This window comes from Stenotrophomonas sp. GD03794, assembly GCF_029842145.1.
In the GTDB taxonomy this organism is placed as follows: Bacteria; Pseudomonadota; Gammaproteobacteria; order Xanthomonadales; family Xanthomonadaceae; genus Stenotrophomonas; species Stenotrophomonas riyadhensis.
On the sequence record NZ_JAOCFV010000038.1, the window covers coordinates 1 to 44,431 of the forward strand.

Below are 44,431 nucleotides of genomic sequence, written 5' to 3' on the forward strand. Positions count from 1 at the left end.
GAGCGACATCACCATCCTGGATCCGGAGAGTGCCTCCAGTGTGGGCACCGACCCGATCAGCCTGCCGGGCCTGTCCAAGCGCGTGTACAACTTCACCGCCTACTACGAGCGCAGTGGCTTTGAAGCACGCGTGAGCCAGCGCCGCCGCTCGGACTTCATCGGTGAGATCGGCAACTTCAACGGCAACCGCACGCTGCGTTACGTGGTGGGCGAGAACGTGACCGATGCACAGGTCAGCTACACCTTCAGCGACAGCAGCAGCCTGCGCGGGCTGACCCTGCTGCTGCAGGGCAGCAACCTGACCAACGAGCCGTACCGCACCTACGCCGGCAGCAAGGACCGCCCGCTGGAATACATCGAGTGGGGCCGCACCTACATGCTGGGCGTGAACTACAAGTTCTGACCACGACCGGGTAGTGCCGGCCGCTGGCCGGCAACACAAGGGGAGCAGGACCGGAAACCCGCTGCGCAGGCAGCGGGTTTTCTTTTGCGCGAATGCCGGCCGTCGGTCGGCAAGGCCCATCCACGCCTGGCGTGGATCTACTGGTTGGGGTGTCGCTGGGTAGATCCACGCCATGCGTGGATGCCCTTCACCACAATCCCACCCACAAAAAAGGGACGGGGCGCTTCGGCCCCGTCCCCGCAAGTACCGCCACCGGAGAAAACGGTCAGCTGCGTCGGGCGCAATACACCGCGCGCGGCGGCAGCTGGAGTTCATTGCCCTGCACCGTGCCCGCATCCGGGCCCGGCACCGCCACCTGCTGCCAGTTGCCCGGCGGCAGCGGATGGCTCACTGCTTCGGCCGACAGGTTGAAGGCCAGCAGGAGGGTTTCATCTGCAAGCATACGCTCGAACAGCAGCACTGGCTCGGCGCTTTCGATGAATCGGATGCTGCCATGCAGGAGTGCCGGCTGGCTATGCCGCCAGGCCAGGAACCCGCGGAACGCAGCCAGGACCGAGTCCGGGTCGCGCTCCTGCACCGCCACGGCCGCGGCGCGGTGCTCGGGTGGGATCGGCAGCCACGGCTGGCCGGCGGTGAAACCGGCCAGCGGCGCGTCGGTCCACGGCAGTGGGGTCCGGCAGCCATCGCGGCCCTTGAAGTTGGGCCAGAAGGTGATGCCATAGGGGTCCTGCAGGGCCTCGAACGGCACCTCGGCCTCGGCCAGGCCCAGTTCCTCGCCCTGGTACAGGCAGACCGAGCCGCGCAGCGAGCACAGCATCGCCACCAGCATCCGCGCCAGCCGCGGATCGGCCGGGCGCCCCCCCCAGCGGCTGACCGCCCGTTCCACGTCGTGATTCGAAACCGCCCAGCACGGCCAGCCTTCGGTCATTGCCGCTTCCAGCCGCGAGACCGTGTCGCGGATATAGGCCGCGCTGTAGTCGTCCACCAGCAGTTCGAAGCTGTAGCCCATGTGCAGGCGGCCATCGCGGGTGTACTCAGCCGTGGTCGCCAGCGAGTCCTCCGAGGAGATCTCGCCCAGGCTGACCGCCCCCGGGTACTCGTCCAGCAGCGCGCGCAGCCGCTCCAGGAACGGCAGGTTCTCCGGCTGGGTGTTGTTGTAATAGTGGTACTGGTAGGCGTACGGGTTGTCCGGGCTGAAGCCGCGACCGAAGCGCTTCTCCGCCGGCTTGGCCGGGTTGTCGCGCAGCTGCGCGTCATGGAAGCAGAAGTTGATCGCATCCAGGCGGAAGCCATCCACGCCGCGGTCCAGCCAGAAGCGCACGTTGTCCAGGGTCGCCTGCTGCACGTCCGGGTGATGGAAGTTCAGGTCCGGCTGGTCGACCAGGAAGTTGTGCAGGTAGTACTGCTCGCGGCGCGGCTCCCACTGCCAGGCGCAGCCGCCGAACAGCGACAGCCAGTTGTTGGGCGGCGTGCCGTCCTCGCGCGGGTCGGCCCAGACGTACCAGTCCGCCTTCGGGTTGCTACGATCCTGACGGCTCTCGCGGAACCAGGCGTGCTCGATCGAGGTGTGGCTCAGTACCTGGTCGATCATCACCTTCAGGCCCAGGCCGTGGGCCTTGGCCAGCAGGCGGTCGAAGTCGTCCAGGCTGCCAAACAGCGGGTCGACGTCGCGGTAGTCGGCGATGTCGTAGCCGAAGTCGGCCATCGGCGACTTGAAGAACGGCGAAATCCAGATCGCATCCACGCCCAGCGCGGCAATGTGGTCCAAGCGCTGGATGATGCCTGGCAGGTCGCCCACGCCATCGCCGTTGGCGTCGAGGTAGCTGCGCGGGTAGATCTGGTAGATGACGGCTCCGCGCCACCATGGATAGTGCGACATCGACAGCCCCCCTCCGGGCATGCAGGGCCCGCCGGAAGCGGGCCTAAATCCTGTTCCGGCAAGCTTAGCGGCGCCCTCCCGGGCATGGCGCAACCTGCATACGTATTCACGCAGGCGGCAGCCGTGGCCGGGCCGGGGACGTCGGCCAGCCCGGTTTGCGCCCGAATTCACAGGCAACGCCTATAATCAGCGATGAGCCTGAAAGCCTGATCGCATGACCATCACCGAAGACACCCGTCCCGCCCTGGGCCTGCCCCAGATCCAGTCGCTTGCCGCGGCCGACATGGCCGCCGTCGACGCCCTGATCCGGCGCCGGCTGTCCTCGGACGTCGTGCTGATCAACCAGATCGCCGACCACATCATTTCCGCCGGCGGCAAACGCCTGCGCCCGATGCTGGTGATGCTGGCCGGCCACGCGGTCGGCCACGCCGGCCCGGATCACCACCAGCTGGCGGCGATCATCGAATTCATCCACACCTCCACCCTGCTGCACGACGACGTGGTGGACGAATCCAGCCTGCGCCGTGGCCGCAGCACCGCCAATGCGCTGTGGGGCAACGCGCCCAGCGTGCTGGTCGGCGACTTCCTGTACTCGCGCAGCTTCCAGCTGATGGTCGAGCTGGAACGCATGTCGGTGATGCAGATCCTGGCCGATGCCACCAACCGCATCGCCGAGGGTGAAGTGCTGCAGCTGCTGCACGTGCACAACCCCGATACCGACGAAGCCGCCTACCTGCGCGTGATCGAACGCAAGACCGCGGTGCTGTTCGCTGCCGGCACCCGCCTCGGCGCGCTGGCCAGCGGTGTGGACGAAGCCACCCAGCAGGCCCTGTTCGACTACGGCATGCACCTGGGCTACGCGTTCCAGATCGCCGACGACGTGCTGGACTACTCGGCCAATGCCGAGGAGCTGGGCAAGAACCTGGGTGACGACCTCGCCGAGGGCAAGGCCACGCTGCCGCTGATCCACGCCATGGCCCATTCGGACGCCGCCACCCGCGAGCGCCTGCGCACCATCGTGCAGGACGGTGATGCCTCGGCGATGCCGGAAGTGCTGGCCGCGATCCGTGCCACCGGCGGCCTCGAGTACAGCCGCCGTCGCGCCGAGGAATACGCCGAAGCCGCCGAACGTGCGCTCGATGGTCTGGCCGACAACGACGCCGTCGCCGCCCTGCGCGGCCTGGCCCGCTACGCGGTGCAGCGTTCGCATTGACCGCCTTCGGTAGTGCCGGCCGCTGGCCGGCATTCCCGATGACATCCGCAGCATCATGAGGTTGCCGGCCAGCGGCCGGCACTACCGCTGCACGGATCAACGTTTCTCGAAACGCTCCTCGAAGAACTCATCCAGCGCTTTCCAGGCGCGCTTGGCTGCCCGTTCGTTGTACTGGCAGCCTGGCGGACTGTTGGCATCGCGCTCGGCGAAGCAGTGCACCGCGCCGCTGTAGTTGGTGAATTCCCAGTCGACCTTGGCCGCGTTCATTTCCTTCTGGAAACCGGCGATGTCCTCGGCGGTCACGCTGGTGTCGTCGGCGCCATTGAGCACCAGCACCGACGGGTGCGTGCCACCGGCCTGCGCCGGCAGCGGCGAGCCCAGCCCGCCGTGCAGGCTGACCACACCGGCCAGCGGCGCGCCGGCACGGGCCAGTTCCAGCACCGTGGTGCCACCGAAACAGAAGCCCACCGCACCGATCCGACGGGTATCGAGTGGCACCTTGCCGGCCTGCGCCTTGAGCACGTTCACCGCCTCCAGCGCACGTGCGCGCAGCAGCGGCCGGTCGTTGCGCAGCTTGCTGGCGATCGGGCCGGCCTCGGCATCGGTCTTCGGCCGCACGCCCTTGCCGTAGACATCGGCCACCAGCACCACGTAGTCATCGCCGGCCAGCTGCTTGGCCTTCTCGACCGCCGATTCGTTCACGCCCTTCCAGTTCGGCACCATCACCAGTCCCGGGCGTTTGTCATGCCCGCCATCGTCGTAGACCAGCACACCACTGAAGGTCGTGCCCTGATGCTTCCACTCCACCGGCAGGGTCTTCATCGCCGCCCATGCCGGCATCGCCGCCAGCCCCAGCATCACCGCCACACCGCATCGCCAACGATTCATGCGCCTGCTCCGCAAGAAAAAGGGGACGGAGGGGATTAAGCCGTATTCGCCCCTCCCGCGTCGCATTCTGCATTGGCGACGTGACGCAGGTGTGGTTGGATACGACTTAATCCCCTCCGTCCCCCTTTTTCTGCATGAACCTTGTTGATCGCTTTCTGTCTGGCCTGATCCCCCGCCTGCCTGCCGAGGATGCCCCGCAGTGGGCCCACGTGCAGGGCGCCAGCGGCGAAGACCTGCAGCGCCTGCGTGCGCAGTGGCCTCAGGTGCCAGACAGCCTGCTGGAACTGTTGTCCCGCGTGGATGGCACCCACTTCCGTGAGTACCCCGGCGGCGAGGTCTGCGTGCTGGTGCTCGGCTCGGACGTGGAGGACAGCGGCTATCCCTACTACCTGCGTTCGGTTGCGCAGATCTTCGAAGACCAGCAGCAGTGGGACGACAGCATCCGTTCGATCTACGAAGAGTGGCTGGATGACGAGCCGGAGATCCTGGGTGAGGGCATCGACGCCGATCTGCCGATGAACCGCCGCCTGTGCTTCTCGCACTGCATGAACAACGGCGGCACCTCGATGCTGTACCTGGATTTTGATCCGGCACCGGGTGGCACGGTCGGCCAGGTGGTGCGCTACCTGCACGATCCGGACAGCTATGCGGTGATCGCGCCCAGCTTCGATGCGTACCTGCAGCAGATGATTGATCGCGATTACGCGTTCATCGACCAGGACGAGGATTGAACCCAGCCGAGCATGGGCACGGCGCTACAGTAGATCCACGCCTTGCGTGGATGGGTGTACAGGATCCCGCTGGGGTCAGAGCCCTTTCCTGCGGAAAGGGATCCGACCCCGATCCGGCGGATCAGGCGATGCCCAACCCCGGAATCGCGCTGATGCTGTCCGGGTCGAATCCGGCCAGTTCGGCGAAGTGGCGGCCACGCGCTACGTAATCGCGGTAGGCGCCGAAACTCGGTGCGCCAGGCGACAGCAATACCACCCCGCCCTCAGAACCCAGCGCAGAACGCGCCAAAGCGATTGCCTCCGGCAGATCGCCGGCGGCATGCAGGCCGAAGCGACCAGCATCGGCCAGCGGCTGCAGCATGGCGTGGATGCGCGGGCCGTTGCTGCCCATGGTCACGATCTCCACCGGCGGCAGGTCGTGCGCCATGTGCTGCATGAAATCGGTCCAGTCCAGGCCACGATCATGGCCGCCCACCAGCAGCGCGATGCGCTGGCCGGCGAAACACTCCAGCGCGGCCAGGCTGGCATGCGGCGTGGTGCTGATCGAATCGTTCACGTAGGTCAGGCCATCGGCCACGCCGATGCGCTGCAGGCGGTTCGGCAACGGACGGAAGTCCTGCACCGCCGGCGCCAACGCCACCGCATCCAGTCCCAGCGCTTCCAGCGCGGCCAGCACCGCGCACAGATTGCCGCGGTTGTGGCGGCCCGGCAGCGGCGTGTCGCGGGTATCGAACACGGCCTGCTCGCCGCGATGCACGATGTCACCGCGCATATGCCAGCCCTGCGGCTGGTTGAACCAGACCACCTCGCTGTCGGGCAGCGACAGTGCGGCCAGATGCGGATCGGCGGCGTTGAGCACGGCGATGCGCGGCGCAGCTTCGGTCACCAGCCGCAGCTTGTCCTCGATGTAACGCTGCTCGCTGCCGTGCCAGTCCAGGTGCTCCGGGAACAGGTTCAGCACCACCGCCACCTGCGGATGGGCGCCACTGCGCGCCACCTCGCCGGTCTGGTAACTGGACAGTTCCACCGCCCAGTATTCGGGGGCGGGCTGCGGGTCCAGCACTTCCAGCAGCGGCAGTCCGATGTTGCCGACCAGGCCGGTACGGTGGCCGGCGGCACGCAGCAGATGTGCGACCAGCGCGGTGGTGGTGCTCTTGCCCTTGGTACCGGTCACGCACACGGTGTCGTGCACGATGCCATCGGCACCTGCATGTTCGGCAAACCACAGCGCGGTGCCACCGATGAAGGTGGTGCCCTGCCCCGCCGCCGCCAGCGCGACCGGCTGGTAGGGGCTGATGCCGGGCGACTTGATCACCACGTCGAACGCGGCCAGCGCTTCAGCAGAAGGCTCGCCACGCACGTCCAGCACGCCCTGTGTTTCCGCACGCGCGGCCTCCACTTCGGCCGCCGGGCAGAACAGGCTCAGCGGCAGTGCCGGCAGGCGCTCACGCAGCACCGCAAATGCCGCACGGCCCTCACGGCCCCAGCCCCACAGCGCAACGCGCTTTCCTTCAAGCGTCGAAATCTTCACGCACCCGTTCCCACAGCGCAGCCGGAACGCGGTGCTCGCCCTGCAGCTGCAGCAGCGGTGCCAGTTCCAGTTCGGCGGCATCCAGCTGCGGCTGGATCTCATTGCAGAAGCGCTTCACCAGCACGTCTTCCTTCCACTCCGGGCGCTGCGCCAGGGTCGCCATCGCCGCACGCGATTCGCGGCCTTCGCCCACGCACTCGAACGGCTTGTGGTCCTGGAATTCCAGCAGCGCGTCGAAACCGCCGGCCTGCTCGGCATCGTCCAGCAGGTTGCGGCCGAAGATGCGCACCAGGCGCGTCTTCGGCATGAACGGGGCCAGCGCCAGGAACACGAAATGGCACTTCGGGCAGACGCCGCACCAGCGGTTCACCGGGCGCTCGCCGAGGATGTGGAAGTTGCGGTTGCAGCTGGAGAAGTGCGCGTCGTAGAAGTCGGTCTTGGCGAACTGGCGGGCCACCGCCAGCTCGGACATCGGACGCAGCAGCGAGTAGTACTTCAGGTCCGCCGCCACGTGCGCCTGCACATGGCGACCGAACGCCTGCTCGAACGCCCAGCCCTTGGACCACTGGTGGTTCACTTCGCCGGTGCCCGGAATCTGGCTGCCGTAGCTGGCCGAACGCTCGTTGGAGAACACCACCTGGTCCACGCCCTGCAGCAGCGCGGCCAGCACCATGATCGCCGAGTTCACCGCGGTGACCGGGATATGGCCGTTCCAGGCGCCCTGGCGGTTGAGCTCGAACAGTTCCGGCGCCAGCGCGCGGCCCAGGTTCAACGTGGGCAGGCCGGTACGCTCGGCACAGGCGCGGATCAGCTGCGAGCCACCGATCCAGGTCACGGTCTCGTCCACGCCGGCGCGGCGCAGCGCTTCGATGCTGACCAGCGAATCCTTGCCGCCACCGATCGCCACCAGCGCGTGCGGCTGCAGGCCCAGTACCGGCGCCTGCACGGCGTCACCCTGCACCGGCAGGCGGAAGCGCCCGCGCAGGTTCAGGCCATTGCGGTACGCGAATTCACCCAGGCCATTGAGGTAGACCGTCTCCACCAGCGCAGCGGTATCGGCATCGATGGTGTAGCTGTCGATGCTGACCGTCTCCGGCACGCCCGCCTTGTAATAGCTGACACCGGCGATCAGGTGCAGCAGCTGCAGCGCGCGCTGCACGGCGGCGCTACGCGCTTCGTCCAGCACGAACGGGGCGCCCGGCACGGTGATGGTTTCCACCATCTCCGGGCCGTCATCGAAGGCGTAGACCAGCCTGGCCACGCCGGTCTCCGCAGCGAATTCGCAGCGGACGAAGCGGAAGCGGGAAACCTGGTGTTTATCGAAAGCAGTCATGGTGTATCCGGTCAGGCACGGGCCCGCGCAGCTGCGCGGGGCGTGTCGGTGGGCGGGTGCAGGGCGCGCGCGGTGGTCATTCGATCACGTCTTCGCGCGGCAGCAACCGCTGGTTGTAGGTGTTGGCCATCGAATAGCCGTACGCGCCGGCGTCGGCGATCAGCATCACGTCGTCCGGCGCGGTCGACACCGGCAGCTTGCGGCGCTTGCCGAACACATCGCTGGATTCGCAGATCGGGCCGACCACATCGAACGCCGCTTCGGCATAGCCGCCCTGGCGGCTGAGGTTCTCGATGTCGTGCCAGGCGTCGTACAGGGCCGGACGCATCAGTGCGTTCATGCCAGCATCCAGACCGACGCGGCGCACGCCGTCCTTCTCCACCACCTGGGTGACATGGGTCAGCAGCACACCGGATTCGGCCACCAGGTAGCGGCCCGGCTCGATCGCCAGGCGGAATGCAGGATGCAGCGCCTTGACCTCGGCCAGGCCCTCGGCCCAGGCGTCGAGATCGAACGGCTCGTCTTCGTCGCTGTACGGAATCGGCAGGCCACCGCCGATGTCGATGGTGTGCACGCTGCCGATGCGGCGGGCGAAACCTGCCAGCTCATCGCACATCAGGCGCCAGTGCTGCGCGGTTTCCACGCCGCTGCCCAGGTGCGCATGCAGGCCGACCACGCGGCTGCCCAGATCGGTGGCCGCGCGCACGAACTCATCGACGCGGGCGATCGGGAGGCCGAACTTGGAGTCCTTGCCGCCGGTACGGACCTTGGCATGGTGGCCTTCGCCACGGCCCAGATCCACGCGCAGCCACAGCTCGCGGTTGCGGAACAGGTCCGGCCAGCGCTGCAGTGCTTCGACGTTGTCGACGGTAACGGTCACGCCCAGCGCGAACGCGGCTTCGTACTCGCTGCGCGGGCAGAAGCTGGGGGTGAACAGCACGCGCTTGGGCGACAGTTCGGGCAGGTGCTGGAACACGTGCTTCAGTTCGCCGTGCGATACGCACTCCAGGCCGAAGCCTTCGGCTTCCAGCAGCTGCAGGATGGCCGGGTGGCTGTTGGCCTTGATCGCGTAGTAGCGCTGGTCGATCGGCTTGATCGCGGCCAGCGCGCGGGCGCGGGCGCGCACCGTCGGCAGGTGGTAGACGTAGCGTGGCGTGCCAGCATCGGCCAGCTGCAGCAGGTGCGCACGCTGGCCCCGCCACCACGGCGTGCCACGCGGGCGCACGGTGCCGGCGATCTCGCGCCAGCGCGGGCCGAACACCTCGGTCTCTTCCACCGGCATCGCGCCGCTGTCGATCAGCTCGGCGTGCAGGATCGGCAACAGGCCATCGGCATCGGCTTCGTCGATGACGAAGGTGAGGTTCAGGTCGTTGGACGACTGCGAGATCATGTGCACGCGTTCGCGGCCGAAGGTCGCCCACACGTCCGACAGCTTGTGCAGCAGCGAACGCATGCCGCGGCCAACCAGGGTGATCGCCGCGCACGGCACGATCACCTTCACCTTGCAGATCTGCGACAGGTCAGCCGACAGCGCAGCCAGCACATCGGTGTTGACCAGGTTCTCGGACGGGTCCAGCGACACGGTGACGTTGGTCTCGGCCGAACCGATCAGGTCCACCGACAGGCCATGCTTCTTGAACAGGTTGAACACATCGGCCAGGAAGCCGACCTGCTGCCACATGCCGATGCCTTCCATCGACACCAGCACGATGCCGTTGCGGCGGCTGATCGCCTTCACGCCCGGCACCGGTGCAGCGCTGCCATCGATGCTGGTACCCGGCAGTTCCGGGCGCTCGGTATCGAGGATGGCCATCGGCACGCCGGCATCGCGGCACGGCTTGATCGAGCGCGGGTGCAACACCTTGGCGCCGGTGGTGGCGATTTCCTGCGCCTCGTAATAGTCCAGACGGGTCAGCAGGCGCGCGTCCGGCACGTCCTTCGGGTTGGCACTGAACATCCCCGGCACATCGGTCCAGATCTCCACGCGGCTGGCACCGAGCAGCGCACCGAAGTACGCCGCCGAGGTATCCGAGCCACCGCGGCCGAGGATGGCGGTACCACCATCGGCATGCCGCGAAATGAAGCCCTGGGTGATCAACAGGCGGGTCGGCTGCGCGCGGAAGCGCTGCATCCACTCCGCATCGGCACGCCACTGGCAGTTCACCGACAGCCGCTGCGACCAGTCGCTCTGGTTCGGCTGCGGCGGCATCGCGTCCAGCCACTGGCGGGCATCCATCCAGCCCATGTCCAGGCCCGAAGCGTGCAGATAGGCCGCGCCCAGGGTGGAGGACAGCAGTTCGCCCTGGCCCAGCACTTCGGCCTGCCACTGCAGCGGCCGGGTGGCCGCGCGCGCGTCGTCGAGCAGCCCCTGCAGCGCCGCCAGGCGCTCGGCCAGCACCTCGCGGCCCAGGCCGAGTTCAACCAGGAAGGCCTCGTGGCGTTCGACCAGCGCCGCCACGCGATCACGGCTGTCCGGCGCGCCATCGGCGATCGCGGTCAGTTCGTTGGTGACCCCGGACAGCGCCGACACCACCACCAGCACGCGCGAGCCGGTCTCTTCCGCACGTTTTTTCGCCAGCTTCCCGATCGTGTCCCAGCGATGACGACGCGACACCGAGGTGCCGCCGAACTTCAGTACGATCCAACGATCGACAAGGGGGGAAGCTGACATGGATTGGCTATGTAGAATGTGGGGAAGCCGCCCTCAGGGGCGGAGCCTTTGATTCTAAGCGCAATATCCCCGTAGATGGCCGTCCTCCGTTACCTGCAGCTCGATGTCTTCGCCCCCCGCCCCGGCACCGGCAACCCACTGGGCGCCATCCTGGACGCCGATGGGCTCTCCGGCGAGCAGATGCAGGCCCTGGCCGCCTGGCTGAACCTGTCCGAGACGGTGTTCTTCCTGCGCCCCAGTGCGCCCGGCGCCGATTACCACATCCGCATCTTCACCCCGACCCGTGAGCTGGCCTTCGCCGGCCACCCCAGCGTCGGCGCGGCCTGGGCGGCGGTGAGCTGCGGCCTGGCGCAACCGCGCGACGGTGCCCTGCTGCAGCAATGCGCGGCGGGGTTGCTGCCGGTACGGGTGAGTGGCCCGGCCGAGGCACTGCAGATCCAGCTGGCCAGCCCACCGGCGCGACATCTGGACACAGCGGCGGACGGAGCACCCGAAGCGCTGCTGGCCCTCGCCGCCAACGGGCACGTGCCCGAACTCTGGGACAACGGCGCACGCTGGTGGCTGCTGCCGCTGCGCGACGCCTCCGCCGTACGCAACCTGGCGCCGGACATGGCCGCGCTGGCCGACTGGAGCCTCGCCACCGATGCCACCGGCCTGGCCGTGTTCGCCGACGAAGCCGGCACCGACCATACCCGGGTGGTGCGCGCATTCTGCCCCGCTGATGCGGCCGCCGTACCCGAGGACCCGGTGACCGGCAGCGCCAATGCGCTGATCGGCGCCTGGCTGCGGCAGCGCAACGCCCTGCCCGGCCGCGAGGGCCGCTACGTGGCCAGCCAGGGCCGCGAAGTGGGTCGCGATGGCCGCGTACAGGTCGAGGTCGATGCACAGGGCACGGTCTGGATCGGCGGCCAGGTGCAGCCGGTCATCGACGGCCAGATCAGCTGGATGTAGAGCCGAGCCCACGCTCGGCTGCTTCTTCTCACACCCCAACACAGCCGAGCATGGGCTCGGCTCTACAACGGCGCGCTAAGCTGCGCGCTACCTGATTCTGGAGTTTCCCCGATGCCCGCACGCCGTTTCCTGCAGCTGGATGTGTTCTCCCCGCGCGCCGGCGCCGGCAATCCGCTGGCCGTGGTGCTCGATGCCGAGGGCCTGGACGATGCCAGCATGCAGGCCATCGCACGCTGGACGCGCCTGCCCGAGACCACCTTCGTGTTCCCGCCGCAGGTCGCCGGTGCCAGTTACCGGCTGCGCATGTTCAGCCCGCAGAAGGAAGTTCCGTTTGCCGGCCACCCCAGCGTCGGCACCGCGCATGCGGTGCTGCAGGCCGGCCTGGCCGCAGCGGTCGATGGTGTGCTGGTGCAGGACGGCATTGCCGGTGCCCTGCCGCTGCGCGTCAGCGGTGAGGGTGCGCAGCAGCGCATCGCCATCCGCACGCCGCGCGCGCAGCTGGCCGAGACTGCCGAGGCGACCGATCCTCGTCTGCAGGCGGCGCTGAAGGACTGGCCGCTGGGCTCCCTGCCGCCGGCGCGGATGCAGGGCGGGCGCAGCTGGTGGGTGGTGCAGGTGGCCGATGAAGCCGCGTTGCGTGCCCTGCGTCCGGACTGGGATGCCGTAGCCGCACTGGCCGAGTCCACCGACAGCATGGGCGTGTTCGCCTATGCCTTCAGCGATGGTGGTGAGGGCTTCGATCTGGCGGTACGTGCCTTCGTCGGCAATGGACGCCGCTTCGAGGACGCCGCCTCCGGTGCCGCCAACGCCGTGCTGGCCGCATGGCTGGACCTGCGCGATGCCCTGCCCCGTGGTCGTGCACCGTTCGAAGTCAGCCAGGGCCGCGAAGTCGGCCACGATGCACGCCTGACGCTGCTGGTCGACGAGGACGGCGAGGTCTGGTCGGGCGGCCAGGTGCAGACGGTGATCAGCGGCACCATCGATTGGTGATCCGCAAGCGGTAGAGCCGAGCGTGGGCTCGGCTCTACAGGTAACGGCCGCTCAGCCCAGCTCGGCTTCCAGGCTGATCGGCACTGCGCTCAGCGCCTTGGATACCGGGCAGTTCTGCTTGGCGTCATCGGCAATCGCACGGAACTGCGTCGCGTCGATGCCCGGCACCACCGCCTTCACCTTCAGCCGGATCTGCGACAGCTGCGGGCCGCCCTCCAATGACAGATCGACCTTGGCTTCGGTATCCAGCGAGGTCGGGGTAAAGCCGGCCTCGCCGAGCTTGGCCGACAGCGCCATGGTGAAACAGCCGGCGTGCGCGGCAGCGATCAGTTCTTCCGGATTGGTGCCCTTCTCGTCACCGAAGCGGCTGTTGAAGCCGTAGCGGGTCTTGTCCAGCAGCCCACTCTGCGGCGTGCTCAACTGTCCCTTGCCCGACTTCAGATCGCCTTCCCAGTGCGCGGTGGCGTGTCGCGAGATTCCCATATGCTGCTCCTGCGTGGCGGTGATGAACGGTCACCCTCGCACGGCACGCGTTAGCCCTGCGTCGCTCCGCCGCATGCCGAACGTCCGCCGGGAACCGGGCAGATGGACACTTCTTCACCAGCCATCTGCGCATTTCCCCCTTGTTTTCAGTGGTTTCGCGCATTCCACCGATGGACGGGCACCAGCCATCGCGCATGCTGCCGCGCCCCCATCCCCCACGGCCGGCCATGTACTGAATCGGCCTGGATATGAAAAAACATGCACTTTCCGCGCTTCAGGCTATTGGCGGCGCCCGAGAGTTGCCCTACATTGCGCTTGCCGACGGGGTTCGGCGCCGACCAAACAACCAACCGTTCACGGAACAGGAAACCATGGCAAAGACCGCTAAGAAGGCTGCCCCGAAGAAGGCAGTGAAGAAAGTCGCGACGAAGGCAGCCGCCAAGCCGGCCGCTCCGAAGCCGATCAAGGAAGTGCTGACCAAGTCCGGCCTGGTTGCACACATCGCTGAAGCCTCCGGCGTCATCGCCAAGGACGTCCGCGCTGTGCTGGCCTCGCTGGAAAGCGCCGTCGCCTCCTCGGTGCACAAGAAGGGCGCTGGCTCGTTCACCCTGCCGGGCCTGCTGAAGATCACCACCGTCAATGTGCCGGCCAAGCCGAAGCGCAAGGGCATCAACCCGTTCACCAAGGAAGAGCAGTGGTTCGCCGCCAAGCCGGCCACCACCAAGCTGAAGGTGCGTCCGCTGAAGAAGCTGAAGGACGCCGCGCTGTAAGCGCGCGCCCCAACGCGGATTCCGACGGGACGGCTCTGGCCGTCCCGTTTTTTTTGTCCCAACCACGGTCCGCAACACAGCGTTGCCGCAATCCCGGGAATGCCCGTACAGGCCCGCCAGCATTGGCTGCGCCCGACCTGCCGCAGTACCGGAACGTACCGGGTGGAACACTGCGTGCAGCGCCGGCCGTCGCTGTCGGCCGCGGCCTTGCCTATGGTGGGCACATCCTCCACAGCTACGGCGAGCACCCCCTCATGGCCAGCCCCTCCACCCGCTACCGGATCTCGGTGACCCCGATCGAAAAGGACGGGTTGCAGTGCACCGGGCGCTGCACCATCGAACTCGAACACCGTGCCAGCCGTGACCTGATGCGCCTGCTGGAAGGAGCGCCGCGCACGGCAGGTCTCAGCGGCGACGAGCGCGCCACCCTGGTGATCGCCACCCAGCTGCTGCGCGACATCGTGCAGCGCCATGCCGAGTCCGACGGCCACGCGCTGGCCGCCATCGCAGCACAGGTACTGCCGGCCCTGGACGCGCTGGAACAGCTGCCCTCCTCCCGCTGATACCGGCGCAGCCGATACACTGCGCTCCTTCACGTCGCCTCGGGGAGGAGGCAGGCATGCGCAGGTTCCTGTTGCTGATTTCGCCACTGGTGTTGCTGGGCTGTTCCCGGCCAGCAGCGCAATCGGATCCAACACCGGCCCCGCCCCCCGCAGCCGCCAGCGCGGAGGTACAGGCCAACGCGGAAACCGCCACATCCGCCCTGCAATCACCGACGGTCGATCCGCTGTTTGCTGCAGTGGACACCGACGCCGTCCCCCCTTCGGTGATGCTCAACCGCTACGTGATCGCGCTGCTCAACCGCGACCGCAGCACCAGCGACGCCGCCTGGGCATTCCCGCCCGCCGATCCGCGGCACGCAGACGATGCCGTCCTGCGCCAGCTGCAGGACCTGCGCACGCTGCGCCTGGACAGCGAGCCCCCGATCGCACGCGACGACCAGCAGCCTCCCCGGCTGCTGGAGGTGCCGGTGCGGATCCGCGCGGTCACCACACAAGGCACCTTCCGCTTTGGCGGCTGGTACCGCGTGCAACCCAGCCGCGACGGTCGCGCCTGGCAGATCCAGTCGGCGCAACTGCGCCCGTCGCTGGACTGAACCGTTGCAGCGGCATGCACGCGCGATTCAGCCGGCACGGCTACTCTTTGATTCGTCCATTCATATCCACCGGTCACCGCCATGCGCCTGCGTTCCCTGATGACCCGCCTTGCCGCCTCCACCGTGCTGATCGCCGCTGCGATCGGCGCGCAGGCCGCCCCTTCCATCTCCGGCCGCGAACTGTCGGTCGGTGCCAGTGACGTGCAGCAGTACCTCGATGGCAGCTTCCCACGCACGCAGGACGCCCTCGGCGGCCTGATCGCGCTGACCATGAGCCATCCACAGCTGAGCCTTCCGGCCGGCGAGCGGCTGAACCTGGGCATGGATGTTGCTCTGGCCACCGCCGGTGGCAACCCGTCCAAGCTGGGAACGGTGAAGCTCAGCAGCGGCCTGCGCTATGACGCGCAGACCCAGGGCTTCCACCTGCAGCAGCCCAGCGTGGATGACTTCACCCCGGCCAACCAGGGCGGTCGCCTCGATTCGCGCACCCGCGGCCTGCTCAATGCCTGGCTGAGCGACTACGCCCAGCGCGAACCGATCTACAAGCTGGACCCGGCCGTGGCCGGCCTGCTCGGCGCCCTGCAGGTACAGTCGGCACAGGTGAAGAACGGCAAGCTGGTGGTCACCTTCAACCAGAACCTGGGCAATCTGGTGCCGGCAGGCGTACTGGGTAAATAAGGCAGTGCCGGCCGCTGGCCGGCACGCTTTTCACATGTGTGCCGGCCAGCGGCCGGCACTACCCGCTGTGGGTCAGCGCTTGGGCTGCAGCATGGTGCCGGTGCACTTGGGCGAGCCGCAGCGGCACTCCCAGATCTTCTTCAGCTTGGCGGTGTGACGCTCGGCCAGGGTGATGCCGTAGTTGTAGGTCAGCTCTTCGCCGGCCTTGATATCACGCACTGCCTCGATGAACACCTTGTCGCCCCGGCTGTCGCCGTCCTCGTCTTCCTCGATCACCGCCTCACAGTTCGGGTCGCAGCTGTGGTTGATCCAGCGCGCGTCATTGCCCTTGTAGTTGGCATCGATCACCCAGTCGTCGTTGAGGGTGAACAGGAAGGTATGGCCACTTTCGACGTCGCCGCTGTCATCGGCATCGACGTCGCCGTGGCTGCGCAGCAGGCCCTTGTACTGGATCACGCGCTCGCCCTGCTTGATCGGGGCCACGGCGAACACGCCGTTGCCATGGATGGCGGACTTGCGGGCTTGGATCTTCTTCGGCATCGGCACGGGCTGTTTGCAGCGAATGGAACCGGGATTCTCGCCCATTCCGGGTGATTGCGAAAATCACCCCGTTGGCGCAGCATTGCGCCCTGGCAACGGCCCCGGTGTGTCCTCCCGGCCCGGCCCCAGCACCGGCTGAATGCCCGGGTTGGATGGCGGCGAATAAAAGCGTACAATTTCAGTCCGCTTTAAGAACCACTCGCATCCCCATGTTGCGCGTCACCAAACTCACCGATTACGCCACCGTCGTACTGACCGTGCTCGCCGCCCGTCCGGGCGAGGTGCTCAGTGCCACCGAGCTGGCCGAATTCACCGGTCTGGAGCCGCCCACCGTCAGCAAGGTGCTCAAGCCACTGGCCCAGGCCGGCCTGGTTGAAGGCCTGCGCGGCGTCCGTGGCGGTTACCGGCTGACCCGCGCGGCCATCGAGATCTCGCTGTTCGAAGTGGTCGAAGCGATGGAAGGGCCGTTGGCCCTGACCGAATGCAGCCACGACCACCACCAGTGCGGCATGGCCCCCAAGTGCGGCGCGCGCAGCAGCTGGCGGTTGATCAACGACGTGGTCTCCGAGGCCCTGCGCGATGTCAGCCTCGCGCAGATCCTGCCCCCTCTCCCCCTTGTCGATGACGAACAGCGCCGCACCATCGCTGTCGACGTCGTCTCCTGATCCGTAGGCAGCCCCCCCATGGCCACCGAAACCATCGAAAACGTCGCCCACGACGACACCCCCAACCGCGAGATCCACGAGCAGCTCGGCCGCAAGTATTCGGCCGGCTTCATCACCGAGATCGAATCGGACTCCCTGCCGCCGGGCCTGGACGAGGACACCATCCGTGCCCTGTCGGCCAAGAAGGAAGAACCGGAGTGGATGACGCAGTGGCGCCTGGACGCCTACCGCCACTTCCTGACCATGCCGATGCCGGACTGGGCCAAGCTGGAGATCGCGCCGATCGACCTGCAGGCGCTCAGCTACTACTCCGCGCCGAAGGGCCCGAAGTATGCCTCGCTGGATGACGTGCCGAAGGAGCTGCTCGACACCTACGACAAGCTGGGCGTGCCGCTGCATGAGCGCGCCAAGCTGGCCGGCGTGGCGGTGGACGCGGTGTTCGATTCGGTGTCCGTCGGTACCACCTTCCGCAAGGAACTGGCCGAGAAGGGCATCATCTTCTGCTCGATGTCCGAGGCCATCAAGGAACACCCGGAGCTGGTCCGCCAGTACCTGGGCACCGTGGTGCCGGTGGGCGACAACTATTTCGCCGCGCTCAACTCGGCGGTGTTCTCCGATGGCAGCTTCGTGTTCATTCCCAAGGGCGTGCGCTGCCCGATGGAACTGAGCACCTATTTCCGCATCAACGCCGGCCACACCGGCCAGTTCGAGCGCACCCTGATCGTGTGCGAGGACAAGGCCTACGTCTCCTACCTGGAAGGCTGCACCGCGCCGATGCGCGATGAGAACCAGCTGCACGCCGCGGTGGTCGAGCTGGTCGCGCTGGAAGATGCGGAGATCAAGTACTCCACGGTGCAGAACTGGTATCCGGGCGACGAGAACGGCGTCGGCGGCATCTACAACTTCGTCACCAAGCGTGCCGAATGCCGTGGCGCGCGCAGCAAGGTCACCTGGACCCAGGTCGAGACCGGCTCGGCGATCACCTGGAAGTACCCGTCCTGCGTGCTGCTGGGCGACGACTCGGTCGGTGAGTTCCACTCCGTGGCGCTGACCCATCACCGCCAGCAGGCCGACACCGGCACCAAGATGATCCACATCGGCAAGCGCACCAAGAGCAAGATCGTCAGCAAGGGCATCAGTGCCGGCCGTGGCCAGAACACCTACCGCGGCCTGGTGCGGGTGGACCGCAACGCCGACGGCGCGCGCAACTACACCCAGTGCGATTCGCTGCTGATCGGCAAGCAGTGCGGCGCCCACACCTTCCCCTACATCGAGGTGAAGAACCCGGGCGCCACCGTCGAGCACGAGGCCACCACCTCCAAGATCTCCGACGACCAGCTGTTCTACTGCCGCGCCCGTGGCATCAGCCAGGAAGACGCGGTGTCGATGATCGTCGACGGCTTCTGCAAGCAGGTGTTCCGCGAACTGCCGATGGAGTTCGCGGTGGAAGCCAAGAAGCTGCTGGAAGTCTCGCTGGAAGGTTCGGTGGGCTGACCGCCCGCCCCTGCCCCTCGCAAACGCATTCTCTTTACCGGCGGGCCGCGGCCCGCCCCACGGAAACCCCCACCATGCTGAAGATCGAAAACCTCCACGCCCGCATCGGCGACAAGGAAATCCTCAAGGGCCTGTCGCTGGATGTGAAGCCCGGCCAGGTGCACGCCATCATGGGCCCGAACGGCGCCGGCAAGTCCACCCTGGGCAATGTCCTGGCCGGCCGCGACGGCTACGAAGTGACCGAAGGCAGCGTGCAGTTTGAAGGCACCGACCTGCTCGAGCAGGACCCGGAAGCGCGCGCCGCCGCCGGCCTGTTCCTGGCGTTCCAGTACCCGGTGGAAATCCCGGGCGTGAACAACACCTACTTCCTGCGCGCGGCACTGAACGCCCAGCGCAAGGCGCGCGGTGAGGACGAACTCGATTCCATGCAGTTCCTCAAGCTGGTGCGCCAGAAGCTGGCCGTGCTGCACCTGAAGGATGAACTGCTGCACCGTGGCGTCAACGAAGGCTTCTCCGGTGGCGAGAAGAAGCGCAACGAGATCTTCCAGCTGGCCGTGCTGGAACCGAAGCTGGCGATCCTGGACGAAACCGATTCGGGCCTGGACATCGATGCGCTGAAGAGCGTGGCCGACGGCGTCAACGCACTGCGCGCCGCCGACCGTTCGTTCCTGGTCATTACCCATTACCAGCGCCTGCTGGACTACATCAAGCCGGACGTGGTGCACGTGCTGGCCGATGGCCGCATCGTCAAGACCGGTGGCCCGGAACTGGCACTGGAACTGGAAGCGCACGGCTACGATTTCCTCAAGGATCGCGTGGTGCGCGAGGCGGCCGTCTGATGAGCGCGCTGCTCGATTCGATGGCCCAGGCCTTCTGCGGCAGCGATGCGCGCCGCGAAGTGCTGGACGCGGCCCTGCGTGACGGCCTGCCGGCCGCCCGCAACGAAGCCTGGAAGTACACCTCGCTGCGCCAGCTGGAGCGTCGTGCGTTCGCCGCGGCACCGCTGCAGGGCCCGGCGTTGGACGCCGCGCTTCTGGAGGACATCCCGGCGCCGCGCCTGGTGTTCGTCAACGGCCGCCTGGATGCCGCGTTGAGCGACGTGCAGGGCCTGCCGGCCGGCGTGCAGTTGCAGCCGCTGTCGGCCGCACTGGCCTCCGGCGAAGACGCCGTGCGTTTCCTTGGCCGCCGCTACGAGCGCAGCGAAGAGATTTTCGCCCGCCTCAACGCCGCGCTGGCCGATGAAGGCGTAGTGCTGCGCGTGGACGAAGGCGTGCAGGTTGAGGTACCGCTGCAGCTGGTATTTGCCAGCGTCGCCGGCGATACCGACCTGGCCTGGCACCATCGCCACCTGATCGAACTGCGGGCCGGCGCCAGCCTCGGCGTGGTCGAGCACCGCTTCAGCGTGGGTGACTCCGCCCACCTGGACAACACCGTGCTGCATGCCCACGTCGCCCGTGATGCCGTGCTCAAGCACGCCCGCGTGCAGGCCGGCAGCGCGCGCCAGACCAGCTTCCTGCGCACCGACGCCGTACTGGCCCGCGACGCGCAGTACCACCGTGTCGACCTGGAACTGGGCGCCGCGCTCAGCCGCCATGAACTGAACGTCCGCCTGGAAGGCGACAACGCCCAGCTGACCGCCAACGGCGTGCTGCTCGGCAATGGCCGCCGCCATGTCGAAACCCGCCTGGGCATCGACCACATCGCGCGCGATACCGCCTGCGAACTGCTGTGGCGCGGCGTTGCCGCCAACCGCAGCCGCGTGGTGTTCCATGGTGGCATCCAGATCCGCGAAGGCGCCGATGGCACCGACGCGAACCTGTCCAACAAGAACCTGCTGCTGTCGGCCGATGCCGAGATCGACACCCAGCCGACGCTGGTGATCGACGCCGATGAAGTGAAGGCCGCGCACGGCGCGACCGTCGGCCAGCTCGACGCCAATGCGCTGTTCTACCTGCGCTCGCGCGGCCTGCCGCAGGCCCAGGCACAGGCTCTGCTCAGCGCCGCGTTCTGTCACGAGCCGCTGAAGATCCTGCCAGACGCGCTGCGTGCGCAGCTGGCACGCCGTCTGGACAAGGCGTTGGCCGAGGCGGGTGTGGCATGAACCTGTCCACGCCGCGCCCGATCGAAGAACGCACCGGCGCACCCGACTGGGACCGCGTCCGCCTCGACTTCCCGCTGCTGATGCGTGAAGTGCACGGCAAGCCGTTGGTCTATTTCGACAATGCCAACACCGGCCAGAAGCCGGTGCAGGTGATCGGCGCGGTGGACGAGTTCTACCGCCGCTACAACGCCAACGTCAGCCGTGCGGTGCATGCACTGGGCAGCGAAGCCACCGATGCCTATGAAGGCGCACGCAACAAGCTGGCGCGCTTCCTCAACGTGCGTCCCAGCGACCTGGTGCTGTGCAGTGGCACCACCTTCGCCATCAATCTGGTGGCCTACTCGTGGGCGCTGCCGCGACTGAAGGCCGGTGACGTGATCCTGATCACGCGCATGGAGCACCATGCCAACATCGTGCCGTGGCAGCTGGTCGCGCAGCGTACCGGCGCCACCATCCGCGTAGCCGAGATCACCCCTGATGGCGCGCTGGACCTGGATGCGCTGCGCGCGGCGATGACCCCGGAAGTCAAGCTGCTGGCGGTCACCCATGTCTCCAACGTGCTGGGTACGGTCAATCCGGTGCGCGAGATCTGCCGTGAAGCGCGCAAGCGCGGCATCATCACCGTGGTCGATGGCTCGCAGGCCGTGCCGCACCGCAAGGTCGACGTCGCCGCGATCGGCTGTGACTTCTACGCCATCACCGGCCACAAGATGTGCGGTCCGACCGGCACCGGTGCGCTATGGGCGCGCCGCGAGCATCTGGACGCGATGCCACCGTTCCTCGGCGGCGGCGAGATGATCAAGGAAGTCAGCTTCGACGGCACCGTGTTCAACGATGCCCCACACAAGTTCGAAGCCGGCACCCCGAACATCGCAGGCTTCATCGGCCTGGGCGTGGCTGCCGACTACCTGCAGGAGCTTGGGCAGGAGAACGTGGAAGCACGCGAAGCCGAACTGCTGGCGCACTTCACCGAAGAGCTGCGCCGCGTTGACGGCCTGCGCATCATCGGCGAAGCGCCGGAGAAGGCCGCCGTGGTTTCGTTCCTGATCGACGGCGCGCATGCGCACGACCTGGCGACCCTGCTCGACCTGGAAGGCGTGGCCGTGCGCTCAGGCCAGCACTGCGCACACCCGCTGCTGCAGTACTTCGGCGTCGCCGCCACCTGCCGTGCCTCGCTGGCGTTCTACAACACGCACGCCGAGATCGAGCGCTTCATGACCGCGCTGACCAAGGTGCGCAAGCTGCTGGGCTGAGCCCGGCACAGCGGGGTCAGATCCCTTTCGCATCGCGAAAGGGCTCTGACCCCATCAACGGCCCCGACAGCCGCCGCTGCGACTGCAGCGCGCCACGCATCGCCACCAGATCCCCGGCAGGAATGCCCTGCGCGATGAACTCCGCATAGCGTCTGTGCCGCTCATCCGCATCAGCAGCAATGAACTCGAATGCCGAATGCGGTACGAGCAGTGCATTTGCCCGTCCCCGTGCATTCGCGCGATAGCTCGACCAGCGATAGTCACCAGGATGAGCCACCTTCCCCGCCCGAACCGGGTTGAGCTCGATGTAGCGTTGGCAGGCCAGCAGATAGCGATCCGTATCCACCACCGTGGAGTGGAAGCGCCCCTCCCATAACGTGCCGGTGCGGCCCTGCTGACCATTCACCCGACGTACGTAGGCCCGGCTCACGGCCTGCATCATCCGCGACAGCCCGCCAGAGACATCAGGCGTCGCCAGAAGATGGACGTGATTGTCCATCAGCACATAGGCGTGAATCCGGCAGTGCTGCTGGTCTGCGTGATGACACAGCAGACGCAGGTAGGCCACGCGATCGTCATCCGTGAAGAACACGGGCTGGCGATTGTTGCCGCGCTGGACGACATGCTGCGGGTATCCGGGCGCATCGATCCTTCGGGGGCGTGGCATGAGCGTTTCCTGGGGCTGAGGGGTCAGAGCCCTTTGCTGCACAAAGGGATCTGACCCCGAGCATCTGCCAACTCCGCGCCCGTGCCAGTCGGTCCATAGCCTGCCGTTGGGTCAGTAGACGCCGGGGTCAGATCCCTTTCGCGCTGCGAAAGGGATCTGACCCTACCTCCCCATTTGCGCCCGCCCCCACCCCACCTAGAATGGGCCCATGACCACCCTGACCTTCCGTGCCGCCACGCCGGCCGACATCCCCTCCCTGATCGCCCTGGTCACCTCGGCCTACCGGGGTGACGCCAGCCGCGTCGGCTGGACCACCGAAGCCGACCTGCTGGACGGTGCCCGCATCGACGCCGAAGGCATCCAGGCCGACCTGGACCGCCCGCGCTCCACCATCCTGCTGGCCGAACGCGAGGGCCAGCTGGTGGCCTGCGCCCATGTCGCCGATGTCGACGGCAAGGGCTACTTCGGCATGTTCTCGGTCGACCCGGCCCAGCAGGGCGGCGGGGTCGGCAAGCAGATGATGGAGGCTGCCGAAGCGCATGCGGCGCGCGAATGGAACGTGCCGGTGATGCAGATGACGGTGATCGACGTGCGCGACGAGCTGATCGCTTTCTATGAACGCCGCGGCTACCAGCGCACCGGCATCAAGAAGCCGTTCCCCTATGGCGACGAACGCTTCGGTATTCCCAAGCGCGACGACCTGCGCTTTGAGATCCTGGAAAAGCCGCTGGCCGGAGCCGTCGCGTGAGCGAGGCCTGGACCTTCGTCTGCGCCGGCGCCGAACTGCTGCCGGGTGAAATGAAGAGCGTGTTCGACGAGGTGACCGGCACGCCGATCGTGGTGTTCAACCTCGACGGCGAGCTGTACGCCCTGGAAGACCAGTGCACCCATGAGGAGTTCGAGCTGTCCTCGGGGGAGTTCAACACCAGCGAAGGCAGCGTGGAATGCGTGCTGCACGGTGCGCGCTTCGACGTGCGCGACGGCCGTGCCCTGTGCGCCCCGGCCTACAGCCCTGTGCCCAAGTTCCCTGTGAAGCGCGAGCACGACGCGGTCTGGACCCGCGACGACCGCGATTGAGACGGCGTTCGGCCTGCTGGGAATGCCCTCGGACGCCCCTGCCGAAGAGCATCCACCCATGGGGCGGGTCTACCAGAGTGTCCTGAGCGGCGCCCCAGGGCCCTTCCGGGCCATCCAGATCGCCCACCCGATTGCGCATATGCGAATCATTATCGTTGATGTTATTCTACGTAACATCTTCGTAACGACATCGCCCCTGCGCCATGGCTTCGCCCGCGCCCACCGCCACGCTGTGCCAGCTCGCCCGCCAAGGGTGGCCGCTGCTCGTGGCCGTGCTGCTGACGTTGCTGCTGGGCTGGTCGGCCTTGCACGAAGGGCGTGGCGGCGATCCGGCCGCGCACGGCTGGCAGGCACACGCTGAAGATCTGCTGCAGGCGATGCCGCTGCCGCAACCGCCAGCCGACGAATGCCCGCAGCACGCCGTACCAGCACCGGAGCCTCCGTTCGATGGCGAGGGCACCTCGCCCTGCACCGGTCTGGTCCCTGCACGCGCTGCTCTGGTCGCGCGTATCCCGCTGTGGCGCTCCAATGCCCTGCGCTGGCAGTTGCATGATCCCGCGCTTCGGTTGAACCCCGGCCACGCACCGCCCGTACCGCACGCCAGCTGAGGCGCCCTGCGGCCGTTGCCGTGCGCCTGATTGCGTTTCCTGCCAGCCGAGCATGGCTCGGCTCTACAGAACCCACTTCCCGCCTGTCGCCGCATGCCCATCTGCGCCGGCTCGCCCTCGCCCTTTCCCGATCCAAGCCACTACCTACAGCCATGACCCACATCACGTCCCGCAAGCACGCTCCGCGCGTTTCCCTGCTCGCCACCGCCACCCTGGCCGCCGGCTTCGCACCGCTGGCCGCCCAGGCCGCCGACAGCGCCGACGGCTCCCGCAAGGCCACCGACCTGGACAAGGTGCAGGTGCGCGGCAGCTGGTTCAACCCGTCCTCGCCGAAGTTCACCGCCGAGCTGCTGGACACCCCGAAGTCGGTGTCGATCGTGTCGGAGAAGCTGATCGCCGAAACCGGTGCGACCAACCTGCAGGATGCGCTGCGCATGGTGCCGGGCATCACCTTCGGCGCCGGCGAAGGCGGCAACCCGACCGGCGACCGCCCCTTCATCCGCGGCTTCGATTCGCAGAGCAACATCTTCGTCGACGGCCTGCGCGACGTCGGCTCGCAGACCCGCGAGATCTTCGACCTGGAGCAGGTGGAAGTGGTCAAGGGCCCGAGCTCGGCCTACGGCGGCCGTGACTCCGGTGGTGGCAGCCTGAACCTGGTGAGCAAGACGCCGAAGCTGAAGAACGAAACCAGCGCCAGCATGGGCATCGGCACCGACAGCTACGCGCGCGGCACCGTGGACGCCAACTACGTGCTGGGCGATGGCATCGCCGCCCGCCTGAACCTGATGAAGCACGAGTCGGACATCGCCGGCCGTGACGCTGCCAATGTCAGCCGCTGGGGCATCGCACCATCGATCGCGTTCGGCCTGAACGGCCCGGCGCAGCTGATCGCCAGCCACTACCACATGCAGAGCGATGACCTGCCGGACGCGGGTGGCTTCCCGTATGGCAACCCGAACGGTGCACCGGCCTCGAAGTGGGTCGATGGCCGCCCGATGGTCCCGGACCGCAACAACTACTACGGCCTGGTCGACCGTGACTTCCAGCGCACCCGTGCCGACATCAGCACCCTGGATGCCAGCTACGACTTCGGCGGCCACAAGCTGCGCAACATCGCGCGCCTGGGCAACACCAGCAATGATTACCTGTGGACCCAGCCGGACGACAGCCAAGGCAACCCGAACAACTACGGCACCTTGTGGCGCCGTACCAACACCCGTGCCGTCGACGTCAAGAGCTTCGCCGACCAGCTGGGCCTGACCGGCGCCTTCCAGACCGGCGCGCTCAAGCACAGCTACAGCGCTGGCGTGGAATACAGCGACGAGAAGATGACCCGCGGCAGCTACCTGATGACGCCGGGCACCAGCAACCCGCTGACCGGCAACAGCAAGTGCCCGACCACGGGCGCGGCCACCGGCTACAACTGCACCGACTTCGCCAACCCGAACCCGCGCGATCCGTGGGCGGCCACCCATTCGGTGTACCGCAGCGACAAGGCGCTGGACGTCGAGCAGCGCACCAAGACCAAGTCGGCCTACCTGTTCGACACCATCGAGCTCAATGCACAGTGGAGCTTCAACGTCGGCCTGCGCTACGACGACTACTCCGCAACGCTGACCACGCCGGTGCAGGGCAAGGCCCCGACCCGTGCGCGCAACGACAACGACTTCCTGAACTATCAGGCCGGCGTCGTCTTCAAGCCGATGGCCAACGGCAGCATCTATTTGTCGTACGGCACCTCCTCGACTCCGCCGGGCATGGATGGCGGCGATGGCGCGGACGGCCTCAACGAAGGCATCGCCAACCTCAAGCCGCAGGATACGAAGAACCTCGAACTGGGTACCAAATGGGACCTGTTCAACAACCGCCTGAACCTGACCGCTGCGATCTTCCACACCGTGCTGAACAACGCGCGCGTGGCCGTCGACAACGGCAACAACCAGAACGCCGGCAAGAAGGAAATCAATGGCTTCGAGCTGGGCTTCAACGGACAGCTGACCGACGCCTGGAGCCTGTACGGCGGCTACACCTATCTGGACTCGGAACTGAAGGACAACGGCTTCGTCTGTGGTGCACCGGTGGGCCGCACCTGCCCGTCCAACGTCTACGTGCCGTCGCCGAACAACGGCAACGAGTTCCCGAACACCGCCAAGCACAGCGCCAACCTGTGGACCACCTACCGCTTCCCGATCGGCCTGACCGTCGGCGCCGGCGCGTTCTACTCGGACAAGCAGTACGGTGACGTTGCCAACACCAAGTGGATCCCGAGCTACACCCGTTTCGACGCGATGGCCAGCTACGCGATCCAGGACAACATCAGCCTGCAGCTCAACGTGCAGAACCTGACCGACAAGACCTACTTCACCAAGGCCTATGCCTCGCACTACGCGAGCATCGCCCCGGGTCGCTCTGCCACGCTGGCACTGAACGTGAAGTTCTGATGTAACTCCGCTCCACCACGGCGGCAGGGTCTCCTGCCGCCGTTTTTGTTTCCGGCGATACTCACTCCATGGTTACCCGTACTCCCATCGACAGCGACGCCCTGGCCGAACTGCTGCAGCACGAACCGGCAGCGGCGTTCGCGCACGTTCGCGATGCCGCGCAGGCCGGTCAGGTCGACGCACAACTGCTGCTCGCGCAGATGCACATGGAAGGCAAAGGCACCACACAAGACGCCTCGGCGGCACTGCTCTGGTACGAAACCGCCGCCAACAACGGCGCGCCGATGGCGATGAACATGCTGGGACGCTGCCACGAACTGGGCCAGGGCACCGCGCCCGATCCCACGCTGGCCGCGGTGTGGTACCGGCGCGCGGCGGACACCGGGCTGGACTGGGGCCTGTACAACCTGGCCAACCTGCTGGCCACCGGCCGCGGCGTGACGCAGGATCGCGCACAGGCACTGGCCCTGTACACCCGTGCCGCACACCTGGGCCATGCCAAATCGATGAACCTGCTGGCCCGCCACCTCGAAGACGGGCTGGATACCGCACCCGATCCGCAGGCGGCGCTCGCCTGGTACCAACGCGCCGCCGAAGCCGGTGATTTCCGCGGCCAGGCCAACTACGCCTCGATCCTGCTGCAGGCCGGCCAGATCGAACAGGCCGTGCACTGGCTGCGGCTCGCACTGGCGCACGGCAGCCCGGCGTTCATGGCGCACATCGTGCCGGAACTGGCCGCGTCGCCGCATCCACAGGTGCGCGCCCTGGTCGCACCGCCGTCCCTCTGAGGAGTCCCGCATGCTGCTGCACATCCCCGACATTCTCAGCGCCGACCAGGTGGCCGATTTCCGTCGCCGCCTCGACGCCGCCGACTGGACCGATGGCCGCGAAACCGTGGGCCACCTGGGCGCACAGGCCAAGCACAACCAGCAGCTGCCCGAGGCCTCACCGCTGCGCCGCGAACTGGGCGAAATCATCCTTGTCGCGCTGGCCCGGCACCCGCTGTTCTTCAGCGCGGCGCTGCCGCTGAAGTACCTGCCGCCGCGCTTCAACCGCTACAGCGGTGGCGGCACCTATGGCTTCCACGTCGATGGTGCGGTGATGAACCTGGCCAACGGCGAACAGCTGCGCTCGGACATCTCCTGCACCCTGTTCCTGTCGGCGCCGGACGAATATGAAGGCGGCGAGCTGATCATCAGCGATACCTACGGCGAGCACGAGGTAAAGCTGCCGGCCGGCGACCTGATCGTGTATCCGTCCAGCAGCCTGCACCAGGTGCGGCCGGTCACCCGCGGTGCGCGCGTGGCCTCGTTCTTCTGGGTACAGAGCATGATCCGCGACGATGTGCAGCGCCGCCTGCTGTGGGAAATGGATGGCTCGATCGAGCGCCTGCGGCAGACCGGCGGTGACGCCGAGGCGGTCCTGCAGCTGACCGGCGTGTACCACAACCTGCTGCGGCGCTGGAGCGAAGTCTGAGCCCCGTCGGGTCAGCCTGCGACATTTTAGCAATCATTCTCATTTGCAACAGCTAACAGCTCTCATTACAATCACGCCCCGTTGATGCCGGCCACTGCCGGCAGACCCCTGGGGACCCCTGCTTGCTGCGCCCGCTTCGCCCTCGCCCGCTCATCCATCGCAAGATGGGCACCGCCATGCGCGGCCAGCGTCCTGCGCTGGCCAGCCTGCTGGCGTGGGTGGCGATGCTGGCCTTGCTGCTGGGCACCCTGCCGCTGCTGCCGCACGCCCAGGCCGGAATGGCCGTGCAGATGCCGCTGGAAGAGCGCGGTGGCGAAGGCCCCCTGCAGGAAGAGGCACCGGCCAAGCTGCGCCGCTGCGCATCCGCTCCGGTGAAGTCGGCCGAGAAGGCACGTCCGCCACTGCTGCTGGCGAGCCAATGGCTGCGCACTGAACTCGAACTCGTACCCGCCACGCCGGCCATGCCCGGCGTGCGCCCGGACTGGCCGCTGGCCGCTCCGGACACGCCCTGGGCCGATGCGCCCGGGCGTCGCCAGCAACGCGGCCAGGCGCCGCCGCTCGCCTGATCCACGGCCCGACGTGACCGCCTGCGCGGTCATGCCCGCGCGCCGCTACCTGTTTCATCCCTGCCGCCCCTGACCGGGCCTCCCCGTGCATGCCGTGCCGTTCGCGCCAGGCATCGCACCACCCTGCACCCTTCGAGGTAACTGCCATGGCCCAGCGCCATCGTGTCCGTTCGTCCCTGTCCCGTACCCTGCTGACCAGCGCCGTGCTGGCGGCCATGACCACCCCTGCCCTCGCCCACGGTGACGCTTCCGGTGCGCCACAGACGCTGGACAAGGTGGTGGTCACCGCCTCCGGCTTCGAGCAGAAGGTGGTCGACGCCCCGGCCAGCATCAGCGTGGTCAGCCGCGAAGAACTCAGCAAGCGCCCCTACACCAACCTGGTCGACGCGCTGCGCGACGTTGAAGGCATCGACGTCGGCCTGGAAGCCAGCGACAAGAACGGTCGTGCCACCATCTCGATGCGTGGCCTGCCCTCCGAATACACGCTGGTACTGATCGATGGCCGCCGCCAGAGCAATGTCGGCCAGCTGTATCCGAACAACTTCGGCGGTGGCCAGTTCGCCTACCTGCCGCCGCTGGATGCCATCGAGCGCATCGAAGTGGTGCGCGGCCCGATGTCCACGCTGTATGGCTCGGATGCAATGGGCGGCGTCATCAACATCATCACCCGACGCAACCAGGACAGCTGGCACGGCGCCGTGACCCAGGGCTTCACCGTGCAGCAGGACGATCAGTTCGGCGATGCACGCACCACCGACGTCTACCTCAGTGGCCCGCTGCTGAAGGACCGCCTGAGCCTGGCGGTGCGCGGCAGCTACTACGACGCCAAGGCCTCCAATCCGGAGTGGGATGCACTGACCCTGCCCGACGGCAGCCTGTGGGAGCGCAGCATCGGCTTCGGCGGCGGTGGCAAGTCGGTGGCCAACACCAACTGGAACACCGGCGTACGCCTGGACTTCCACGTCAACGATGACCACGAACTGTGGCTGGACTACGACGTGTCGCGGCAGAAGTACGACAACAGCGAGGGCCAGACCGGCACCCTCGACAGCCTGGCCAGCCTGTGGCGCGTCGGCAATGCGGTCATCCCCAATCCGAACGGCAGCGGCACCGTCACCCGCCGCGTTGTGCAGCCGCGCGTGGGCTACACCGCCTACCAGCGCTACGAGCGCGACCAGCTGTCGCTGACCCACCAGGGCCGCTACAGCTTCGGCACCTGGCAGACCTCGTTGACCCACAGCAAGAGCAGCAACCTGGGCCGCTCGCTGCCGCTGACCCTGGACGAACGCGCCAACCTGCAGACCCTTTGGAACGACGTCTGCCGCCGCACCGGCGGCGCCAACAACTGCGCGGCCGGCCGTGGCAATGCACTGGCCGCCCTCAACCCGAGCGAAATGGCACGCCTGCAGGCATTCCTGCCGCGTCCGCTGCGCACCATGGAGCTGGAAGGCTACGTGCTCGACACCATGCTCGACCTCGACTTCGGCGCGCACAAGCTGACCGTCGGCGGCCAGTACAACGACACCGACATGATCGACGGTGTGTTCGGCATGGATGGCGCCGGCTACCGCAGCAACACCAAGCAGAAGCACCGCATGTGGGCGCTGTTCGCCGAGGACAACTGGTCGCTGACCGACACCCTTACCGCCACCTTCGGCCTGCGCTACGACGACCACAACGTGTTCGGCAGCCATGTCAGCCCGCGCGGCTACCTGGTGTGGAACGCCACTGACGCCTGGACCTTCAAGGGTGGTGTCAGCACCGGCTACAAGACCCCGCGACCGGATCAGCTGTTCCCGGGCATCACCGGCTTCGGTGGCCAGGGCGTGCTGCCGCTGGTGGGTTCGCCGAACCTGAAGCCTGAAACCAGCACCAACTACGAGCTGGCCGCGTACTACGAAGGCCAGCGCTGGGGCTTCAACGTCACCGGCTTCTTCAACAAATTCGAGGACAAGATCGCCAGCGGCGGCACCTTCCCGAACTGCGAAGTGGCCCGCGCCGGCAGTGGCTACTGCGTGGACATCGGCCCGGGCTGGGCGGCACTGGGCTACAGCACCTTCACCCAGAGCGTGAACATCGACAAGGCCGAGACCCGCGGCGCGGAACTGGCCGGCCACGTCGACCTGCTCGACACCCTGCAGCTGCGCGGCAACTACACCTGGACCAAGAGCGAGCAGACCAGCGGCCCCGACAAGGGACGCCCGATCTCAGGCACCACGCCGGCAAAGCACATGGCCAACGCCAGCCTCAACTGGCAGATCAACGATGCGATCAGCCTGTCGCTGATCGGCGAGGGCCGCTACGACCGCTATCGCGACACGCTGATCGACAGCACCGGCGCCCGCCATGTCCGCTACTACGAGGACTACACGATCTTCCACCTGGGGGGCAGCTGGAAGGCCACGCCATGGCTGACGGTCAACGCGCGGGTCAACAACCTGTTCGACAAGGACTTCGTCTCGCAGTCGTGCCTGCTGCTCAATCCCAGCGAGTTCAGCTGCGTGGACGACTACGCGACCAAGGACCAGCGCCGCAGCTACTGGATCTCGCTCAACGCGAAGTTCTGATCGCCACGCACCGGTAGTGCCGGCCGCTGGCCGGCAATCCCCCAGGGATACAGAACGATACGCAATTGCGAGCTATTCTCATCAATGATGTAATGGGCAGTCCCCGTCAGCCCCGAACCGTGCCGTGAGCCGTCCTGCCTCCTCCACCGTGCAGCAGCAACAGAACCGTGGCTTCTGGCTGCGGACGCTGCACCAGTGGCACTGGATCAGTTCGGCGGTGTGCCTGATCGGCATGCTGCTGTTCGCGGTGACCGGCCTGACCCTCAACCATGCGGCGAAGATCGAGGCCAAGCCCCAGGTGCAGAACCAGCATCTGGAACTGCCCGCCGAACTGCTGGGCCAACTGGGCACGCGCGAAGACGGCAACGCGCCGATTCCGCGCCCGGCACGGCAATGGCTGGACACGCAGCTGGGCATCGCCATCGGCGGGCGCCCGGCCGAGTGGTCGGCCGAAGAGATCTACCTGTCGCTGCCGCGCCCCGGCGGCGACGCCTGGCTGAGCATCGATCGCGAAACGGGCGCGGTGGAGTACGAATCAACCTCGCGCGGCGCGGTGTCCTACCTCAACGACCTGCACAAGGGCCGCAACGCAGGCCCGGCGTGGGGCTGGTTCCTGGACCTGTTCGCCGTTGCCTGCCTGGTGTTCTGCATCACCGGCCTGTTCCTGCTGCACCTGCATGCGCGGCAGCGGCGCATGACCTGGCCGCTGGTCGGCCTCGGCCTGATGATTCCGCTGCTGATCGCCCTGCTGCTGATCCACTGACGTCCCCCCATGAATTCCATCCGTTTCCCCGGAGCCGCCCCATGCGCGTCACCCTGACCATCGCCCTCAGCGGCCTGCTGGCCACCTCGCCGGCCTACGCCACCACCCTCGACATCAACGTCGAAGTGCCCAAGCTCAACGTGGCCGAGTACCACCGCCCGTACGTGGCGGTGTGGCTGGAAGGCGCCGACCAGAAGGTCGCGGCCAACCTGTCGGTCTGGTACCAGCAGACCAGCAACAGCGAAGGCCACGGCACCAAGTGGCTGCCCGACCTGCGCCAGTGGTGGCGCAAGAGCGGCCGCACCCTGCAGGTGCCGGTGGACGGCGTGACCGGCCCGACCCGCCCGGCCGGCAAGCACGCGCTGTCGTTCAACGACAGGCAGCCGGCGCTGAAGCAGCTGGCCCCCGGCAACTACACCCTGGTGGTGGAAGCAGTGCGCGAAGTCGGCGGCCGTGAACTGCTGAAGATCCCCTTCACCTGGCCGGCCACCGCCGCGCAGAACGGCAAGGCGCAGGGCGCCACCGAACTGGGCCAGGTCACCCTCGCCGTCAAACCTTGACCGCCTGACCCGGGGTCGGATCCCTTCCGCAGGAAGGGCTCTGACCCCATCGCCCTATCCCCCGGGGTCAGAGCCCTTTCCGATGGAAAGGGATCCGCCCCCTTCCAACTGGAGTCTTCCGCATGAAGCGCACGCTCGTCCTCGCCGCCGCTCTGGCCGCTGCCCTTCCCTTCTCCGCCCTGGCCCACAAGGCCTGGCTGCTGCCCTCACAGACCGTGATCGCCGGCAACGCGCCGTGGATCACCGTCGACGGTGCGGTCTCCAATGACCTGTTCTATTTCAACCACGTGCCGCTGCGCCTGGAGTCGGTGGTGATCACCGCGCCGGACGGCAGCACCGTGCAGCCGCAGAACGCGTCCACCGGCAAGTACCGCAGCGTGTTCGATGTCGAGCTGAAGCAGCCGGGCACCTACCGCATTGCGTCGGTCAATGACGGCCTGTTCGCCACCTACGAGCAGAACGGCGAGCGCAAGCGCTGGCGCGGCAGCGTGGCTACCTTCGGCGAACTGCCGAAAGACGCGAAGAAGCTGGAAGTGAGCCAGTCGGTCGGCCGCGTGGAGACCTTCGTCACCAACGGCGCGCCGAACGATACTGCGCTGAAGCCGACCAACCGTGGCATCGAGCTGGTCGCCGTCGGCCACCCGAACGATCTGTTCGCCGGCGAGGAAGCCACCTTCCGCGTGCTGGTCGATGGCAAGCCGACCGCCGGCCTGGAGTTCGAGATCGTGCGTGGCGCCACCCGCTACCGCAACGCGCAGGACGAGCTGAAGCTGACCAGCGATGCCAAGGGCGAGATCAAGGTGACCTGGCCGGAAGCCGGCATGTACTGGCTGGAGACCGGCACCGAAGACAACAAGACGTCGGTGAAGCAGGTCGCCAAGCGCCGCCTGAGCTACGTCGCCACGCTGGAAGTGCTGCCGCAGTAATGACGTGGACCGCGATGCCGGGCAGGCCCCGGCATCGCGCCTGCAGCACACCACCATGACCGATCCCCTGCTCGACATCGCCCGCCTCGGTGGCACCACCATGGGCACCACCTGGAGTGTGTCGCTGGTCGCGTCGCGCCAGCGCGACCTGCACCCGCTGCATGCCGGCATCCAGGCGCGGCTGGACGAGGTGGTCGCGCAGATGAGTACCTGGGAGCGCGGTTCGGATCTGAGCCGCTACAACCGCGCCGACGCCGGCCAATGGTGCGTGCTGCCCGCCGAAACGCGCCACGTTGTGGCCTGCGCACAGGCCATCGCTTCCGCCAGTGACGGCGCCTTTGATCCCACCATCGGTCCGCTGGTTGCGCTGTGGGGCTTCGGTGCACATGCCGCTGAACGCCGGCAGCCCGACGACGCTCCCCTGCAGGCCACGCGCGATCGCTGCGGTTGGCAGCGCCTGCAGTGGCAGGACGATGCGCTGCTGCAACCGGGCGGACTGGAACTGGATCTCTCTGCGATCGCCAAGGGCTTTGGCGTCGACCATGTCGCTGCGTGGCTGCGCACACAGGGCATCACTGCCGCGCTGATCGAAGTCGGTGGCGAGCTGGCCGGCTACGGCCGCAAACCGGACGGCCAGCCGTGGCGCGTGCTGGTGGAATCCGCACCGGAAGAAGACGTGCACACCGATACCCCGCCACGGGTGCTGGCGCTGGACGGCAAGGCGGTGGCGACTTCCGGCGATCGCTGGCACCAGTACCAGGCCGGTGGCGAGGCCTACAGCCACAGTCTCGACCCGCGTACGGGCAGGCCGGTGCGGCAGGTTGCCGCGGCAGTAACCGTGGTGGCCGACGACGCCATGCGCGCCGATGCCTGGGCCACCGCACTGACCGTGCTGGGTCGCGAACAGGGCATGGCGCTGGCCGAACGCGAAGGACTGGCTGCACGCTACCTGCAACGCACCGCAGAAGGCCCGCAGGAATTTCTCAGCAGCGCCTTCCAGCGCCTGCTCGACGGGCAGGACGCATGAGCGCACGTCCATCGCGCGCGTGGCTCGGCAACACTCTGGTCCTGCTCCTGCTGGCGCTGATCGGTTGGGCGCTGCTGCGCCTGCATCTCGGCGAAGCGTGGTGGCAGGGCGCGCCACCGGTGCGACACGCGCAGATCGCGGGAATCGCCACGGCGCTGTATGCGCTGGCCTGCGCTGCACTGTGGTGGCGAGGGCGCCCGCGCGACGATGCCACAACCGGTGACAGGCCCCCGATCCTGCTGGTCTGGTCCAGCCAGACCGGCTTCGCCCGCGAACTCGCCGAGCGCAGCGCCGAGGCCCTGCGCGGTGCCGGCGTGCCGGTGCGTGTGCGCGGACTGCATGAGGTGGATGCAGCACTGCTGGCTTCCAGCCAGCGCGCGTTGTTCATCGCAAGCACCACCGGTGAGGGTGACCCGCCCGACCACGCCCTGCCGTTCCTGCGCGGGGTGATGGCCACCCCGCCCCCGCTGCAGCACCTGCACTACGGCGTGCTCGCGCTGGGCGACCGCAGCTATGGCCACTTCTGCGGATTCGGCCACCAGCTGGACACTTGGCTGCGCCAGCATGGCGCGCATCCGCTGTTCGACGCGATCGAAGTCGACAACGCCGATCCGGCGGCACTGCGCCATTGGCAGCAGCTGCTGGGACAACTTGGCGGCGGCGCCAGTGAACTGCCCGACTGGAGCCCGGCCGAGTATCAGCCGTGGACGCTGCTGCAACGTGAGCATCTGAATCAGGGCAGCCCCGGTGGTCCGGTGTATTGGTTGCGCCTGCAGCCACCGCCTGGCGTCGATGTGCAGTGGCAGGCCGGTGACATCGCCGAGATCGGCCCGCAGCACCCACGCCACAGCGCGCGCGCCTGGCTCGATGCACAGGGCTTCAATGCCGACACGGTGCTGGATGACGGGCAGGCGTTGCTGGCCCGTATCGAGCGCTCGCACCTGCCCTCATTGGTTCCCCCGGGTGATCTGCCCGCACTGCTGGCGACCCTGCAACCACTGCCCCATCGCGAGTATTCCATCGCCTCGGTGATGGCCGACGGCGCGGTGGAGTTGCTGCTGCGCCGCCAGCTGCGCGCCGATGGCACGCCAGGGATCGGCAGCGGCTGGCTGTGCGACCACGCCGCCATCGGCGAACCGGTGCAACTGCGCCTGCGCCGCAACGACAATTTCCAGGGCGTGCCCGCCGATGTGCCGCTGCTGCTGATCGGCAACGGCACCGGCATCGCCGGACTGCGCGCGCACCTGCACGAACGCGCGCTGCAGGGCGCGCGCCGTACCTGGCTGCTGTTCGGTGAGCGCACCGCCGCGCACGACTTCCATTTCGGCGAAGAACTGCAGGCGATGCTGGCGGACGGCTCGCTGGCGCGGCTGGATGCAGTGTTCAGCCGTGACGGCGGCGCGCATCGCTATGTGCAGGACCGGCTGCTGGCCGAAGCGGCAACGCTGCACCAGTGGGTGGATGAAGGCGCGACAATCCTAGTCTGCGGCAGCCTGCAGGGCATGGCGCCGGCCGTGGATGCAGTGATCGAGCAGGTACTGGGTACCGTGGGCAAAGAAGCGCTGTTGCTGGCCGGTCGTTACCGGCGCGATGTGTATTGAGGCCACCGCATCCACGCATGGCGTGGATGTACTGCTCCACTTCGGCGGATGCGAATCGCCTTCTGGCGGATGCGAATCGCCTTCTGGTGAGTGCGAACCGATTTCTGGTGGGTGCGAACCTTGGTTCGCACCATGACGCGGTATCGGTGGCCGCATCCACGCACGGCGTGGATCTACTGTAGCAACTGTCTTGTCAGGCGGAGGCCATCTGGGCCTCCGCTTCCCGTTTGCGGGCGTTGAGGATCACCAGCATCTTGCGCATTACCGCGACCAAAGCGACCTTGCCCGGCTTGCCTTGGTTGACGAGGGATTCAAAGAATTCCTTGAGCCGGGGCTCATAGCGTTTGGCGGTCAGCGCCGCCATGTAGAGCGCTTCGCGTACAACGGCGCGGCCACCGGTGATACTCCGTCGCCCCTTCCAGGTGCCGCTTTCGCGGTTCATGGGGGCAACCCCTACCAAGGCCGAGATGGCTTTCCCGCTGAGCTTGCCCAGCTCCGGTAGCTCACAGGCCAAGGTCGCCATCAGTACCGGACCGGCGCCTTTGAGCTTGGCAAAGTCACGCCACCCGTCCTGCTCGGCCAGGAGTGCTGCGATGGTGGCATCGAGCTGCTTGATGCTTTTCTGGATCTCGTCCAGGTGCTGATTCAGCATTGAAATCAGGCAGGGTTCGCTGAACGCACGCATGCGCTGATGCTCGCTCACCCGCATCTGGACCAGATGGCGTCGGCGCTGGCAGAGCTCACCCAGACGGCGTTGCCAAGCGGCCGGGGGTACGTAACGGGTCAGCTTGAGGGCGTCGGCCATGTGAGCCAGAACCATGGCATCAATGCGATCGGTCTTGGCCTGCCTTCCCGTGGCCGAGGCGAAGCTGCGGCCACGGCCGGGGTTGATCCGAACCATCGGCAGGCCGGCTTCGTGCAATGCATCCAGCGCCTTCTGTTCGTAGCCACCGCTGGCCTCCAGCACAACCTGCTTGGCTGGCCACCGCTGCAACCATCTGATCAGACTGGCCCAGCCCCGCTTGTTGTTCTTGAACTGACGGAAGGCCTGTTCATGGACGGCCACATCCAGATTCTCACCACTGACATCGATCCCAATCCCAAACATGGGGCAACTCCGCTAGGCTGACAGGGCCGAGAGCTCCCCCCGCTTGCCCAGTCTTATCAGTACGGGTGCCAGCTCGATCAACTGTTCGGGCGGATCAGGGAGAAACCGGCGCGGAGATCCTTGCTACAGAGCGATCGAAAAGACCTAGAGCCGAACGGTCGTCCGCGCCGGGCTCTCGGCACCTAAGGTGCCAGAGTCGGAAGAGATAAGAGCCGAGCCCATGCTCGGCTGACCTCACCGCAGCCGAGCATGGGCTCGGCTCTACACGGTCATGCCATCGTCGCCGCACTCACCCGTATCGCCAGCAACTCGCCCCCACCCTGCAGCGCATGGCGTTGCCGTTCACCGGCCGCCAACCACGCAGTGTCTCCCGCCTGCAGCGCCGGCAAGCCACTGTCGGCGCCAAATTCGGCGTGCCCGGCCAGCAGATGCAGCGCCCAGGCCACGCCCGGTTCGCAGAAGAAGAACATCGTGCCCACCAGCGGCCGGTGCAGCAGTTCGGCCTGCAGCAACTCGCGCTTCCACATCAGGTTGAAGTCGTGGGTGGTGCCATCGACCAGTTCGCCGTGCAGCGCGTCCTCGCCGGCAAAGCGCACGCGCCCGTGCGGCGGCAGAACCTCGGCCACACGGCCATCCTTGAAGCGAAGACGCACACCATTGCCCTGCAGCAACACCAGTTCGCGCTCCACGCCGGGGAAGGCAGAGAACGCGGCATCCTGTTCGATTTCGGCCACCGACAGGCGCAGCGCCCAGTCATCCCCCTGCGCGGGCAGGCGCAGAATCTCGCGGGTCCAACCCAGGCCGTTGCGCCAACGTTCGCGGCGATAGTCCAGGCTGGAGATTACCTGGCTCGGAGTGTGCAGCAGGGAGTCGATGTTCATCGGCGCATTGCATCATGCTGCGCGCCGTCGTGCATCACCGGGTGGCGAGCGTACCCTGGCCACCGCACTCGCCGCCCAGCAGCTGCGAGTGCTTCAGCCAGTCCTGGTCGGGGTAGTAGGCGAACACCATCGTGCCGCCGCGCAATGCGTCGATCAGCGGCTTGGCCACCGACAGGCGTACCGCAGGGCAGCCCAGGCTGCGGCCGAGCCGTCCCTGCAGCTGCGCGGTCGCCGGGTTCACGTAGGGGGCGCCATGGATGACGATGGCGCGTTCGCGCGCGCGGTCGTTGAAGCCCGGCTCCAGCCCGGCCAGGCGCAGCGAATACCCATTGCCGCCCATGTAGGTCTCCTGCGCGGTGAACGCGCCGAGGCTGGACATGAAGCTGCCATCGCGGTTGGAGAAGTGTTCGGTGCGGTTCTCACCGCTGTTGCGGCCATGCGCCACCCATTCCTCGAACAGCAGGCGCTGGTGGGCCAGGTCGAACACCCACAGACGCGGCTCGGTGGACGGCCGCGAATAATCGATCACGCTGAGGCGATCACCATTGATGCCCAGCTCCGGCCGCTGCAGCGCGCAGCGCATGGCGTGCGCCGCCAGCTGCAACACGTGGCGGTCGGCCTTGGGCGCACTGCGCGACAGCAGGGCAGCCAGATCATCGGCACTGGTGGCGAGGGCGGGCTTCTGTGCCAGCGCCGGGGCGCTGGCCGAGGTCGCCAGCAGGCCGAACGCGGCCAGCCGGCACAGGCGGGATGCAGTCATGGGCACAACGAGAGACTCAGTTGCCCTTGAGGGTGGACCTTGGCGGCTCGGATTCCAAGACCGGCTGCATTCCGGATTCAGCCGGGCTTGGGCGGACCGCCGGCAGCGAGGTCACCAGCAGGGTCGTGCCCGGTACCAGCACCTGGTACAGCTGACGGGCGAAATCGGCCGGCAGCGCCATCGGCAGCGAGGGCGTGGCCAGCAGGTCCGGGGTGGCCTGGGCACGGTCCTGGCCCAGCAGCGGATAGGCTGTCCACTGGTGCAGGCGCTGGTTCGCGTCCAACGGGCTGGGCGTATCGCTGTAGCCCTGCCCCATCACGAACAGGGTGGTGCCCTGGAACGCCGGCAGGGCGTCGGCCTTCAGCGGCGACTCGCCGATCATCACGCCGTCGCGCAGCACGTACAGGCGCTGGTCGTGCAGGCTGACCAGGATGCCGACCTGCCCGGCCGGGGCCGCGCTGTCATCCCACCAGGCCTGCGCCGGCGCCCCGCCCTCGGTCTCCGGCAGGGCCTGGCCACGTGCGTTGACCGGTGCCAGCACCGACGGATAGGCCAGCGTCATCGGCGAGCTCTTGGCATCGGCCACGACCACGGTATCGCCGCGCTGGGTTTCGCTGAACAGCTTCTGCGCAAAGGCCTGCGGCAGGCGCACGCAGCCGTGCGAGGCCGGGTGTCCGGGCAGGCTGCCGCCGTGCAGGGCGATGCCATCCCAGGTCAACCGCTGCATGTAGGGCATCGGCGCGCTGTTGTAGAGGTTGGACTTGTGGTCCTTGTCTTTCTGCAGGATGGTGAACACACCGGTCGGTGTCTCGTGCCCGGCCTTGCCCGAGCTGATCGTGGTCAGGCCGATGGCAATGCCGTTGCGGTAGACGTAGGCGCGCTGCTCATCGAGGCTGACCACCAGCACGATCGGTCCGGTCGGCGAGATTTCCGGATGCCACAGGTACTCGCCCGGCTTCAGGTCGGTCGGCCCGCGTACCTCGGCGGTGCTGGCAGCAGCGGCCGTCGGCTTGGCAGCCGCAGCCGGTGCAGCGGCGTGGGCCAGCAGCGGCAGCGCCAGCGCCAGGGCGAGCATCAGGGTGGTGGGGCGGTGCGGAAGCATCCAGCGGTGTCCTTTCCATGCGGAGCGGCCACCGTACACCATCGGCCCGTGGTGGCCACGGCAAAACCAGGCGCCGGAAATGAAACTGCCCGGCGACACAGCCATGTGTCGTACCGGGCAATCGTTACGTCCTTGTCGGCCTGCTGCCGCCCCCTCGCATCCTGCGCAGTGGGGGTAGCGATGCATCCTGCACGCGGCCGCGTCTGTCCTGTTTGTATCTCAGCCCCTTCCACAGGTCTGTGATGCCACCATCCTGGTGATTGGTGCCGCATCCTGCGGCGGTCGGTGGTCACGGCCTTCCTGCCCGTGTCCGGTGAACCAGCCTCCTGCCGGTTCCGACGATTCCTGCTGTCAGCGCCTGGGTACGGTCCGCACCGGTACCGATCCGGGTACCGGATCCGCCGGCAACAGCCTGTTGCCTACGGTGATCCGCTGTCGATTCCGTTCGACGATTGCTTTCCCTATCCCCTTCACCTGCGTCAGGTCCTCGACGCGGTGAAACGGGCCGTGTCTGCGCCGGTGCTCGACGATCGCCTCGGCCTTGGCGGCTCCGACCATCGTCAATCCCTGCTGCAGCGCCTGGGCATCGGCGCGGTTGATGTCGATCGGTTCGGCGGCATGCGCCCCAGCGATCCCCACGACCAGCACCAGTGCCCTCAACACGACAAACCAAGGCACGACGTGTATCTCCCTGTGATTCTGGCCGTCCCGACCGGCAATCCCGTCGGCAGGAACAGTGTCCGTCACCACATGTGCACAGCCTATCGGTTTCCCGGATTTCCGTAAGCCAGCCAAATACCCGACGTGATGTAGGAAAAACCCTACCCGCAGCACAGGCGTAGAATGGGCGGATCAGCCCATGCAACTGGAGTTTCAGATGGACAGCGCCAAGCTCGGCCAATTCGTCAATGACAAGTGGGACAGCGAAATCGTCCCGCAGTTGGCCGACTACATCCGCATTCCCAACAAGTCGCCGATGTTCGACGCCAATTGGGTGCAGAACGGCTACATGGAACAGGCGGTCACCCTGATGGAGAACTGGGCCAAGGCCCAGCAGCTGCCCGGCCTGAAGGTTGAAGTGGTGCGCCTGGAAGGCCGTACCCCGCTGATCTTCCTGGAAATTCCGGCCACCGGCGCCGAGACTGGCGACGACACCATCCTGCTCTACGGCCACCTCGACAAGCAGCCGGAAATGACCGGCTGGGACGACGACCTCGGCCCGTGGACCCCGGTCCTGCGCGGCGACAAGCTGTATGGCCGCGGCGGCGCCGACGACGGCTACGCGATCTTCGGCTCGCTGGCTGCGGTACTGGCGCTGCAGGCCCAAGGCCTGCCGCACGCGCGCTGCGTGGTGCTGATCGAAGCCTGTGAAGAGTCGGGCAGCTATGACCTTCCGGCCTACGTCGACCATCTGGCCGACCGCATCGGCAAGCCGTCGCTGGTGGTCTGCCTGGATTCGGGCTGCGCCAACTACGACCAGCTGTGGTGCACCACCTCGCTGCGCGGCCTGACCGGCGGCAACTTCACTGTGAAGGTGCTCAATGAAGGCGTGCACTCCGGCGATGCCTCCGGCGTGGTGCCGTCCAGCTTCCGCCTGCTGCGCCAGCTGCTGTCGCGCATCGAGGACCAGGACACCGGCCGCATCCTGATCGACGGCATGAACGTTGAGATTCCGGCCGAGCGCCAGGAACAGGCCAAGCGCGCCGCGGAAGTGGTGGATACCGAGATCTTCGAGAAGTTCCCGATGGTCGACGGCCTGCGCCCGATGAACGAAGACCTGACCGAACTGGTGCTCAACCGCACCTGGCGTCCGGCACTGTCGGTCACCGGCGTGGGTGGCATGCCGGCGCTGGAATCGGCCGGCAACGTGCTGCGCCCGCAGACCTCGGTGAAGCTGTCGCTGCGCCTGCCGCCGACCGCCGATGGCAAGACCTGTGGCGAGCTGCTGAAGGAAGCGCTGCTGCGCGATCCGCCGAACGGCGCCCACGTCACCCTGGACCTGGAAAAGGCCTCCACCGGCTGGAACGCGCCGGCGATGGCGCCGTGGCTGACCCAGGCCATCGACGACGCCAGCCAGGCCTTCTTCGGCAAGCCGGCGATGTACATGGGCGAAGGCGGCTCGATCCCGTTCATGGGCATGCTGGGTGAGAAGTTCCCGGGCGCCCAGTTCATGATCACCGGCGTACTCGGCCCGCATTCCAACGCGCACGGCCCGAACGAGTTCCTGCACATCCCGATGGGCAAGAAGGTCACCGCCTGCGTGTCCAAGGTGATCAGCGAGCACTACGCCGCCAGCCTGCGCGGCGAGACCAGCGGTTCGCCGGTGGCTGCCGACAGCGGCACCCGCCACGGCGACCACGGCTGCTGCTGATCCGGCACCCGTGACGGACGCAGCCTGGCCTTGCTAGGCTGCGTCCACACTCAAGCGGAATCCGCGCGCATGAATGGTCTGTTCGGCAGCAGCAGCTGGCTGTACATCCTGCTGGTTGGCTTCTTCGTCGGCCTGCTCGGGCGCTTCTTCATGCCCGGCAACAACCGCATGGGCTGCCTGCTGACCATCGTGCTGGGCATTCTCGGTGCCCTGCTGGCCGGCTGGTTCGGCCAGTACATGGGCTGGTACGCCCCCGGCGAACCGGCCGGTTTCCTCGGTGCGGTGGTGGGCGCGGTAGCCGTTCTTGCCGTCCTGCGCCTGTTCAGCGGCCGCCGCTGACGCCGCTCCCCCTTCCCTTCCTGTTGCCGACGTTGGCGCGCCCGGCGCGCCCGGATATGCCTGCATGACCGAACCCGCCTCTGATCCCCAGCGCAGCGCGCAGCGCCTGCAGTGGGCCCGTACCCAGCTCGATGATGCCAACGCGGTGGTCGAACGCGCCTCGGTCGATGCCGGCATGCGCAGCTACTGGCGCACCACCAGCACGCGCGGCAGCCACATCGTGATGGACGCCCCGCCGGGACTGGAAGATCCGCGGCCGTGGCTGCGCATGCGCGGCCTGCTGCACGACAACGGCCTGCGCGTGCCCGCGCTGCTGGCGCAGGACCTGGATGCCGGCTTCCTGCTGTTGGAAGATCTCGGCGGCCCGACCCTGGCCAGGATCCTCGACGAGCGCAATGCCGATGAATGGTTCGGCCGTTCGATCGAACAGCTGCTGCGCCTGCAGGCGATTCCGGTGCCGGCCGACTTCGGCCAGTTCGGTGAAGCGCTGCTGCAGCGCGATGCCGGCCTGTTCGACGAATGGTTCCTGCAGCGCCACCTGAAGCTGGAGCTGGACTGTGGCGAGATTGAAGGGCTGCAGCTGGTGCACCGCCGGTTGATGGACAACGCGCTGGGCCAGGCCCAGCTGATGACCCACCGCGATTACATGCCGCGCAACCTGATGCCGGTCGACGACGGCCCCGCGGTGCTGGATTTCCAGGACCTGGTGCGTGGCCCGATCGCCTACGATGCGATGAGCCTGTTCAAGGACGCGTTTCTGAGCTGGCCGCTGCAGCGCGTGGACGAGTGGCTGGCGCAGTACCACGAGCGTGCCCGCGACGCCGGCCTGCCGGTGCCCGACCGCGCCACCTTCCTGCGCGATGCCGACTGGATGGGCATCCAGCGCCACGTGAAGATCCTTGGCCTGTTCTGCCGCCTGCGCTACCGCGACAACAAGGGTCACTACCTGGACGATGCACCGCGCTTCATCACCTATCTGGATGAGGTGCTGCCGCGCTACCGCGAACTGGCGCCGCTGCAGCAGCTGCTGGACGACCGCATCAAGCCGGCGCTGGCCGAGCTGGCCACACCGATGCGCGTGGCCCGATGAAAGCGCTGGTCTTTGCCGCCGGCCTGGGCGAGCGCATGCGCCCGCTGACCCTGCACACGCCCAAGCCGCTGCTGGAAGTGGCCGGCAAACCGCTGATCGTCTGGCACCTGGAACGCCTGGCCGCACTCGGTGTGCGCGAGGTGGTGGTCAACACCGCATGGCTGGCCGAACAGTTTCCAGCGACGCTGGGCGATGGCAGCCAATGGGGCTTGCGCCTGCATTTCATGTACGAAGGGCAGACCCCGCTGGAAACCGGCGGCGGCATCCTCAATGCACTGCCGGTGCTGGGCGACGCCCCGTTCCTGGTGGTGAACGGCGACATATGGACTGATTTCGATTTCGCCACGCTGCCGCGCGAACCGCAGGGCCAGGCGCATCTGGTACTGGTCGACAACCCTGTACAGCACCCGGACGGCGACTACCGTCTGGATGCACAGGGGCTGCTGCACCACGACCGCGAAGGCCCGTGCCTGACCTATGCCGGTATCGGCGTGTACCGTCCATCGATCGTGGCCGACTGGCGCGCGGTGATCGGTGATGCGCCGGGCAGCGAGCGGCTGCCGCCGAAGTTCTCGGTGGTGCCGCTGCAGAAGCACTTCATGGCGCAGGGATTGATGACGGGGCAGCACCATCGCGGGCGCTGGACCGATGTCGGGACCGTGGATCGCCTGCGCGCGCTGGATGCTGAGTTGGCGGCGAACGGCTGAGCCCCTCGTGGCTGGTCGCGTAGAGTCGACTGTTAGTCGACTGGCATTGTGAGCTGGCCGGGCG

General features: G+C 67.2%; 43 protein-coding genes and 1 pseudogene. 31 read left to right on the forward strand and 13 right to left on the reverse strand.

What is annotated here, in order from left to right; all coding sequences use genetic code 11:
* Positions 1 to 403: pseudogene (locus tag N5D91_RS17295) on the forward strand (TonB-dependent receptor); the annotation flags it as partial.
* 265 nt (positions 404 to 668) lie between these two features.
* On the opposite strand, the gene N5D91_RS17300 reads toward N5D91_RS17295, so the two are convergent.
* Positions 669 to 2,282 carry an alpha-glucosidase family protein gene (locus N5D91_RS17300; RefSeq protein WP_153856442.1) on the reverse strand — a complete coding sequence of 538 codons (1,614 nt, stop codon included), beginning with the start codon at positions 2,280 to 2,282 and terminating at the stop codon, positions 669 to 671.
* Positions 2,283 to 2,496: 214 nt separating this feature from the next.
* Here N5D91_RS17300 and N5D91_RS17305 point away from each other — a divergent pair, with 214 nt between their 5' ends.
* Entirely contained in the window at positions 2,497 to 3,495 is a 999-nt protein-coding gene (locus tag N5D91_RS17305) for a polyprenyl synthetase family protein (RefSeq protein WP_110711491.1), read from the forward strand.
* A gap of 96 nt (positions 3,496 to 3,591) precedes the next feature.
* Here the strand turns inward: N5D91_RS17305 and N5D91_RS17310 are convergent, their stop codons facing one another.
* Positions 3,592 to 4,383, reverse strand: coding sequence for a dienelactone hydrolase family protein (locus tag N5D91_RS17310; protein ID WP_180847433.1), 792 nt, complete (start codon positions 4,381 to 4,383; stop codon positions 3,592 to 3,594).
* A gap of 134 nt (positions 4,384 to 4,517) precedes the next feature.
* Here N5D91_RS17310 and N5D91_RS17315 point away from each other — a divergent pair, with 134 nt between their 5' ends.
* Complete coding sequence (locus N5D91_RS17315; RefSeq protein WP_180854115.1) at positions 4,518 to 5,114, forward strand: SMI1/KNR4 family protein; 597 nt, start codon at positions 4,518 to 4,520, stop codon at positions 5,112 to 5,114.
* Between the two features lie 121 nt (positions 5,115 to 5,235).
* Here N5D91_RS17315 and murD read toward each other — a convergent pair whose 3' ends face one another.
* The 3 genes from murD to N5D91_RS17330 all read right to left on the reverse strand — a co-directional run bounded on the left by murD (position 5,236) and on the right by N5D91_RS17330 (position 10,649).
* Positions 5,236 to 6,645 (reverse strand): UDP-N-acetylmuramoyl-L-alanine--D-glutamate ligase, encoded by a 1,410-nt coding sequence (murD, locus tag N5D91_RS17320; RefSeq protein ID WP_180854114.1) that lies wholly within the window; start codon positions 6,643 to 6,645, stop codon positions 5,236 to 5,238.
* A complete protein-coding gene (gene murL, locus N5D91_RS17325; RefSeq protein WP_180854113.1) occupies positions 6,626 to 7,978 on the reverse strand; it encodes a UDP-N-acetyl-alpha-D-muramoyl-L-alanyl-L-glutamate epimerase in 1,353 nt (450 codons plus the stop codon). Before murL ends, murD begins: the two co-directional genes overlap by 20 nt.
* 76 nt (positions 7,979 to 8,054) lie before the next feature.
* Entirely contained in the window at positions 8,055 to 10,649 is a 2,595-nt protein-coding gene (locus N5D91_RS17330) for a bifunctional aspartate kinase/diaminopimelate decarboxylase (protein ID WP_180854112.1), read from the reverse strand.
* 75 nt (positions 10,650 to 10,724) lie between these two features.
* On the opposite strand from N5D91_RS17330, the gene N5D91_RS17335 reads away from it, so the two are divergent.
* Both N5D91_RS17335 and N5D91_RS17340 read left to right on the forward strand, forming a co-directional pair.
* The gene (locus N5D91_RS17335) at positions 10,725 to 11,600 is read left to right on the forward strand and encodes a PhzF family phenazine biosynthesis protein (RefSeq protein ID WP_180854111.1); all 876 of its coding nucleotides are present in this window, start codon (positions 10,725 to 10,727) and stop codon (positions 11,598 to 11,600) included.
* Positions 11,601 to 11,711: 111 nt separating this feature from the next.
* Positions 11,712 to 12,590 carry a PhzF family phenazine biosynthesis protein gene (locus tag N5D91_RS17340; RefSeq protein WP_110711477.1) on the forward strand — a complete coding sequence of 293 codons (879 nt, stop codon included), beginning with the start codon at positions 11,712 to 11,714 and terminating at the stop codon, positions 12,588 to 12,590.
* 51 nt (positions 12,591 to 12,641) lie between these two features.
* Here the strand turns inward: N5D91_RS17340 and N5D91_RS17345 are convergent, their stop codons facing one another.
* Positions 12,642 to 13,073 (reverse strand): OsmC family protein, encoded by a 432-nt coding sequence (locus N5D91_RS17345; protein ID WP_005408443.1) that lies wholly within the window; start codon positions 13,071 to 13,073, stop codon positions 12,642 to 12,644.
* Positions 13,074 to 13,444: 371 nt separating this feature from the next.
* On the opposite strand from N5D91_RS17345, the gene N5D91_RS17350 reads away from it, so the two are divergent.
* The 4 genes from N5D91_RS17350 (at position 13,445) to N5D91_RS17365 (ending at position 15,677) form a co-directional block, all read left to right on the forward strand.
* A complete protein-coding gene (locus N5D91_RS17350) occupies positions 13,445 to 13,843 on the forward strand; it encodes an HU family DNA-binding protein (protein ID WP_010483539.1) in 399 nt (132 codons plus the stop codon).
* A 254-nt stretch (positions 13,844 to 14,097) separates the two neighbouring features.
* Positions 14,098 to 14,406, forward strand: coding sequence for a DUF3861 family protein (locus N5D91_RS17355; RefSeq protein WP_110714275.1), 309 nt, complete (start codon positions 14,098 to 14,100; stop codon positions 14,404 to 14,406).
* 56 nt (positions 14,407 to 14,462) lie between these two features.
* Positions 14,463 to 14,999: a hypothetical protein gene (locus N5D91_RS17360; RefSeq protein ID WP_180854110.1), complete on the forward strand. Its 537-nt coding sequence runs from the start codon at positions 14,463 to 14,465 to the stop codon at positions 14,997 to 14,999.
* Positions 15,000 to 15,080: 81 nt separating this feature from the next.
* Complete coding sequence (locus N5D91_RS17365) at positions 15,081 to 15,677, forward strand: DUF1439 domain-containing protein (protein ID WP_049413438.1); 597 nt, start codon at positions 15,081 to 15,083, stop codon at positions 15,675 to 15,677.
* Positions 15,678 to 15,749: 72 nt separating this feature from the next.
* Here the strand turns inward: N5D91_RS17365 and N5D91_RS17370 are convergent, their stop codons facing one another.
* Complete coding sequence (locus tag N5D91_RS17370; protein WP_110714274.1) at positions 15,750 to 16,217, reverse strand: SET domain-containing protein-lysine N-methyltransferase; 468 nt, start codon at positions 16,215 to 16,217, stop codon at positions 15,750 to 15,752.
* Positions 16,218 to 16,426: 209 nt separating this feature from the next.
* Between N5D91_RS17370 and N5D91_RS17375 the strand changes: the two genes are divergently transcribed.
* The 5 genes from N5D91_RS17375 (at position 16,427) to N5D91_RS17395 (ending at position 21,730) form a co-directional block, all read left to right on the forward strand.
* Positions 16,427 to 16,882 (forward strand): SUF system Fe-S cluster assembly regulator, encoded by a 456-nt coding sequence (locus N5D91_RS17375; protein WP_110711474.1) that lies wholly within the window; start codon positions 16,427 to 16,429, stop codon positions 16,880 to 16,882.
* Between the two features lie 18 nt (positions 16,883 to 16,900).
* A complete protein-coding gene (gene sufB / locus N5D91_RS17380; RefSeq protein ID WP_010483551.1) occupies positions 16,901 to 18,376 on the forward strand; it encodes a Fe-S cluster assembly protein SufB in 1,476 nt (491 codons plus the stop codon).
* Between the two features lie 74 nt (positions 18,377 to 18,450).
* Positions 18,451 to 19,215 carry a Fe-S cluster assembly ATPase SufC gene (sufC, locus tag N5D91_RS17385; protein WP_110711472.1) on the forward strand — a complete coding sequence of 255 codons (765 nt, stop codon included), beginning with the start codon at positions 18,451 to 18,453 and terminating at the stop codon, positions 19,213 to 19,215.
* Positions 19,215 to 20,477: a Fe-S cluster assembly protein SufD gene (gene sufD / locus N5D91_RS17390; protein WP_180854109.1), complete on the forward strand. Its 1,263-nt coding sequence runs from the start codon at positions 19,215 to 19,217 to the stop codon at positions 20,475 to 20,477. The genes sufC and sufD overlap by 1 nt, the downstream gene beginning before the upstream one ends.
* Positions 20,474 to 21,730, forward strand: a complete 1,257-nt coding sequence (locus tag N5D91_RS17395; protein WP_180854108.1) for a cysteine desulfurase — start codon at positions 20,474 to 20,476, stop codon at positions 21,728 to 21,730. Before sufD ends, N5D91_RS17395 begins: the two co-directional genes overlap by 4 nt.
* A 16-nt stretch (positions 21,731 to 21,746) precedes the next feature.
* Here N5D91_RS17395 and N5D91_RS17400 read toward each other — a convergent pair whose 3' ends face one another.
* A complete protein-coding gene (locus N5D91_RS17400; RefSeq protein ID WP_180854107.1) occupies positions 21,747 to 22,397 on the reverse strand; it encodes a transposase in 651 nt (216 codons plus the stop codon).
* 208 nt (positions 22,398 to 22,605) lie between these two features.
* Between N5D91_RS17400 and N5D91_RS17405 the strand changes: the two genes are divergently transcribed.
* From N5D91_RS17405 to N5D91_RS17465, 13 genes are all read left to right on the forward strand, one after another.
* Complete coding sequence (locus N5D91_RS17405; protein ID WP_180854106.1) at positions 22,606 to 23,145, forward strand: GNAT family N-acetyltransferase; 540 nt, start codon at positions 22,606 to 22,608, stop codon at positions 23,143 to 23,145.
* Positions 23,142 to 23,474, forward strand: a complete 333-nt coding sequence (locus tag N5D91_RS17410) for a non-heme iron oxygenase ferredoxin subunit (protein ID WP_180854105.1) — start codon at positions 23,142 to 23,144, stop codon at positions 23,472 to 23,474. The genes N5D91_RS17405 and N5D91_RS17410 overlap by 4 nt, the downstream gene beginning before the upstream one ends.
* Before the next feature lie 203 nt (positions 23,475 to 23,677).
* Entirely contained in the window at positions 23,678 to 24,082 is a 405-nt protein-coding gene (locus N5D91_RS17415; protein WP_180854104.1) for a hypothetical protein, read from the forward strand.
* Between the two features lie 152 nt (positions 24,083 to 24,234).
* Complete coding sequence (locus N5D91_RS17420; RefSeq protein WP_180854103.1) at positions 24,235 to 26,523, forward strand: TonB-dependent receptor; 2,289 nt, start codon at positions 24,235 to 24,237, stop codon at positions 26,521 to 26,523.
* Positions 26,524 to 26,591: 68 nt separating this feature from the next.
* Complete coding sequence (locus N5D91_RS17425) at positions 26,592 to 27,311, forward strand: tetratricopeptide repeat protein (protein WP_180854102.1); 720 nt, start codon at positions 26,592 to 26,594, stop codon at positions 27,309 to 27,311.
* A gap of 10 nt (positions 27,312 to 27,321) precedes the next feature.
* Positions 27,322 to 27,999 (forward strand): Fe2+-dependent dioxygenase, encoded by a 678-nt coding sequence (locus N5D91_RS17430; protein WP_094002066.1) that lies wholly within the window; start codon positions 27,322 to 27,324, stop codon positions 27,997 to 27,999.
* Between the two features lie 164 nt (positions 28,000 to 28,163).
* Positions 28,164 to 28,565, forward strand: coding sequence for a hypothetical protein (locus N5D91_RS17435; protein WP_180854101.1), 402 nt, complete (start codon positions 28,164 to 28,166; stop codon positions 28,563 to 28,565).
* A 146-nt stretch (positions 28,566 to 28,711) separates the two neighbouring features.
* Positions 28,712 to 31,132, forward strand: a complete 2,421-nt coding sequence (locus N5D91_RS17440) for a TonB-dependent receptor (protein ID WP_180854100.1) — start codon at positions 28,712 to 28,714, stop codon at positions 31,130 to 31,132.
* 124 nt (positions 31,133 to 31,256) lie between these two features.
* Complete coding sequence (locus N5D91_RS17445) at positions 31,257 to 31,895, forward strand: PepSY-associated TM helix domain-containing protein (protein ID WP_110711460.1); 639 nt, start codon at positions 31,257 to 31,259, stop codon at positions 31,893 to 31,895.
* Positions 31,896 to 31,936: 41 nt separating this feature from the next.
* The gene (locus N5D91_RS17450; protein ID WP_005408420.1) at positions 31,937 to 32,455 is read left to right on the forward strand and encodes a DUF2271 domain-containing protein; all 519 of its coding nucleotides are present in this window, start codon (positions 31,937 to 31,939) and stop codon (positions 32,453 to 32,455) included.
* A 122-nt stretch (positions 32,456 to 32,577) separates the two neighbouring features.
* Positions 32,578 to 33,381, forward strand: a complete 804-nt coding sequence (locus N5D91_RS17455) for a DUF4198 domain-containing protein (protein ID WP_180854099.1) — start codon at positions 32,578 to 32,580, stop codon at positions 33,379 to 33,381.
* A gap of 55 nt (positions 33,382 to 33,436) precedes the next feature.
* Entirely contained in the window at positions 33,437 to 34,408 is a 972-nt protein-coding gene (locus N5D91_RS17460; RefSeq protein WP_110714272.1) for an FAD:protein FMN transferase, read from the forward strand.
* Positions 34,405 to 36,009: a sulfite reductase subunit alpha gene (locus N5D91_RS17465; RefSeq protein WP_180854098.1), complete on the forward strand. Its 1,605-nt coding sequence runs from the start codon at positions 34,405 to 34,407 to the stop codon at positions 36,007 to 36,009. The genes N5D91_RS17460 and N5D91_RS17465 overlap by 4 nt, the downstream gene beginning before the upstream one ends.
* A gap of 193 nt (positions 36,010 to 36,202) precedes the next feature.
* Here the strand turns inward: N5D91_RS17465 and N5D91_RS17470 are convergent, their stop codons facing one another.
* The 5 genes from N5D91_RS17470 to N5D91_RS17490 form a co-directional block, all read right to left on the reverse strand.
* On the reverse strand, positions 36,203 to 37,117 hold the full coding sequence (locus N5D91_RS17470; RefSeq protein ID WP_180854097.1) for a transposase: 915 nt from the start codon (positions 37,115 to 37,117) through the stop codon (positions 36,203 to 36,205).
* A 269-nt stretch (positions 37,118 to 37,386) separates the two neighbouring features.
* The gene (locus N5D91_RS17475; protein ID WP_180854096.1) at positions 37,387 to 37,998 is read right to left on the reverse strand and encodes a HutD family protein; all 612 of its coding nucleotides are present in this window, start codon (positions 37,996 to 37,998) and stop codon (positions 37,387 to 37,389) included.
* A gap of 34 nt (positions 37,999 to 38,032) precedes the next feature.
* A complete protein-coding gene (locus tag N5D91_RS17480; RefSeq protein WP_180854095.1) occupies positions 38,033 to 38,758 on the reverse strand; it encodes a murein L,D-transpeptidase catalytic domain family protein in 726 nt (241 codons plus the stop codon).
* 16 nt (positions 38,759 to 38,774) lie between these two features.
* The gene (locus tag N5D91_RS17485; RefSeq protein ID WP_180854094.1) at positions 38,775 to 39,860 is read right to left on the reverse strand and encodes a L,D-transpeptidase; all 1,086 of its coding nucleotides are present in this window, start codon (positions 39,858 to 39,860) and stop codon (positions 38,775 to 38,777) included.
* 351 nt (positions 39,861 to 40,211) lie between these two features.
* Positions 40,212 to 40,538 carry a helix-hairpin-helix domain-containing protein gene (locus N5D91_RS17490; protein WP_014036262.1) on the reverse strand — a complete coding sequence of 109 codons (327 nt, stop codon included), beginning with the start codon at positions 40,536 to 40,538 and terminating at the stop codon, positions 40,212 to 40,214.
* Positions 40,539 to 40,737: 199 nt separating this feature from the next.
* On the opposite strand from N5D91_RS17490, the gene N5D91_RS17495 reads away from it, so the two are divergent.
* The 4 genes from N5D91_RS17495 to murU all read left to right on the forward strand — a co-directional run bounded on the left by N5D91_RS17495 (position 40,738) and on the right by murU (position 44,367).
* On the forward strand, positions 40,738 to 42,231 hold the full coding sequence (locus tag N5D91_RS17495; protein ID WP_180854132.1) for a M20 family metallopeptidase: 1,494 nt from the start codon (positions 40,738 to 40,740) through the stop codon (positions 42,229 to 42,231).
* 69 nt (positions 42,232 to 42,300) lie between these two features.
* Positions 42,301 to 42,570, forward strand: coding sequence for a GlsB/YeaQ/YmgE family stress response membrane protein (locus tag N5D91_RS17500; protein ID WP_005415577.1), 270 nt, complete (start codon positions 42,301 to 42,303; stop codon positions 42,568 to 42,570).
* A gap of 64 nt (positions 42,571 to 42,634) precedes the next feature.
* On the forward strand, positions 42,635 to 43,660 hold the full coding sequence (locus tag N5D91_RS17505) for a phosphotransferase (RefSeq protein ID WP_180854093.1): 1,026 nt from the start codon (positions 42,635 to 42,637) through the stop codon (positions 43,658 to 43,660).
* The gene (gene murU / locus N5D91_RS17510; protein ID WP_180854092.1) at positions 43,657 to 44,367 is read left to right on the forward strand and encodes an N-acetylmuramate alpha-1-phosphate uridylyltransferase MurU; all 711 of its coding nucleotides are present in this window, start codon (positions 43,657 to 43,659) and stop codon (positions 44,365 to 44,367) included. Before N5D91_RS17505 ends, murU begins: the two co-directional genes overlap by 4 nt.
* The last annotated feature ends 64 nt before the right edge of the window (positions 44,368 to 44,431 follow it).

What these genes read in the sequence shown, in the direction of transcription:
- N5D91_RS17300 (WP_153856442.1), bottom strand. Translation starts at nt 2,282, where the DNA reads ATGTCGCACTATCCATGGTGGCGCGGAGCCGTCATCTACCAGATCTAC.
- N5D91_RS17305 (WP_110711491.1), top strand. Translation starts at nt 2,497, where the DNA reads ATGACCATCACCGAAGACACCCGTCCCGCCCTGGGCCTGCCCCAGATC.
- N5D91_RS17310 (WP_180847433.1), bottom strand. Translation starts at nt 4,383, where the DNA reads ATGAATCGTTGGCGATGCGGTGTGGCGGTGATGCTGGGGCTGGCGGCG.
- N5D91_RS17315 (WP_180854115.1), top strand. Translation starts at nt 4,518, where the DNA reads ATGAACCTTGTTGATCGCTTTCTGTCTGGCCTGATCCCCCGCCTGCCT.
- murL (WP_180854113.1), bottom strand. Translation starts at nt 7,978, where the DNA reads ATGACTGCTTTCGATAAACACCAGGTTTCCCGCTTCCGCTTCGTCCGC.
- N5D91_RS17330 (WP_180854112.1), bottom strand. Translation starts at nt 10,649, where the DNA reads ATGTCAGCTTCCCCCCTTGTCGATCGTTGGATCGTACTGAAGTTCGGC.
- N5D91_RS17335 (WP_180854111.1), top strand. Translation starts at nt 10,725, where the DNA reads ATGGCCGTCCTCCGTTACCTGCAGCTCGATGTCTTCGCCCCCCGCCCC.
- N5D91_RS17340 (WP_110711477.1), top strand. Translation starts at nt 11,712, where the DNA reads ATGCCCGCACGCCGTTTCCTGCAGCTGGATGTGTTCTCCCCGCGCGCC.
- N5D91_RS17345 (WP_005408443.1), bottom strand. Translation starts at nt 13,073, where the DNA reads ATGGGAATCTCGCGACACGCCACCGCGCACTGGGAAGGCGATCTGAAG.
- N5D91_RS17350 (WP_010483539.1), top strand. Translation starts at nt 13,445, where the DNA reads ATGGCAAAGACCGCTAAGAAGGCTGCCCCGAAGAAGGCAGTGAAGAAA.
- N5D91_RS17355 (WP_110714275.1), top strand. Translation starts at nt 14,098, where the DNA reads ATGGCCAGCCCCTCCACCCGCTACCGGATCTCGGTGACCCCGATCGAA.
- N5D91_RS17360 (WP_180854110.1), top strand. Translation starts at nt 14,463, where the DNA reads ATGCGCAGGTTCCTGTTGCTGATTTCGCCACTGGTGTTGCTGGGCTGT.
- N5D91_RS17365 (WP_049413438.1), top strand. Translation starts at nt 15,081, where the DNA reads ATGCGCCTGCGTTCCCTGATGACCCGCCTTGCCGCCTCCACCGTGCTG.
- N5D91_RS17370 (WP_110714274.1), bottom strand. Translation starts at nt 16,217, where the DNA reads ATGCCGAAGAAGATCCAAGCCCGCAAGTCCGCCATCCATGGCAACGGC.
- N5D91_RS17375 (WP_110711474.1), top strand. Translation starts at nt 16,427, where the DNA reads ATGTTGCGCGTCACCAAACTCACCGATTACGCCACCGTCGTACTGACC.
- sufB (WP_010483551.1), top strand. Translation starts at nt 16,901, where the DNA reads ATGGCCACCGAAACCATCGAAAACGTCGCCCACGACGACACCCCCAAC.
- sufC (WP_110711472.1), top strand. Translation starts at nt 18,451, where the DNA reads ATGCTGAAGATCGAAAACCTCCACGCCCGCATCGGCGACAAGGAAATC.
- sufD (WP_180854109.1), top strand. Translation starts at nt 19,215, where the DNA reads ATGAGCGCGCTGCTCGATTCGATGGCCCAGGCCTTCTGCGGCAGCGAT.
- N5D91_RS17395 (WP_180854108.1), top strand. Translation starts at nt 20,474, where the DNA reads ATGAACCTGTCCACGCCGCGCCCGATCGAAGAACGCACCGGCGCACCC.
- N5D91_RS17400 (WP_180854107.1), bottom strand. Translation starts at nt 22,397, where the DNA reads ATGCCACGCCCCCGAAGGATCGATGCGCCCGGATACCCGCAGCATGTC.
- N5D91_RS17405 (WP_180854106.1), top strand. Translation starts at nt 22,606, where the DNA reads ATGACCACCCTGACCTTCCGTGCCGCCACGCCGGCCGACATCCCCTCC.
- N5D91_RS17415 (WP_180854104.1), top strand. Translation starts at nt 23,678, where the DNA reads ATGGCTTCGCCCGCGCCCACCGCCACGCTGTGCCAGCTCGCCCGCCAA.
- N5D91_RS17420 (WP_180854103.1), top strand. Translation starts at nt 24,235, where the DNA reads ATGACCCACATCACGTCCCGCAAGCACGCTCCGCGCGTTTCCCTGCTC.
- N5D91_RS17425 (WP_180854102.1), top strand. Translation starts at nt 26,592, where the DNA reads ATGGTTACCCGTACTCCCATCGACAGCGACGCCCTGGCCGAACTGCTG.
- N5D91_RS17430 (WP_094002066.1), top strand. Translation starts at nt 27,322, where the DNA reads ATGCTGCTGCACATCCCCGACATTCTCAGCGCCGACCAGGTGGCCGAT.
- N5D91_RS17435 (WP_180854101.1), top strand. Translation starts at nt 28,164, where the DNA reads ATGGGCACCGCCATGCGCGGCCAGCGTCCTGCGCTGGCCAGCCTGCTG.
- N5D91_RS17440 (WP_180854100.1), top strand. Translation starts at nt 28,712, where the DNA reads ATGGCCCAGCGCCATCGTGTCCGTTCGTCCCTGTCCCGTACCCTGCTG.
- N5D91_RS17450 (WP_005408420.1), top strand. Translation starts at nt 31,937, where the DNA reads ATGCGCGTCACCCTGACCATCGCCCTCAGCGGCCTGCTGGCCACCTCG.
- N5D91_RS17455 (WP_180854099.1), top strand. Translation starts at nt 32,578, where the DNA reads ATGAAGCGCACGCTCGTCCTCGCCGCCGCTCTGGCCGCTGCCCTTCCC.
- N5D91_RS17460 (WP_110714272.1), top strand. Translation starts at nt 33,437, where the DNA reads ATGACCGATCCCCTGCTCGACATCGCCCGCCTCGGTGGCACCACCATG.
- N5D91_RS17465 (WP_180854098.1), top strand. Translation starts at nt 34,405, where the DNA reads ATGAGCGCACGTCCATCGCGCGCGTGGCTCGGCAACACTCTGGTCCTG.
- N5D91_RS17470 (WP_180854097.1), bottom strand. Translation starts at nt 37,117, where the DNA reads ATGTTTGGGATTGGGATCGATGTCAGTGGTGAGAATCTGGATGTGGCC.
- N5D91_RS17475 (WP_180854096.1), bottom strand. Translation starts at nt 37,998, where the DNA reads ATGAACATCGACTCCCTGCTGCACACTCCGAGCCAGGTAATCTCCAGC.
- N5D91_RS17480 (WP_180854095.1), bottom strand. Translation starts at nt 38,758, where the DNA reads ATGACTGCATCCCGCCTGTGCCGGCTGGCCGCGTTCGGCCTGCTGGCG.
- N5D91_RS17485 (WP_180854094.1), bottom strand. Translation starts at nt 39,860, where the DNA reads ATGCTTCCGCACCGCCCCACCACCCTGATGCTCGCCCTGGCGCTGGCG.
- N5D91_RS17495 (WP_180854132.1), top strand. Translation starts at nt 40,738, where the DNA reads ATGGACAGCGCCAAGCTCGGCCAATTCGTCAATGACAAGTGGGACAGC.
- N5D91_RS17500 (WP_005415577.1), top strand. Translation starts at nt 42,301, where the DNA reads ATGAATGGTCTGTTCGGCAGCAGCAGCTGGCTGTACATCCTGCTGGTT.
- N5D91_RS17505 (WP_180854093.1), top strand. Translation starts at nt 42,635, where the DNA reads ATGACCGAACCCGCCTCTGATCCCCAGCGCAGCGCGCAGCGCCTGCAG.
- murU (WP_180854092.1), top strand. Translation starts at nt 43,657, where the DNA reads ATGAAAGCGCTGGTCTTTGCCGCCGGCCTGGGCGAGCGCATGCGCCCG.